Origin of the sequence: Daejeonella lutea (assembly GCF_900168015.1) — a bacterium.
In the GTDB taxonomy this organism is placed as follows: Bacteria; Bacteroidota; Bacteroidia; order Sphingobacteriales; family Sphingobacteriaceae; genus Daejeonella; species Daejeonella lutea.
This window is the reverse complement of record NZ_FUYR01000002.1, coordinates 973973-1018916: the sequence shown is the minus strand read 5'-3', so window position 1 is coordinate 1018916 and position 44944 is coordinate 973973. Positions and strand designations below refer to the sequence as shown.

The 44944-nt window shown below is 42.3% G+C and carries 43 protein-coding genes (1 of these 43 only partly in view); 27 read left to right on the top strand and 16 right to left on the bottom strand.

Translation table 11 applies throughout. From position 1 onward, the window contains the following. Positions 1-1098 (bottom strand): UDP-glucose dehydrogenase family protein (locus B5X60_RS13605; protein ID WP_079703222.1); only part of this gene is annotated, 1098 nt, incomplete at its 3' end. 381 nt (positions 1099-1479) lie between these two features. Between B5X60_RS13605 and B5X60_RS13600 the strand changes: the two genes are divergently transcribed. Together B5X60_RS13600 and B5X60_RS13595 are read left to right on the top strand one after the other, a co-directional pair. Next, entirely contained in the window at positions 1480-1848 is a 369-nt protein-coding gene (locus B5X60_RS13600) for a sugar 3,4-ketoisomerase (RefSeq protein ID WP_079703221.1), read from the top strand. Continuing rightward, positions 1849-2943, top strand: a complete 1095-nt coding sequence (locus B5X60_RS13595) for a DegT/DnrJ/EryC1/StrS family aminotransferase (protein ID WP_079703220.1) — start codon at positions 1849-1851, stop codon at positions 2941-2943. Positions 2944-2965: 22 nt separating this feature from the next. On the opposite strand, the gene B5X60_RS13590 is transcribed toward B5X60_RS13595, so the two are convergent. From B5X60_RS13590 to B5X60_RS13580, 3 genes are read right to left on the bottom strand one after another with little or no spacing between them, the layout of a single operon-like run. Continuing rightward, a complete protein-coding gene (locus B5X60_RS13590) occupies positions 2966-3691 on the bottom strand; it encodes a class I SAM-dependent methyltransferase (RefSeq protein ID WP_245803525.1) in 726 nt (241 codons plus the stop codon). A 32-nt stretch (positions 3692-3723) separates the two neighbouring features. Next, on the bottom strand, positions 3724-4836 hold the full coding sequence (locus B5X60_RS13585) for a hypothetical protein (RefSeq protein WP_139377472.1): 1113 nt from the start codon (positions 4834-4836) through the stop codon (positions 3724-3726). Positions 4837-4847: 11 nt separating this feature from the next. Then, positions 4848-5540, bottom strand: a complete 693-nt coding sequence (locus tag B5X60_RS13580; RefSeq protein WP_079703217.1) for a glycosyltransferase family 2 protein — start codon at positions 5538-5540, stop codon at positions 4848-4850. A 358-nt stretch (positions 5541-5898) separates the two neighbouring features. Here B5X60_RS13580 and aepX point away from each other — a divergent pair, with 358 nt between their 5' ends. From aepX to B5X60_RS13550, 6 genes are all read left to right on the top strand, one after another. Then, entirely contained in the window at positions 5899-7206 is a 1308-nt protein-coding gene (aepX, locus tag B5X60_RS13575) for a phosphoenolpyruvate mutase (protein ID WP_079703216.1), read from the top strand. Next, complete coding sequence (gene aepY, locus B5X60_RS13570) at positions 7203-8330, top strand: phosphonopyruvate decarboxylase (RefSeq protein ID WP_079703215.1); 1128 nt, start codon at positions 7203-7205, stop codon at positions 8328-8330. The genes aepX and aepY overlap by 4 nt, the downstream gene beginning before the upstream one ends. Beyond that, positions 8308-9420 (top strand): phosphonoacetaldehyde reductase, encoded by a 1113-nt coding sequence (locus B5X60_RS13565; protein WP_079703214.1) that lies wholly within the window; start codon positions 8308-8310, stop codon positions 9418-9420. Before aepY ends, B5X60_RS13565 begins: the two co-directional genes overlap by 23 nt. A gap of 283 nt (positions 9421-9703) precedes the next feature. Further along, positions 9704-10270, top strand: coding sequence for a TylF/MycF family methyltransferase (locus B5X60_RS13560; protein ID WP_221406249.1), 567 nt, complete (start codon positions 9704-9706; stop codon positions 10268-10270). A gap of 260 nt (positions 10271-10530) precedes the next feature. Further along, positions 10531-11529, top strand: a complete 999-nt coding sequence (locus tag B5X60_RS13555) for a CDP-glycerol glycerophosphotransferase family protein (protein ID WP_170878454.1) — start codon at positions 10531-10533, stop codon at positions 11527-11529. A 243-nt stretch (positions 11530-11772) separates the two neighbouring features. Next, positions 11773-13023 (top strand): alkaline phosphatase family protein, encoded by a 1251-nt coding sequence (locus B5X60_RS13550; protein WP_139377471.1) that lies wholly within the window; start codon positions 11773-11775, stop codon positions 13021-13023. 355 nt (positions 13024-13378) lie between these two features. Here the strand turns inward: B5X60_RS13550 and rfbA are convergent, their stop codons facing one another. From rfbA to B5X60_RS13520, 6 genes are all read right to left on the bottom strand, one after another. Further along, positions 13379-14239: a glucose-1-phosphate thymidylyltransferase RfbA gene (gene rfbA / locus B5X60_RS13545; protein ID WP_079703210.1), complete on the bottom strand. Its 861-nt coding sequence runs from the start codon at positions 14237-14239 to the stop codon at positions 13379-13381. Between the two features lie 713 nt (positions 14240-14952). Next, positions 14953-15765 carry a CHAP domain-containing protein gene (locus B5X60_RS13540; RefSeq protein WP_079703209.1) on the bottom strand — a complete coding sequence of 271 codons (813 nt, stop codon included), beginning with the start codon at positions 15763-15765 and terminating at the stop codon, positions 14953-14955. Then, on the bottom strand, positions 15752-16381 hold the full coding sequence (locus B5X60_RS13535; RefSeq protein ID WP_079703208.1) for a DUF6266 family protein: 630 nt from the start codon (positions 16379-16381) through the stop codon (positions 15752-15754). The genes B5X60_RS13540 and B5X60_RS13535 overlap by 14 nt, the downstream gene beginning before the upstream one ends. Before the next feature lie 181 nt (positions 16382-16562). Beyond that, positions 16563-16931, bottom strand: coding sequence for a hypothetical protein (locus B5X60_RS13530; protein ID WP_079703207.1), 369 nt, complete (start codon positions 16929-16931; stop codon positions 16563-16565). 384 nt (positions 16932-17315) lie between these two features. Continuing rightward, the gene (locus tag B5X60_RS13525) at positions 17316-17957 is read right to left on the bottom strand and encodes a DUF6266 family protein (protein ID WP_079703206.1); all 642 of its coding nucleotides are present in this window, start codon (positions 17955-17957) and stop codon (positions 17316-17318) included. Between the two features lie 409 nt (positions 17958-18366). Next, positions 18367-18684, bottom strand: a complete 318-nt coding sequence (locus B5X60_RS13520; RefSeq protein ID WP_079703205.1) for a helix-turn-helix domain-containing protein — start codon at positions 18682-18684, stop codon at positions 18367-18369. A 240-nt stretch (positions 18685-18924) separates the two neighbouring features. Here B5X60_RS13520 and B5X60_RS13515 point away from each other — a divergent pair, with 240 nt between their 5' ends. Beyond that, complete coding sequence (locus tag B5X60_RS13515; protein WP_079703204.1) at positions 18925-19401, top strand: helix-turn-helix domain-containing protein; 477 nt, start codon at positions 18925-18927, stop codon at positions 19399-19401. Continuing rightward, positions 19377-19721, top strand: a complete 345-nt coding sequence (locus B5X60_RS13510; protein ID WP_079703203.1) for a helix-turn-helix domain-containing protein — start codon at positions 19377-19379, stop codon at positions 19719-19721. Before B5X60_RS13515 ends, B5X60_RS13510 begins: the two co-directional genes overlap by 25 nt. Before the next feature lie 313 nt (positions 19722-20034). On the opposite strand, the gene B5X60_RS13505 is transcribed toward B5X60_RS13510, so the two are convergent. Continuing rightward, positions 20035-20535, bottom strand: a complete 501-nt coding sequence (locus tag B5X60_RS13505) for a helix-turn-helix domain-containing protein (RefSeq protein ID WP_079703202.1) — start codon at positions 20533-20535, stop codon at positions 20035-20037. 601 nt (positions 20536-21136) lie between these two features. Here B5X60_RS13505 and B5X60_RS13500 point away from each other — a divergent pair. Continuing rightward, positions 21137-22204 carry a branched-chain amino acid aminotransferase gene (locus tag B5X60_RS13500; protein WP_079703279.1) on the top strand — a complete coding sequence of 356 codons (1068 nt, stop codon included), beginning with the start codon at positions 21137-21139 and terminating at the stop codon, positions 22202-22204. 45 nt (positions 22205-22249) lie between these two features. Here B5X60_RS13500 and B5X60_RS13495 read toward each other — a convergent pair whose 3' ends face one another. Then, complete coding sequence (locus B5X60_RS13495) at positions 22250-24046, bottom strand: AsmA family protein (RefSeq protein WP_079703201.1); 1797 nt, start codon at positions 24044-24046, stop codon at positions 22250-22252. Between the two features lie 181 nt (positions 24047-24227). On the opposite strand from B5X60_RS13495, the gene miaB reads away from it, so the two are divergent. From miaB to groL, 7 genes are all read left to right on the top strand, one after another. After that, the gene (gene miaB, locus B5X60_RS13490; RefSeq protein WP_170878453.1) at positions 24228-25724 is read left to right on the top strand and encodes a tRNA (N6-isopentenyl adenosine(37)-C2)-methylthiotransferase MiaB; all 1497 of its coding nucleotides are present in this window, start codon (positions 24228-24230) and stop codon (positions 25722-25724) included. A gap of 46 nt (positions 25725-25770) precedes the next feature. Then, on the top strand, positions 25771-27000 hold the full coding sequence (locus tag B5X60_RS13485; RefSeq protein WP_079703200.1) for a sigma-54 interaction domain-containing protein: 1230 nt from the start codon (positions 25771-25773) through the stop codon (positions 26998-27000). Then, on the top strand, positions 26990-27532 hold the full coding sequence (locus B5X60_RS13480; RefSeq protein WP_317043757.1) for an LptE family protein: 543 nt from the start codon (positions 26990-26992) through the stop codon (positions 27530-27532). Before B5X60_RS13485 ends, B5X60_RS13480 begins: the two co-directional genes overlap by 11 nt. Before the next feature lie 33 nt (positions 27533-27565). Beyond that, positions 27566-28960, top strand: a complete 1395-nt coding sequence (locus B5X60_RS13475; protein ID WP_079703198.1) for a hypothetical protein — start codon at positions 27566-27568, stop codon at positions 28958-28960. Positions 28961-28965: 5 nt separating this feature from the next. Then, complete coding sequence (secG, locus tag B5X60_RS13470) at positions 28966-29319, top strand: preprotein translocase subunit SecG (protein ID WP_079703197.1); 354 nt, start codon at positions 28966-28968, stop codon at positions 29317-29319. A 215-nt stretch (positions 29320-29534) separates the two neighbouring features. Beyond that, the gene (locus B5X60_RS13465) at positions 29535-29828 is read left to right on the top strand and encodes a co-chaperone GroES (RefSeq protein ID WP_079703196.1); all 294 of its coding nucleotides are present in this window, start codon (positions 29535-29537) and stop codon (positions 29826-29828) included. 138 nt (positions 29829-29966) lie between these two features. Further along, the gene (groL, locus tag B5X60_RS13460) at positions 29967-31607 is read left to right on the top strand and encodes a chaperonin GroEL (RefSeq protein ID WP_079703195.1); all 1641 of its coding nucleotides are present in this window, start codon (positions 29967-29969) and stop codon (positions 31605-31607) included. Between the two features lie 179 nt (positions 31608-31786). On the opposite strand, the gene B5X60_RS13455 is transcribed toward groL, so the two are convergent. The 3 genes from B5X60_RS13455 to B5X60_RS13445 are packed head-to-tail and all read right to left on the bottom strand — an operon-like array spanning position 31787 to position 33813. Then, positions 31787-32479 carry an SGNH/GDSL hydrolase family protein gene (locus B5X60_RS13455; protein WP_170878452.1) on the bottom strand — a complete coding sequence of 231 codons (693 nt, stop codon included), beginning with the start codon at positions 32477-32479 and terminating at the stop codon, positions 31787-31789. Position 32480: 1 nt separating this feature from the next. Further along, positions 32481-33179: a lipoyl(octanoyl) transferase LipB gene (gene lipB, locus B5X60_RS13450; RefSeq protein ID WP_079703193.1), complete on the bottom strand. Its 699-nt coding sequence runs from the start codon at positions 33177-33179 to the stop codon at positions 32481-32483. Further along, positions 33172-33813 (bottom strand): 4'-phosphopantetheinyl transferase family protein, encoded by a 642-nt coding sequence (locus tag B5X60_RS13445; protein ID WP_079703192.1) that lies wholly within the window; start codon positions 33811-33813, stop codon positions 33172-33174. Before B5X60_RS13445 ends, lipB begins: the two co-directional genes overlap by 8 nt. A gap of 70 nt (positions 33814-33883) precedes the next feature. Between B5X60_RS13445 and dcd the strand changes: the two genes are divergently transcribed. The 6 genes from dcd to B5X60_RS13415 all read left to right on the top strand — a co-directional run bounded on the left by dcd (position 33884) and on the right by B5X60_RS13415 (position 39632). Then, positions 33884-34420 (top strand): dCTP deaminase, encoded by a 537-nt coding sequence (dcd, locus tag B5X60_RS13440; protein WP_079703191.1) that lies wholly within the window; start codon positions 33884-33886, stop codon positions 34418-34420. Between the two features lie 119 nt (positions 34421-34539). Next, complete coding sequence (locus tag B5X60_RS13435) at positions 34540-37251, top strand: TonB-dependent receptor plug domain-containing protein (protein ID WP_079703190.1); 2712 nt, start codon at positions 34540-34542, stop codon at positions 37249-37251. Then, positions 37252-38019, top strand: a complete 768-nt coding sequence (locus B5X60_RS13430) for an enoyl-CoA hydratase/isomerase family protein (RefSeq protein ID WP_079703189.1) — start codon at positions 37252-37254, stop codon at positions 38017-38019. It abuts the gene before it with no gap. Continuing rightward, positions 38019-38894, top strand: a complete 876-nt coding sequence (locus B5X60_RS13425) for an SDR family oxidoreductase (protein WP_079703188.1) — start codon at positions 38019-38021, stop codon at positions 38892-38894. Before B5X60_RS13430 ends, B5X60_RS13425 begins: the two co-directional genes overlap by 1 nt. A 12-nt stretch (positions 38895-38906) precedes the next feature. Then, entirely contained in the window at positions 38907-39296 is a 390-nt protein-coding gene (locus B5X60_RS13420; protein ID WP_079703187.1) for a RidA family protein, read from the top strand. A gap of 54 nt (positions 39297-39350) precedes the next feature. Then, a complete protein-coding gene (locus tag B5X60_RS13415) occupies positions 39351-39632 on the top strand; it encodes an ATP-dependent Clp protease adaptor ClpS (RefSeq protein ID WP_079703186.1) in 282 nt (93 codons plus the stop codon). Here B5X60_RS13415 and B5X60_RS13410 read toward each other — a convergent pair whose 3' ends face one another. Next, entirely contained in the window at positions 39633-40571 is a 939-nt protein-coding gene (locus B5X60_RS13410; RefSeq protein WP_139377469.1) for a PorP/SprF family type IX secretion system membrane protein, read from the bottom strand. It lies immediately after the preceding gene. Positions 40572-40827: 256 nt separating this feature from the next. Between B5X60_RS13410 and B5X60_RS13405 the strand changes: the two genes are divergently transcribed. The 3 genes from B5X60_RS13405 to hydA all read left to right on the top strand — a co-directional run. Continuing rightward, complete coding sequence (locus tag B5X60_RS13405) at positions 40828-42285, top strand: CoA-acylating methylmalonate-semialdehyde dehydrogenase (protein WP_079703185.1); 1458 nt, start codon at positions 40828-40830, stop codon at positions 42283-42285. Positions 42286-42356: 71 nt separating this feature from the next. Then, a complete protein-coding gene (locus B5X60_RS13400; protein ID WP_079703184.1) occupies positions 42357-43703 on the top strand; it encodes an aminotransferase class III-fold pyridoxal phosphate-dependent enzyme in 1347 nt (448 codons plus the stop codon). 90 nt (positions 43704-43793) lie between these two features. Beyond that, on the top strand, positions 43794-44944 hold the 5' portion of the coding sequence (hydA, locus tag B5X60_RS13395) for a dihydropyrimidinase (RefSeq protein ID WP_079703183.1). The gene runs 229 nt beyond the window's last position; 1151 of the gene's 1380 nt are visible here — the first part of the coding sequence; the start codon lies at positions 43794-43796; its stop codon lies off the right edge, out of view.

Genomic DNA, 44944 nt, shown 5'->3' with positions numbered 1-44944 from the left:
AACCGTGTCTCCCTTGAGCTTTTTTACATGGTCCATAGCCTCCGGATCAAAAACACTCACTTCAGCGCCGTCGTTCAGCAATTCATCAATAATGTACAATGATGGTGCCTCGCGAATGTCGTCTGTCTCCGGTTTAAATGCCAGACCCCAGACCGCTATCTTTTTACCTTTAAGTTTGCCACCATAATATTTTCTCATCTTCTCGACCATGATGGTTTTTTGGGTATCATTAACCTCCATCACTGATTCCAGAATCTTAAAGTCGTATTTATTTTCCTTCGCTGACTGTGCCAGGGCTTGAACATCTTTTGGAAAACAACTTCCGCCATAACCTACTCCCGGGAATAAGAAACGCTTACCTATTCTGTCATCCGATCCAATACCTTTCCGAACTGCATCAACATCAGCTCCCACCAGCTCGCAAAGATTGGCGATCTCATTCATAAACGTGATTTTGGTTGCAAGGAAGGAGTTAGCAGCATATTTGGTCAATTCTGAAGACCGGGTATCCATAAATATGATCGGATTTCCCTGCCGAACATATGGCCCGTATAATTCTGTCATCAGCTTCTGCGCGCGGGGACTCTCTGTTCCAACAACGACTCGATCAGGCTTCATGAAATCTTCTACAGCTACTCCCTCCCGAAGGAATTCAGGATTAGAAACAACATCTACTTCAACATTCGTGTTATCCTTAAACACCTTGATCACTTTGTCTGCTGTGCCAACCGGAACAGTGGATTTGGTGACTATAACTTTATAATCCTTAATTAGCTTCGCTATATCTTCAGCTGCACCTAAAACGTAACTTAAATCTGCAGCTCCATCGCCGCCCGGAGGGGTTGGTAAAGCAAGAAATATGATATGTGCATCCTCGATAGCACTCGCCAGGTTTGTCGTAAACTTCAGACGCTCTTGTTCGATATTCCTATGAAACAGCAACTCCAGTCCCGGTTCATAGATCGGCAATTTGAACGCCTGCATCATTTTAACCTTTTCCTCGTTTATATCAACACATATAACAGAATTGCCGGTTTCTGCCAGGCAGGTGCCCGTTACTAAACCCACATATCCGGTACCAACTATGGCTAGTTTCATGGCTGCGAAGATATAAATTGTAATTATAAAATTGGGTCAAATCTTATCAGCCGCTACGCCAGGAAATGTATATTCGTCTTAATACTGATAATGATGGTTGTGATACAGGTTATTTGATAGGTATTGGCGATATAATTCACGGTAGTCAATGGGATATTCCAATTGGACAAGGGGATAGTTCTTGATTACCACCTAGGGCGGATGCTTAAAGATATTGACCTAGCTACTTCGAAACTATCTTTCAGTAAAGTACTGTCTGCGGCTTTATGGGTGCCGTTGGTGTTTGCGATATTCCAATTATTCAAGTTTATTGCCTTGCAATCTTAACAATTCTGACTATTTATGTACTTTGTAAAACTGGCCAATTGAACACGATGACGCATGCCTGAGTTAATAGATCTTAAAACCCATACCGACGAAAAAGGCAATTTAACGGTCATTGAAAAAGTTATTCCTTTTACCATTAACCGAATTTTTTACATTTACGGGGTAGATGAGTCATGTCGGGGGGGACATCGCCATAAAACTACCGTTCAGGCGGCTATATGCATACAAGGTTCTTGCCGCATAATAAATAATAATGGCTTGGCCACTGAGGTATTTATTCTTGATAAACCTTCCCGGTGCCTAATCTTAAATCCTGAAGACTGGCATACCATGGATCATTTTTCGAAGGATGCTATTTTGATGGTCCTGGCTTCAACAGAATACGATCCTTCGGATTATATTTTTACTCCCTATTCTGAATAAATGCTCGAATACGAAAATCTTAATAAAGTCAATGCTCCCTATGAAGCGGAATTTATTCCGGCGTTTAAATCTTTCCTGGAAAACGGAATGTATATTCTTAATGGCGAGGTCGATCAGTTTGAAAAAGAGTTTGCCCGGTATTGCGGAAGCCGATATTGCGTAGGGGTGGCGTCCGGATTTGACGCCATGTATTTATCAATACTCACCTTAGACCTCCCCAAAAATTCAGAAATACTGGTTCCATCAAATACCTATATCGCTACTATATTCAGTATTATCAAGGCTGGATATAAGCCTGTCCTTGTAGAGCCGGAAATCAGAAGTTATAATATTGATCCGGAGGGGATTGAAGCGCAGATCTCTTCACGTACCCGTGCAATAATGATCGTTCACCTGTACGGCAGGCCGTGTGAACTGGATCCGATAATATCAATTGCAAATCAGTATGGCCTTACTATAATTGAGGATTGTGCGCAGGCACATGGCGCAACTTACCGGGATAAAAAAGTAGGCAGCTTTGGCACTACCGGCGCATTTAGCTTTTATCCTACAAAAAACCTGGGTGCCTTGGGGGATGGCGGGGCAATTGTTACCGATAATGAAGAAATAGCTGCAAAACTGAAAGCACTGCGCAATTACGGCTCCGAAACAAAATACTTTAATAAGTATATTGGCATCAATTCGCGGCTGGATGAACTTCAGGCTGCATTTTTAAGAATAAAGCTCCGGAAGCTTGAAAAAGTAAATGACCATAAAAGAAAATTGGCTGAGGAATATCTCCGCAAGATAGTTAATAGCGAGATAGTTTTGCCGATACCGATGGAAAACGGAGAAGCCGTATGGCACATTTTTAACGTCAGGCATCCCCGCAGGGACGAGTTAAAAAAATTCTTACTCACTAAGGGGATCGGAACAGAAATCCATTACCCCCTGCCCCCTCACCAGCAATCGTCCTGTAAAAAGCTCTTCAGGGGCCAGCAATTCCCACTATCGGAGCTTATTCATCAAACTACTTTAAGCCTGCCAATTTCTACCTTCCATACCGTGAACGACATAGAATATATTTCAGAAGTGATCAGCAAATCTGAACGGTAAAATACCAATGAGAAATCAGGGTTCAAGCCTTCGTGAGCACAATGAAAATGGAAGAACCGAATGGCAGGTCGATGCCCTCGATTATTTTGTTCTCCAGTAACTGGATCTGGGTTAAAAACCAGTTGATACCCAAGGGAAATATGACCTGATCAGACTTTGACCGGCTCGACCCGCCTATCCTGGCCAATAATTTTTTCCCAAGCTTATATATCAAGATCAGTGGAGAGAGCAGAAATACACGGTATGTTAATTTGTTGATTCTCCGATGATATCCTTCGAAGAGCATCAGGAATTCCTCACGACTGAAACGTTTGGCGATATTACTGACGTCATCGTGCTGGGAACGAAAAAGCTCCAGGGCGGCAGTATTGCAAATTAAGAATCCTCCCGGTTTCAGAACCCTGAACATTTCCGAAACAGCGTGAGCCCTGTCCTCTACACCCAGGCTTCCCATCACATCCAGGCAGTAAACAATGTCAAAAAATGAATCCGGGTGGAGTATCTCGGTGATGGAGTTCCTGGTCACATGATCCAGCCCGCGCTTGCGACAAAACTCAACTGCATCGTGCGAAAAATCAAATCCCGACACGTTCGTGTATCCCAGGGAATTTAAGAATTCAATGTTTTTCCCCGTCCCGCAGCCAGCATCCAGTATCCTGGGGTCCGCAGAGTGATGCTTCATTACGAAATACTTTAAAAGATCGCGTAACCCAACATACCACCAAAGCTTATCTTCCGCTCGGTACATCTTTTCATACTCCGATGTATACATTAAGGTGCTCATAGAAAAGTAAGCGTATCAGTCACGAACGCACTTATCATTAGGGATAGAAATAATACATTAACTACTACAAAAAACTGCCTGATAAAAGGCGAACCTATTGCAGCAGCAACAAATACCGGCAAAACCCCCAGCAAATATCTTGCGGAACCATAAAGAGTTTCGTTGCTAGATGACAGCATAAAATAACATATCGTAAAAATGAGGTAGGATAACGGGAGCCTGCGATAAGAGATGATCACAATGATGAGGCTCATAAGCCAGAAACAGGCGTGTGTCCAGGTCCCTCCCGGTCGTACCCCACTAAACAAACTGAGGAATCCTTGTAGCGGAAACAGGTCGGAACTTCCCCATGCGGTTTGGATCTTGATAAAAGCAAGTGGTTCCCCGCAAGTCCTTGCAAGGTATATCATCAGAAATGCCATAGGCAGGATCGAAATAAACCCGGCCGGAAGATATCGAACAATCTGTTTCCGGTGATTAATCATTAGTTCAAGTCCAGGAATGATAAATAAAAGGCACCCCTGAATTCTTGTTACAGATGCGAGGCCTGCAATAATGAGCGCCCATCCAAAACGCTTTGCAAACGTCAGGTAAAACACCAGGGCACTCAGCATAAAGAACAGCCCTTCCGAATACACTATACTTAGGAAAAAGCTTCCTGCTGATATCATTACCAACCCTGCCGACTCTATTCCCAACTCATACTTTTCCTGGACCAGGCGATAAAACCAAAAAAGCCCAAACAATGTGCAAATATTTGAAATCAATAAGCCGCTTGAAAACAGGCTTAATCCGGAAATTTTAGATGCAAGTGCAATTAAGAGCGGGTATAAGGGCATAAAACCCCATGTTTCTTGTTCGGTTTCTGTGAATGGCCGTTTTGGGTAGCCCTCTTCTGCCAGCTTTTCATACCATCCCGAATCCAGCCTGTCCCAAATTGCAGGAATATCCAGAATTTCGGTGAGACTTCGTTTTTGCGCGACTTGCCCATGCTCCGGGAACATGGAATAACTTAAGGCTCCGATCACAAAAATCATTAGGCGTGATATCGCAAATATGAGAATTAAGTGGAGGACGGGTTGTTTCAAAACCCCCTTAAGATATATCATTGAGAACGCCTTTATGTTTTAAATTCCTTCAACAGGTAAAATTCGTCATAGATAGTCCGCCATATATTGCCAGCAGTAAAGAATGTCGACTTTCCATACTCACGGGAATAGTGATTTACACCAACTTCCTTAAATCTATCCGTTTTCTGATACATTTTTTTCACCAGCTCTACAGTTATTGCTCCACTGTTACAACTAAGGTCAAGTGAGCGCAGGATATCTCCGTTGATTAAACGAAAATCGCAATCCACGTCTGTTAAGGGAGTTCCAAAGGTGCGCTTAATAGCTTTTGAATACAATGACCCGACAATCTTTCGAATCACACTATCCGAACGGTTTAGTTTAAAGCCGTTAACGAGATCGGCTCCAGCCCTCAAGTTCCAGAGTTTTTCAAGCTCATCCAAATGATACTGGGCGTCACCATCAGTATAAAAAACCCATTTTTTAGTTGAGTGTGCCATTCCTGATCGTAAAGCACCGCCATACCCCCTGTTCCGCTTATGGAAAATGATCTTCAGGCTTGGGTATTCCTTCCGAATTCGCTTCAACTCCTTTAGCGTATGATCTGTGCTCCCATCATTAACAGCAATAACTTCAAGATCATCGGTAACTTTTTTTCCGTAATAAAAGGCATCGCTTATCATCCTTTTAACCGTACCGGCATCATTAAAAAAAGGCATAAATATGCTCAAACTATCGTTCATTAAAATGAGAAGCGTAAATTGTAATATTCGGGTTCTAAAGATGGGTAAAATATTCAAAAAATGGCTAGCTAAAAAATTGCATCTCTTTTGTTGCTTCCACAGGGTTAGAGTTACTTCAATTTGCGGACAGCTTTCACCTGAATTGCTTAGGTTCCTTCCTGCATAGCAATAATTATATTTGAAAAAACCTCAGGAATTTCCAGCTTGGAAATGAAAAGCTAACATGCGTATATAATAGTATATTTAGAGATGCATGGATATTACAGAATCCCTATTATTAGAAATGATTTGTTTCTTTTAATTTTCCTGCTCTAATCAATTAGGCGTTGCGATCAATCTTCTAGAACTTAATTAAAATATGACCTCCAAAAAGATAGTTTATGTCGGCATGAGCGCAGATCTTATTCACCCCGGCCATTTAAACATTATAAAGAAAGCCAGGGAATTGGGAAGTGTAACTGTTGGCCTACTTACGGATAAAGCCATAGCTAGTTACAAACGTTTGCCCCATATGACATTCGAGCAAAGAAAAGAAGTGATAAAAAACATTAAAGGAGTAAGCCGCGTAGTCCCTCAGGCAACTTTAGATTATGTATCCAATCTGGAGCATATAAGGCCAGACTTTGTGGTCCATGGAGACGACTGGAAGGAAGGGGTTCAGTCACAAACACGGCAGCGGGTTATTGACACTTTGAAATTATGGGGCGGCCAGTTAGTTGAGATACCTTATACAGACGGTATATCTTCAACTAAACTGAATGAAGCCCTAAAGGAAATTGGCACAACGCCGGAAGTCAGGCTTAAAACTTTAAGGAGATTAATTGAATCAAAAAAAATAGTGCGCTTACTTGAAGCCCATAATGGAATTACCGGGCTGATCGTAGAAAAAATTTATATTAATACCGATAACGGACGAAGGGAGTTTGACGGTATGTGGGCGAGCAGCCTTACCGACTCAACTGCAAAAGGAAAGCCGGACATAGAGGCTGTCGATGTTACATCAAGAATTGTCACTTTGAATGACATCCTGGAAGTTACCACTAAACCGATAGTTTATGATGGAGACACCGGAGGCAAGCCCGAACATTTTGCCTTTACCGTCAAAACCCTGGAGCGTCTGGGAGTTTCGGCAGTGGTTATCGAAGATAAAACGGGGCTGAAAAGGAATTCACTCTTCGGGACTGACGCTAATCAGACACAGGACAGCATTGAAAACTTCTGCGACAAAATTAAAACCGGGAAAAGAGTTCAGGCTACCCCTGATTTTATGATCATCGCACGTATAGAAAGCCTGATCCTTGGAAAGGGGGTGAAAGATGCCCTCATACGTGCAAAGGCATTTCTGGAAGCCGGCGCTGATGGCATAATGATACATAGCAAGAGCAAAACCGCTGAGGATGTGTTCGCATTTTGCAAGCTTTATAACGATCTTCCGAATCGCAAACCCCTGGTCGCGGTGCCCAGCAGCTATAATGATATTACTGAAGATACACTTTCGGCCCATGGGATTAACGTAGTGATCTACGCAAATCAGCTTTTGAGAACTGCATATCCTGCCATGGTAAATACGGCGGAAACCATCCTCAAATACCAGCGTTCTTCTGAGGCTGATCAAAAAATGATGCCTATTCAGGAGATACTGGAGTTAATTCCCGCCTTACAATGATATCACCACAGGAATTTTTGAACATATTACGAGAAAACGGGTTCGGTCTTTTTTGTGGCGTGCCAGACTCCCTGCTGAAAAACTTGTGTGCGTGCATAGACGAGACTATTGATAGAAGATTGCATATTATCACTGCAAATGAGGGAAACGCCCTTGCTCTTGCCTCGGGGTACTATCTTGCGTCCGGAAAGACTGGCTGCGTATATCTTCAGAATTCCGGACTTGGAAATTTAATAAATCCTTTAACATCACTATCTGATGCAGAAGTATATCAGATCCCGGTTTTGTTAATAGTTGGGTGGAGAGGAGAACCTGGTGAAAAAGACGAGCCTCAGCATATTAAACAAGGCAAAATTACCAAATCCCAACTGGAGCTTCTTGACATTCCGTACTACATAGTTGATTCCGACTGTAATATTCAGTCCGTTCTTTCTGCCGCGAATAAAGAGCTGAAGGAAAGGAATTCCCCGGTGGCTTTACTCGTAAAATCTGGGACATTTATAGAATATGTTTTAAAAGAAAGCCCACAAACTGGAACTCTGAAACGGGAAGAAGCCTTAAGTGTTCTTTTAGGCCTGACAAAACCAAAAGATATCATCATTGCCGCCACAGGTAAAACCTCCCGGGAAATTTTTGAAATCAGAAATATGCTCGGCCAGGCCCAGACAGACTTTCTGACAGTCGGCGCTATGGGCCATAACCTATCCATAGCATTAGGAGCAGCAATCGCGCAGCCTTCGCGCAGAGTTATATGTATAGATGGAGACGGGTCCATGCTAATGCACATGGGATCACTCGCTATTGCAGGAAATTCGAAAAACAGTAACCTGGTGTATATTGTCTTGAACAATGCAGCTCACGAATCAGTGGGAGGGCAACCAACAGTTGCCGGGGATATGGACCTGTCGAAGATTTCGGAAGGATGCGGATACTCGGGGTATTTCCAGGCTGTGGATGTCGAAACTATAAAAAAGTATTGGGCGGAGATAGAGCAAACGGCAGGCCCTGTACTTTTCGAAATAAAAATTACAACGGGTTCGCGGCCTGACCTGGGCCGCCCATCAGGAACCCCCAAGGAAAACAAGCAAAAGTTTATGAAACATGCAGCTTACGGAACTGAATAAAGTTAAATGGAAATATTACAATCCTGTTCAAATTATTACAGGCATAAATTCGCTCGAAAGCCTTAACGAGTATGTACCAGATGGAAGAACTCTGCTGATCACAACAGCGGGCTTTACTAAAAGAGGCTTGTCGACACGGGTTGCAAAATTATTGAGGGAGCGCAGGTTAAAAGTATATGATAAAGTCACCCCTAATCCCAGGCTAAATGACATTGATGCTGCCGCTGCGGAATTAAAAGGAGTATCGTTTGACGCAATTATAGCTCTCGGTGGCGGAAGTGCTATGGATTTCGGAAAAGCCCTCTCCCTGTTGCTGGCTGATGATACAGTTCCTACCCTGGATGAGATATTCCGTAAAAAGGTCCCCGTAAATTGGGCCAATAAGATCCCCCTTGTTGCCATTCCCACAACCTCCGGAAGTGGTTCTGAGGTGACTCCATTTGCTACCATTTGGGATTCCGAGACATCGAATAAATATTCATTAACTGGGGAGCTTGTTTTTCCTACCTGTGCTATACTTGATCCTGAACTAGTCCTGTCACTGCCAGCAGAAGAAACTTTGAACACCGCTTTGGACAGCATTTCACATGCGTTGGAATCTATCTGGAATAAAAACAGAAGCCCATTGAGTGAATGCCTGGCAATTAGTTCATTACAATATGCCCTGCAGGCTTTACCCGGTCTCCTGGGGCATCCGTACGACATTTCATCACGAACGAAAATGCAGACAGGTAGCCTTCTCGCGGGACTAGCGATAAGCCAAACCAGGACAGCTATCGCTCACTCCATCTCCTACCCTTTGACGCTTAAGCTGGGTATCCCCCATGGCTTAGCATGCGGCTTTACTTTAACTGAATTGATCAGGGCCTATTTGATGGAAAAGGAAGAAGATGCGTTCTTGACAGGTTTGCTTAGAGAGTCCAGGGATTTGTTGTCAAGCCTAAACCTGCGGCACAGGGTCAGGTTAATAGCAGAGCCAAAAGACATCACCGCACTTGTAGATGAAATGTATTATGCCGGGCGAGCAGATAACTTTACCTTGCCTGTTAACGGGGACTTTATTTCTCAAATACTGACCCGGTCACTTTAATTCTTTAGAAGCGGCAATTAAAATATGCTTTGCCAATTGTTCGGAATATGTATATATTAAGTTTACTATTATTTCAAACTAAATTAATTTTAAACCTAATATGGCAGCCCTTTTTCCAGAAATACTATCTGAATTTTATCAGCTTGCAAAACAACAGTATAAGTTTATGCAGTTAGTACCCGTCCTAGAGGAAAGAGTGAAACTTCAGAATCAGTTCCGATATATTCACAAGAAGGTTGATTGTCCGCACAATGAAAGCCATGTATTATCTTTCATAAACGAAATGCTCGGCTTTAATGATACCGCAGGAGGCTGTTTTGTGGAAGCTGGTGCTTATAAGGGAGGCAGTTCAAGTAAATTAAGCATAATAGCAAATAAACTTAACAAGAAACTATTTGTGTTCGATTCATTTGAAGGCCTACCGAAAAATGATGAAAACCACTTAAAGACCATTAATGGAAGTTCAATCGAAGGCTGGTTTGATGAAACAAAATTTTGTGGCAGCCTCGACGAAGTAAAAGGAAACATTGAAAAATACGGAGAAATTCAATCGTGTATATTCAATAAAGGATGGTTTGAGGACACTATGCCTGGCTTTAAAGAAAGGATATTGGCGGCTTATATTGATGTCGATCTGGCATCATCAACAAAAACCTGCCTCAAATACTTTTATCCACTACTGGTTCCCGGAGGTGTAATATGTTCCCAGGATGGAGACTTTCCTTTGGTGATCGATGCTATTGATGATAATGAGTTCTGGAGGGAAGAATTAGGAATTGAAAAACCAAAGATCGAGGGCCTTAGAAAAAATAAGATTATAAAAATACGTAAACCAATAAACGCAGATTAAAATTCCAATGCTTATAAATGAGGAATCAGCCGAAATCTGAAACCGTATATTTCATCAAGTTTTAAAATAAAAAGCAAAGTACACGAATGCTCGCCTGGTTTAAGCGTTTTTCTTTCGAATGGACTCAAAAAAGAGCCTTTCAGTCATATCAATCAGTAAACCAGGAAATAATATTTTACTCTGAGAGCTACAACTATTGGTCTCACTTCGAACAAATAATAAGATGCTTGTGGGAAGATCACGGTCAAAGGATTATCTATTTGACATCAGAACAAACAGATCCGGTTTTTATCAAACCGCCCGAAGGTGTCACTTCCTTTTGTATCGGTAAGGGCTCGGTAAGAACATCTGTATTTGTAGAGCTGGAGGGTCCGTTGGTGATAATGACCATGCCCGATTTGGGTGTTTATTATATTAAGCGGTCTGAGCGAGTAAAGCATTACGCATATATATTCCATTCCATCAATAGCTGCCATATGGTATACCGGCCCCGGGCATTTGATTTTTATGATTCGATATTTTGTGCAGGGCCTCACCAGGTCAGGGAAATACAGTCATTGGAAAAACTTAATAACCTGAAGCCAAAGAAAATTATCCGGCAGGGTTACCCCCGACTTGAGGCTATTGCAAATGACCTTGACAGGCACCCTTCAAAAAGTAACAACAATTCCGGCCCAAATTCTGCGATTAAGGTTTTAATAGCACCTTCCTGGGGGAAAAATGCGTTGCTGGAAAGACATGGGGGAAATTTTATTGAACCACTTCTTAAAGCGGGTTTCGACGTGATTTTGAGGCCTCATCCGGAGACCCACAAGCATTCGCAGCATATATTAAAGGGTATCCATGCGCGATGTCATAAATACAAAAATTATACGCTGGAAACCGAAGTAGCGTCAACCGCATCTTTAATTGAGGCCGATATAATGATAAGTGACTATTCCGGGGCAGCGATCGAATTCGCTTTCTCAACTCAAAAACCCGTTCTATTTGTAGATGTCCCAAAAAAGATCAATAACGCCAATTACACCGATCATAATATTGATCCTTTAGAAGTTTTTATTCGGTCAGAAATAGGAGAAGTGATACCGGAAAATATGTTATATCGGATGGATCATTACATTACGGAAGCTATCCGGAAAAGGGGTACGTATACGGATAAAATCCTACAGATCAGAAAAGAATATATCTATAATTTCGGCCAAAGCAGCAGGATAGCTGCAAATGAGCTCATGAATATTTTAGCAAACTCAACTATTTAGAATAACAGCAGTTGATGAATAGTACTAAAACTAAAACTTTATATTAAATTTATGCCTGTGGTATAAAGCTTTATAATGAATCTGGCATAAAATAGGATGTCTTCAGCGAGGAAAAACAAATTCCAGGAATTTATCCGGTCATTTAACCTGGAGTTAGTAACATTTATCTGTATATCCTTTCTTATTTTTCTCAATCCATTTTTTGAGAGCTTTGGAGAATTTCCCTTTACGGATTTCTGCTATATGTCATTGATCTTTCTGGGAAATCTATCTATCCAGATACTCGCGGTTTTTGCGCTGCAAAAAGTAAAATTATTAAAAAGGAATACTCTGCCGCTGGTATTGCTTATTCCTCTTAACATCTATTTTTTCTATTATACCTTAGGTAGCATAACTAAGTACCAGGTACTGGCTATAGCATTAACAGCAGTCATTTTTTTTTATATATTAGTTATAAGCGGGCGTTTACGTGTTGTACTGCTTTTTTCGACATTCTTTTTGCTGTGCTCGCTTGCTCCGATAGTGGCCGACAATTTAAAAATTGGAAATTCACAACAACAGGGTGCGTTAAAATCAGGTTTAAAGGCCAAAAGAAATGTCTACACAATTTGTATTGATGCGATGGTTTCTTCAGAAGCCTTTAAAAAACTCTATTTCGGCAAGAGTGTAGCTACTCAGAAATTAGAATCCTTAGGATTTGCCACCTACGATATTCAGGCACCTAATAAAAGCACATTATTTACGTATGCGTCTTTGCTGGAGTATGACAAAGATGTCACACCAAATAACTTCAGGAGGTTATTCAATGGATTATCTTCCAGCAGATTATATACCGACCTTAAGAAATTAAACTTCAAAAGGCAATTTTTTTCAAAATCGAATTATTTCGGTACTGACCAGGGTAAAATCGACAAATTTTATCCTCTGGAAAGCAATTTCTGCAACTTTTGCTCCTATGTGAATGATCAGTGGGGATGGTATTTCTGTCGCATTTTCAAAAATTTCAATGCTTCCAAGGATAATGAACTGCAAATTGAAGACCGGTTTGAATTGTTTAAGAAGAACACCCAATCCAATTTTTCCGATTCGAACAAATGGTTTTCTATCCATCACATCCCCTTTCCTGCTCACACATCATCGAACTCTTATGACCCAAATATCGAATTAGACAGAAAAAACTGGAGAAAGTATTATATTGACGCTCAAATTCCATTAAGTAAGCTGTTCTCGGATATAACCGGGTACATATTATCCAGCGATCCCAATGCTGTCATAGTATTTTTTGGGGATCATGGCTCGTACCAGTTAAGGGGGCTTAAAGATGGGGATGTAACGAAAGAGTTTGGAGTAATAAGAACCTCTGACCTGTTGATGGATTCCAATAGCTCACTCCTGGCAGTCTATCCGTCATCTTTCTGCAAAAAAGAAATTATGTCATTAGGAAATAATACTGAATATCTATTTTACACCCTCATGATTGGAGCCAGTCGGTGAGTAATCAACCCCAGTTAATTTATAAATGAAATGGTAACTAATTTGCTTCTTTACATAGATCCAGGATTTGGATCATTATTGCTCCAAATGGTTGTAGCAGGATTATTCACCTGTATTACATTTTTTAAAAGGATAAAAATGTTTTTGTTTTCCCTCCTCGGAAAAATCAACAAGCATAAAAAAATCGACTAACCCCTGAAGTTACAAAGTCGAATCAGCTACTGCTCCCAGTGAATGTATTCGCCTTCGACCTTGGTAGGCGCCCCTAAACCTTAATATCGAAATTGCTTCATAGCTTTCGCCACATAAAAGCTTGCAATATGGAAAGGACAGGTCCTAGTACACATTATCTTTATTACCCTATCAACCCCAACAAGTACTCCCCATACCCACTCTTCTTGAGCGGCTCAGCTATCATTCTCAACTCCTGGGCATTAATGAACCCCATCTGATAAGCAATCTCCTCAATACAACCAATCTTTAAGCCTTGCCTTTCCTCGATAACCTGTACAAATTGGCCCGCCTGCATCAGTGAATTAAAAGTCCCAGTGTCAAGCCAGGCGGTGCCCCTACTTAAAACACCCACCTTTAATTTTCCCTGCTGCAAGTATGCCCGGTTAACATCCGTTATCTCAAATTCACCACGGGGAGATGGCTTAATATTCTTAGCGATCTCAACTACAGAGTTGTTATAGAAATACAAACCCGGGACCGCGTAGTGCGATTTTGGAATAGAGGGCTTTTCCTCGATGGATAGCGCATTGAAATCACCATCAAATTCTACTACTCCATATCTTTCCGGATCCGAAACTTGGTAGGCGAAAACAACACCACCTTCAGGATTCTTAATCGTTGGCAAAAGATTGGTTATCGAATCGCCATGGAAAATATTATCACCTAGTATCAGTGCTACGTCGTCACCCCCGATGAACTCCTCTCCAATCACAAATGCCTGGGCCAGACCATTTGGCACTGCCTGTTCCGCATATGAAAATTTACACCCTATCCTTGTACCATCCCCTAGGAGCTTTTCAAAATCTGGAAGATCGTGCGGGGTTGAGATGACCAGTATTTCCCTAATCCCAGCCTGCATAAGAGTAGAAAGGGGATAATATATCATCGGCTTATCGTAAACAGGCATAAGTTGCTTGCTTACTGCGAGGGTTAAAGGGTGTAAACGGGTGCCGGAGCCGCCGGCGAGGATGATTCCTTTCATTGAGATTGGTTGGGTGGATAAAGTTAGGGAATAATTTTGATGGTGAGTTATTAGAGCTTCGCTCTCCGAATTAGGCAATTTTAAACGCAAAGGGCGCGGAGGGATGCGAGCAAAACGACAAAGATGTATTTAAAGAGCACTGAAAAAGCACCAATAGTTCACGCAGAAGCGAAGTATGATATAGTTCTCCCTTTATCGGAACTTATCCGTCCAGACGTATAACGTATTACTTAAAACGTATAACTCAAAAATAATTTTTAGCAGAGTCTTCATTCTTACCACCTATTTCCCTCCTTCGCTTCGCTATGGCGGTCAGGCGCGTCTAATCACGGTCTATTTTATTGAGTCTGTGCGATTTGGTGGAAGCTCGCTTCTCGAAGCTCGTTTCTCGAAGTTAAAAAAAAAATTTTAGCAGAGTCCTCATACTTACCGCCTATTTCGCGTTCGGTGTACTTCCGAAGTTTCGGAATCACCATACTAACGGCACCATTGGGGATTCGAACCCTGACTGTAATGCACCAGCCTAATCAGTTGACGGTTGACAGTGGACAGTTGACAGTTGACAGTCAGCATGATGCATAGCCAGTCGGAACTAGCGCTTCTCTCCGACCAGCCGCTGTCAATTGTCAACTGCCAACTGTCAACTATTAGGGTGGCCCCCGTCCACCTAGCAGCCCCAATCTTTGCTCTTTACTCTTTGTTCTTTGCTCCATTTATTCCACGTATCTGGCTACCTTACAAATAGACCGTATCAGCCGCCTCTTCCGGTACACACCATCCCCATCCCGGCTTCCAAGAACATTGGTGTTGCCCTCGACGGTCGTAACCCAGCCGTCTTTCCACTCGTCCACGAAGCCGACGTGGGCTATCCGGCCTTTCTCAGGAAAATAGAGGCCGAAGACATCTCCCATTTCTGGACTCCGTTGATTGGGCACGGGAGGTTTAATTACTGAGGAATTGGTAATCAGTAATCGGTAATCAGTAATCGGCCTGGGCGGGCATGCACTGCGACTAGCTGGGTCAATCCCATCGACAGTATCAAAGGAAAGTCCATCCGGATTACCACCCCCAAGTCTTGATTCTTGATACTTGATTCTTGATACTGGTGTAGCACCTGAACACCAAATAACCTTGTCTCGTTTAAAAAGATCCGGCGACCATCCAGAACGCGGGTTTCCCACCTTTGCTTCACCTAGGCTCCAGCAAACAAACGCCGCACACCAGGGGTTTCCTTTCGTCAAACCGACATAATGCAGATACTTCTCTACTTCCGTTCCTGCGTTGGTTTGTTTTTCGCGGACGCCGATCTGGGAGGTGTAGATCTTCCTGACTTGGTCTTGCGAGCGTGATAATCCACCCCCAACCCCCGTCGGCGGGGGATATGGACAGCGAATAAGGCCGGCTTTCCATGACGTTTGACCATTTGCACTCAGACCCCAGAGCAACAAATAAGCAACGAGGACGCTGATGTAAACTATCCTCAGCACTGTGCTGAAGATAGTTATCCGTCTTTTAGTAGTCGCCATCCGGGTCGGATTTAATGAGCACTTCGCCCATGTAAGAGCTGTTCGAATTCTCGCGGCCGTCTGCTGAGCGGTAAGCCAGCCAGACGTGCACCTGCTTACCATCAAATTCAATTGGTACGTCGAGGGTGCAGAAGCGGTCGCCGCGTGTGATGCCCAGGTTTTGTTCGCTCCAGAACTCCTTGCTCTCCGGGCAATAAATCATCGCCATGAGCTCATCACTTTCATTACTATTGCATTGGGTGCATCGCGACCAGCTAAAGCTTAACTTGCTGGAACCGTAATTCTGGTGCATGGTAGCACATGGTGCAGCCAGACTTCCGCCCAGGATATTCACCTTCGAGTAATCGAGACTTACATTCGGAAACTTGCCCCTCAAGGCATTGGCCAGATTGGCAATAGCCGCACGCCCCGCATTCTTCCGTTTTTTGAGACGCTGATAGCACGCGTCAATCAGAAAGAATATTATGTCGAAGAAGTCGATAATCATTCGCAGTCTGTCCCGCTCAGGGAGCTGCAGCCTTGATGTACCGGAGTATGTTCCATTGTCGAGGAACTTGAGGAATGTTATGTCCCGTTTGGTCAGTGCTGTTTGGGACTTTGATATTTGTGTTTTCATGATTGTTTGTTTTAACTTGGCTGCGAGAAACGAGAAGCGAGAAATGAGCTTCTTACTATTCGGAGAAAAGGCAGATACCCGAATGAGTATCCCCGATTTCTCAACTCTCCATCCTCAATTCTGCATTCCTTAACCGTTTTGTCGAAATCTTGGTTCTTGATTCTTGGTTCTTGATTCTCGCCTAGAGTAACTGAGCCAGTACTAAAATAAAGGCATATAAAAGTGCCAGGTAAAACCCCAGATAAACCGCCACTTTCTGCCCGGCCTGCAAGGACCTGAAATTACCCGCAAAATGATCCCGCGAGTACATCGCGAAAGCGGGCCAGATGGCCTTGATGATCCACCAGGTAATTGCCTGGAAAAACAATACAGCAGCGATTGCCAGGATAATCCCGCTCAGGACCCCGGGATCTATTGCAGCTGCAGAGCTGTCGACCAGGCGGATCAGATAGGGAAAAATAATGAACGAGAGCGCGCTAATGATGAGCCCTTTAATTTCGGTCTTGAGCCGGATGGGGCGGGGTTGGGTTATTGATTGTAGTAGTTCCATTTTGTTGTTTTTAATAGTTAATATTCACTTAGCATTTGTATTCAACCTAATAATTGAATGCGAAATGCGGTTCCAGCTTTCGCTGGAATGACAGGCATTGCTAAAAAGATTAGGAGATCCTGACCTTCGTCAGGATCGGAGTACGAGGAGCAGGAAGAACTGAATTAGAATATGATGTCGATTCCTCAGATTCCAGCGAAGGCTGGAATCTCCAAATTTCTAACACTCCGCGTTGTCATTCCAGCGAAAGCTGGAACCTCCCACAGCAGCCAACGACCGACCGATTTCTATTTAGACGTGATCTCCGTGCAGCTCAGACATCCAACCTCCTACCTCCGTTCAAAAAGCGGCGGCACCGTTACCAATGCCGCTACTCGTCGTTAATTACGCCACCACAATCTGCCCAGCATGAATGCTGGTCGAAAAGGTTTTCTTGTCGGGTGTCATAAAGGCCAGCCATACCTGTACTGTGTCACCGATGAACTCGGCTGGCATCGCGAGTGCATCTTCTCCCGCACTTCGCTCCGCACCGGTATTCAGGTCGTACACAAATTGCCCTTTGGCTGTGTTGTAAACCAGGATAACTATTCTATCGGTAGCTTTTGCCGTTCCGGAATTGGTGTTATCATCCCATGTAACCTTGACTGCTCCGGTTTCCGAGTCAATAGCTACACCGTAAGCGCCAGTAAGCGTACCCTTGCTGAACAGGACCTTTGTGTAATCGATATCGAAATTTGGATAAGTGCCAATAATTGCGTCTGCGATAAAATCGGCAGTGGCAACATTATACCCGGATTTACCCTGCGCCAGGCTCTGATAGCCCAGATTAATAAGGGCGCTTGCTGGTCTGAAGAAACCTGTAACCAAGGCAAATTTTGCGCGCTGCATCATTTGCTGTTCGCTTGGCGCCTTGGTCGATGGCTTAGGCAAACTTCGCATGTAATCAATGCCTTTCCATGAACTCCCTACGACTGTCCCGATCTTTCCTGAAAAAGCTCCGAGAATGCCTCTTTTGTATTTTCCCATAATTGAAATGTTTAAATAGTTTAAAAATTAGTTGCTTGTGTACCGGTACAGCACAAACGTCATTAAAGGCGGATTATCCGCCAAATTTTGGACAGATATGACCCGATATCATCTGATTTGGACGGATATGAACCGGATCAAACCATGCTAAATCTTCAGATGAGTCAGCAGGGATCTGCAGATATAAGAGGGTGAAATATCGCCAAGCCGATCGATGGAATGTGTTAGCCAGCAGGTGGGATTAGCATATAAACGGCGTTTTGCTGGGCTCTTCTAGGGTCCTTCCAGGGCAAACTGTGGGTTTTTGCTATCGTTTGGCCAATAAATGCCCAACAAGAATCCTTTGAGAGACTATCAAAGGGCAGTGGTTGTTGCATGAAAACGTAAGGTTCGTTGAATTCAGCGTAGTTTATTTAATGCGCTTCTTAGCTTTATCAAAAAGTTTAGACTTACGATACCAAACTTTCCGGCCTATTCTGCGTCCGTTCAGGATGCCGTCTTTTGTCCATCTCTTAATGGTACTTTCACTGTTACCAAAAATATCTGCGACATCCAGCCGGTCTATCCAACCCTTTCCCGGATGAATATCCTTACACGATTTGGAAACCTTTTCGGAGCGAACATCCTTGTCAGAAGGGGTAAGCCTTTCCAGCAGCGATATGATCTTTTCCTGACCATTCACAAAATCTTTAAACAGCATGAGCATCTTTTGTTCGTACTCAGACATAAGGGGGTGCATTTCACATCTCAAAGTTGAGAAGACAATGCATTTGCCGCAAATCAAAGTCGGCATAATTAAAGCTCAGATATGACGAAATCTGCATGGGAGCTTCACGTTCCGATTGTGTTTTATGCATTCTTCGCATAATCGTGCATAAATGGCATATTCCAGGATTTTTATTTTGATAAGTATTTGATCTGCTTTAACTTAACACTATTAAATCAATTAAATCCAAATTACTAAACCATGAAAAATCAAAAATTCGCAGAAAAACTGCGCTCCGAAAGAAAACGACTTGGCTACACTCAGGAAAAAGTGGCTGGAATGGTACACAAAACTCAATCCGCTTATTCGCGTATCGAAAGCGGAAAAACGAGTCCGAGTGCCGACGAACTACAGGAAATGGTAACTATTCTGGAGGCAAAGGGATTCGCCGACCTGCCTATAATTCAATTCGAAGAACAGGGCGACATAGCTGCCGTAAGAATTAAATGGCCATGGAATAACAAGTTACTTTACGCGATTCTTGTCGTACTGGCTATACTTTTATTTGATTTTATAATATCAGCTCCGGAAGATATTGCGCGGGGATTTAACGATGCGAGAGCAGGAAAACCTGCTCCCGAGCCCTTAAAAGCTATGATAGTACAGGGTGTGCTCTTAGCAGGAGTCGTATATGGTTTATACCGTTTTGTCAAATGGCCCCTATCAAAGAAATCTTAAAATATACACCTGATCAATGGCTGGAAAATCAATCCGCGATAGCACATCGGATGGTAAGTGCCCGTGAATCGCTGGCGCTGGAACAGGAATGGGTAGCCGGTAAAGCCGGCTATTCCATTACTCAATACCAGAGATTGGAGAATGGGGAGCGCTTTATTGAATTCTATGATTTCCTCCGGATCGGAGAAGTCTTTTACATGTATCAGGAATCGCTCCAACCAGAATACATGCAGACATTGAATAAATTGATCCTATGGGGTAAATGCCTTCCTTACCGCATCGAATACTGGCTCGACCGATTAAGATGTTTTTTCGATTGAGTTTCACTTCAGAATTCCCGTTCAATAATCCATAACTACCGTTTACTCATTAGATTGTACAAAGAAATATTCTTAGGATATTTTTGAATCGGATTTAATTCGATTTAAAAAATATCTCAGGCGAACCGGTGGAAGTCCGGCTAATTCCCGTAATCGGGGTGCATCACGGCGACCGGGGATATTTTTGACTCTATTGACATCGGCCGACGACTGATGAGCACGGGATAGAGCCGACTATCACAAACGATGCGTTGTATCTTTAGCTATCGATCTCCACATCCTAATCTCGGAACTGAAAGAACCCCTTACTACATCACCCCAACACGTCCGAGATCATCCTATACAATTTCCCCAAACCGTACGCGATGTAAGTGAATAAATGGTCATCACCGTAAAGGCTTTGATTCTGAACTAGCATTAACATAGGGCCTGCCATGAACATTAACGCCACGATAAAGCGCAGTGGAATGCCATCAAAAATAGATTTTGCACCCGGAAGAACAAGCTCAATCTGCAACTCCCACAAGAAAAATTGTCGTTTGACAGAACGCCAGGCTTTCCTTAATTTTCTTTCAAAAGCAGAGTATTCAGCATCTTCATATGCATACCATACATCTGCAATTCGGAAATAATCGTCTACACTAATCTCACGTTTGCCTTCCTCCATCTGGTTGTACTGCACTAAGGAATACCCGGCCTCCTCTGCAATAGTATCGGCATCCAGTCCGAGATCTTCGCGCCGTGTTTTGAATTGCATCCCCACATAGATGCGATCGTATGCTTCCTGCAAGTCAGTTTGATCTTCCGTTCTCATAGGTTAGTGATGAGTGAGTGAAAATTTGAGGGCGCAATTAAATTTAAAAATGATTTAGGAGAAAGGCAAATGAAATATGATATCTATCTTATAAAATCTGAACTCCGTCTAAGGGAAGATGGTAGCTTGCTACACCACCTTTATTTCATTCGCGCTTTTGCGGACACTTCCTTACAGCCAGTCTGTATAAAAGTTGCTTATCAGTCAACGGTCCGTACCACAATCACTGTCGGATCGGCAGGTAGAACTTGCCTTCGGAAACATATTTGCTTGGAAGAGCCGGATTTACAGCCATGCCCATTTTCTCCTGATAAACCGTCCCGCAGAAATTACCTTTAACATAAGTTGAAGTCACTGCATTTTGTTCGGCAATGGTCCAACATTGGTCGGACTTACATGGTTAGGTTCTGAACAATATCTGAATGAAATCCAATCAACTTTTGTTTGAGATAAAGCCTATTACCTCACCTGATCTATTTTTCTTCACCCTTGGTTTACGTTCAGTTTATTTTCGCAATCAGTCAGGCATCAAAACCAGGCCTTCCCCGCACCACATTTATTTTTTTTTCGTAAATTGCCCCTCCCAATCATAATTACCATGTTGACCGATACCCTAAACATCGCTGTTACTAAAACAGAAGAGTCCCGTCTGGCAACGACGGATTTTGACAATTTGCCCTTTGGCAGAACATTTTCTGACCATATGTTTATCGCTGATTACGAAGGCGGTGAATGGAAAAACTTTCAAATTGTTCCTTACGGGGAAATTGGATTAAGTCCGGCTATATCTGCACTTCATTACGGACAAGCTTTTTTCGAGGGAATTAAAGCCTATAAGCATGCTGATGGACGAATTGCCATTTTTCGTCCTGAGAAAAATGCAGAACGTTCAAATGCATCTGCAGAGCGTTTGTGCATGCCTCAGATTCCCGTTGAAATGTATTTACAAGCCCTGTCAGCTATTGTGGAAATCGACAAAGACTGGGTGCCCTCGAAAGAAGGACATAGCCTGTATATAAGGCCTTTCATGTTTGCTACTGACCCTTATTTGGGTGTAACTCCTTCTGAGACTTATAAGTTCATCATACTTACAGGACCAGTTGGACCATATTTTTCAAAAAATCTCAAGGTGAAAATTGAAACCAGCTTTTCACGGGCTAGTGATGGCGGGTTTGGCTTTGCGAAGGCTGCCGGCAATTACGGCGGATCCATGCTTCCTGCAAGAAGAGCAACTGAAGAAGGTTTTGATCAGCTGATATGGACTGATTCAAGAGAGCATGCCTACATTGAGGAGCTTGGCGCAGCTAATATTATGTTTATGATTGATGGAAAAGTAATTACTCCATCAACGCGCGATACTATTTTAAAGGGAGTTACACGTGATACCGTACTTACTCTTGCTAAAAGCTGGGGTATTGAGGTTGAGGAACGAAGAGTTTCTGTGGCCGAAATCTTAAGTGCAATCAAAGAAGGAAGAATTACTGATGCATTCGGAGCTGGTACTGCCGCAACCATTGCTCACATAGCGGAAATTGGTCACGAAGGCGAAGTATACACCTTACCCGATCCGGCAAAACGTGAATTTTCCAATCGTGTATTACAAACGCTGAATGCTATTCGTTATGGACGCGCAGCGGATGAATTTAACTGGAACTACTTCGTAGGATAATTCACACCTAAATAAAAAAGCTGTCCAGATGCTGGGCAGCTTTTTTTACTGGTTCTTCACCCTACGGTTATACCTTCTCTTTACTTTCCTTTTTTCCCTTTCATCTCTTCGTTCTTCTCTTCGGAAACGCTCAATTTCCATTCGCTGCAGGCGGGATTTTATTTCACGCTGTGTTTCCGAATCCAGTCCGATACTTCCCAATAGTGCCGAAGACATCCCTTTCCAAATCATATTAAAGAACGATGAATGTGCTGGTCTTGCGTAATTGAAACTGACCTTTCTTACCGGACGGCCTGGTGATGGATTGTCACTTTCAATGATTAGCACGTTTGCGAATATTGATGCAATTCCCCGGCGCTTTAACCAGGTAGTTTTTTCGCTTCTTTCGAGAAGGGCAATTTTGAGATGGTTGTAATAGCAGGTCAGCAAGCCCCTTACTCCTTTGGTGCTCCCTGAACCATTAAATTCCATACGCTGTAATGAGCCCGATTTGATCTCAATTAACGATAGCGGTCGTATAGCCGCGTTGAACATATCAGCATCCATTCTGCCAACATCTCCTTTAAAATTGAAAGCAGCTATAGGTGATGCAAGGTCAAATTGCATATTTACATTGAACCTGCCCCTGTCCATCAGCAGCGCTGTAAGCTTCGCATCGGCTTTTGTGTTTTTGGCGAGACTTGCTGAATCGTTTGTTACATTAAGGATGTGCCCGTTTATTTTACTGAAGATCACCGTGCCTTTCCTTCTTGAATCAGGATTATATTCAGAATAATTGACGCGAGAATCAAGCAGGTGAACTGTATCAACTTTTGAATCCAATTCAAAACGCTGCAGAGAGAAGGTCGGAAAGTTCATTCCTCTATCGCGCAATGAATCAGGCATCGACCGGTTTAGAAAGATGGAAAGGTCTGCCTTCTTCAAAGTCAAATTAGTTGCTAATAGCCTCCTATTTAAGTTTAACATGCCGTAGTCAATATTATTGAGTTGGGCTTCTTCAATGCTGGCACTGTATCTGTCTTTTTGAACTTTGAAATGATTTGCAAACTCCATTTCACCATACCGCGGCACTAGTTTGAGCCCTTTAATACGTGCATACCCTTTCGCTGTAGAAGCAGTAAATTGCTGGATCTGAATGGTATAATTACTGTCGGCAGTTACACTTTTATAGGAATTTAGCTCGGCATAAATATCACGTGTATGATACAGGCGTGATTTGTCGAACTGCGACAAAGAATCTATCAGTAGATCACTAACTCTTATCGTAAGTCCCTTAAGATTTGTTGTTCTTGCTGGGGAAGTACTTCGGTCGACATACTGGAAGTCGGCGTCCTGAAAAGTTATGTCCTGTACCTTAAGGGACCTCAGATATGGTGAAAGCCGCTGCCAAACAGTTCTTACATCAGGTGCAGTAGTTTCTTTATTCCGTTTTGCGTTTGTAAATATGACCTGCAATTTGGGCTTGTCGATAACTACGGAACCCATCTCAAGCATACCATCAAAATAAATTTTCCATGGATGTACCCGCTTAAGCGTAAGCTCACTGACCTGAACGGAATACAAATGCCTTGGAGCAAGACTATCCGTTCCCATTTTAGTGAATACAGATGTATCGGGTGTGAACACTATATTCTTGACACTGATCCGTCCACTGATAATATTAGTCCGGATATTTTCAAAACTGATGCTATAAAGCCCGTTTGTTGAAGTCTGAATAGCCGTCTTGATTTTTCCAGTCAAAATAGGTTTCCAGCGGTAATTGAGATACACAGCAAAGACTGTCAGCAACGCGGCTATAAGCCCCAGAAGATAGACCACCCAACGCCACTTTCTGCCCCACATACTTTTATGCACCATAGAAAATCTCAAACTAACATTTAAACCAGTTTTATAGAACGATATGTTCTGGTACTATTTGTTAGCCCAATTTAACAAAGTTTATCAGCTTATTTAAAAAACCACCACTGCCAAACTGTCATTAGACAGAAAATTTCGTATTTTTGTGGCCTAATAATTTTAATAGATGTTTGACAGGCCAGTTGAAGTGATAGATGCTTTACACCCGACTCTTCACGATGAATCCAGACAGGGTGAAGCATTGGTGATTGAAAGAACGGCTAAATATAAGGGCCGTAAGCTCTACATCGAGAGCTATGGCTGTGCTATGAATTTTGCTGACAGTGAGATTGTTGCATCTATTATGCTTGACATGGGCTTCGAAACAACTTCTCAGTATAAAGAAGCAGATGTAATTTTTATAAATACTTGCTCTATTCGTGACAATGCGGAACAGCGGGTGAGAAACCGGTTAAGAGAGTTCAGCGCAGCAAAGCGCAAAAGTCCGGGAATGACCATTGGTGTTCTGGGCTGTATGGCGGAACGTTTGAAATCCAAATTCCTGGAGGAAGAGAAACTGGTTGATATTGTTATCGGCCCCGACTCTTACCGCGATCTTCCCAATTTGATTAACCAGTCTGACGAAGGAAACAGAGCAGTAAACGTCCTTTTATCACGTGAAGAAACGTACGCGGATATCAGCCCTGTAAGATTAAACAGCAACGGTATTTCAGCATTTGTGTCAATCATGCGTGGTTGCGACAACATGTGCTCTTTCTGTGTGGTTCCATTTACCAGGGGACGGGAAAGAAGCCGTGATCCGTTCTCTATTGTCGAGGAAGCCCGGGAATTGTTTAATAATGGCTACAAAGAAGTAACACTCCTTGGTCAAAATGTGGATTCGTACAAATGGAGTCCGGTAAATAAGGAATTAGAACTAGAGAATGGCACCAATTCAGTAGGCAAACCTATAAATGGCAAGTCACAACAGTTAACAAACTTTGCTCAGCTTCTGGAAATGGTTGCCCTGATTGATCCGGAGCTGAGAGTACGTTTTTCAACATCTCACCCTAAGGATATTACCGACGAGGTGTTGCATACAATGGTTAAGTACGACAATATCTGCAATCATATTCACCTTCCTGTACAATCTGGCAATTCACGTGTGCTGGACATGATGAACCGCACCTATACCCGTGAATGGTACCTGGAACGGGTCAATACGATCCGGAGGATTATTCCAGATTGCGCGATTTCCACAGACGTGATCATCGGCTTTTGTACGGAAACAGAAGATGAGCATCAGGACACACTCAGCATGATGGATTATGTACAATTTGATTTTGCATACATGTACACATACTCTGAACGGCCGGGAACTCTTGCAGCAAAAAGATTCGAAGACGACATTCCGCAGGAGGTAAAGACCAGGCGCTTCAACGAAGTATTAGCAAAACAACAGGAAGGGTCACATAAAAGGCTGCTCAATCATCTTGGTAAAACCTACCGGGTACTAATCGATGGTTTGTCAAAGAAATCAGATCTTGATTTCTCAGGAAAGACTGAGTACAATATCACGGTAATTTTCCCGGTAACCGGGGATCATAAACCAGGCGATTATGTGAACGTCTTAATTGACAGATGTACCCCTGCCACCCTTTTGGGCAATATAGTTACGATTTAAGATTACGAATTAACCAACCTGTATTAGTGTTGGATATTTTTAAAATATGGACGTTCAGGACATAAAGAACCGATTTGGAATAATAGGAAATTCTCCTCTGCTAAACAGGGCAATTGATATTGCACGCCAGGTTGCTCCAACAGATATATCTGTTTTGATAACGGGCGAGAGTGGAAGTGGTAAGGAGGTTTTTTCACATATCATTCATTCATTAAGTGCCAGAAAACACGGGCCATTCATCGCAGTGAACTGTGGTGCGATCCCCGAAGGAACAATAGATTCTGAGCTTTTCGGTCACGAAAAAGGCTCATTTACCGGTGCTTCCGATGCACGCAAAGGATATTTTGAAGTTGTAGACGGAGGAACGATATTTCTGGATGAAGTTGCAGAATTGCCGCTTGGAACTCAGGCCAGATTATTACGGGTCCTGGAAACAGGCGAATATATCCGTGTAGGTTCGTCAAAGGTTCAGAAAACCAACGTAAGGGTAATTGCAGCAACAAACAAAGATGTATTTGATGCGGTGATGGCTGGAAAATTCAGAGAGGATTTATACTACCGTCTGAATACTGTACCCCTGAAAGTGCCGGCACTTCGCGAAAGGAAAGAGGATATCAATCTTTTATTCAGAAAGTTTATTGCAGATTTTACTGATAAATACAGGAGTCCTTCTGTACAGCTTGACCAGACAGCTCAGCAGATGTTAATGGATTATAGCTGGCCGGGAAACGTTCGCCAGTTGAAAAACATTGCTGAACAAATCGCCGTACTGGAGAAGGAAAGAAACCTTTCCGCTCAAAATCTGCTGAACTATATTCCCAACGAAGCTGGAAGTACCCTGCCCATGCGAATCCGTAATCAGGATAAAGATGATTTTTCTGAGCGTGACATCTTATACAAGGTTCTGTTTGATATGAAAAAAGACATGACAGATCTTAAAAAGCTTGTTCATGATATCATACAGAATGGTGGAAATGCCTCGGAATTTGAAAACCAGCAAGCTATCAATCAATTATATCGTGATATTGAGCTTCCGGCAAATAACAATATTGCACCTGATCCGCACAAGTTGATAATTCATCAGCCAAATGATAAATCTTATGAGATAACTCACGAAGCCGAAGAGGTGGAAGAATCGCTTTCACTTATTGATAAAGAATCGGACCTGATTAAAAAAGCTCTGAAAAAACATAAGGGAAAGCGGAAATTGGCGGCTCGTGAGCTTGGGATCTCAGAACGTACGCTGTATCGCAAAATCAAAGAACTTGAACTCTAAAGAACATTTAACTATGTATCAGCGTGCTAAGTCGGGTATTGCCTGCATTCTCATTTCTGCGATTTTTCTATTTCAATCGTGTGGCGCTTACACATTTTCCGGGGCATCAATCCCCGAGGAAATGAAAACGGTTTCAGTACAATTTTTTGAAAACAATGCGATGCTTGTTGTTCCCTATTTGAGCTCCCAATTTACAGAGGCACTAAAGGAAAGAATAAGAAATCAATCGCGTTTGAGTATAGAGCGTGGTGAAGCCCATGCGAATTTCGAGGGAAGAATTACGGATTATACTGTACGCCCTGTAGCTATTCAAGGTAATGAGAGAGCTGGTCTTACGAGGATTACAGTAACAGTTAATGTTAAATATACTAATGCATTAAAACCTGAGCTGAGTTTTGAGGAGCCGTTTAGTGCCAGCCAGGAATTTAGCTTGAATCAGGGCCCACTCGAAGCACAGCAGCAGAAGCTAATTACGGTAATTAACAGACAACTGTCTGAACTTATCTTTAACAGGGCCTTCGCCAATTGGTAAAAAATTTTTAGCTTTCAAAAATTGGACAGCATAGTGGAACAGAAAACTTCTCAGGAGCTCAAAAAATTATTTTCGGATTTCATTTATAATCCCGCCGCCATTAATGCTGATGACTCAGGAGATCTTGCTCATCTGCTTGAGAAATACCCTTATTCCCATCTCCTGCGAGCTTTTTATACACGATCACTTGAATCCGATCCGGCAAAATTTCAAACCGAATTAGCCAAAGCAGCATTGTATTCAACAGACCGAACAGTCTTAAAAAGAATTATCGAGGACCCTTTATCGTTCAAAAGCAGCGCTTTAGAATCGAAATCGATTGGGGCAGAAAAAGGCGAATTTGTTGATGAGAAGAATCGGGATGAGGCTTCTGGTACTTATGACTCTGACGAACCACATACAGAACAGGACATTGAAAAATTAGAAGAACCTTTATCAGCTTCTGACTCGATGCACACATCACATCAGCAGGATGATGTTTCAGAGACTGACTCTGAGGATTTATCTGTTTCAACAGATAAGCTGGAAGCTGAAGACATTACCAGGGAACCTGAAATAGAAGAGTTCGAAGAAACTGAAATTGGAAGCATTCTGGCAGATCAAAACGAAAGTGAGGAAGTAGAAGTCCAGGAACCGGTTGGGGAGCAGGATGAGGTAGGAAATCCGATTGAAGATGGAAATGATCTTGCCGGAAATTTAGTCGATAGTCTAGTTAATGATTCCGAAAACAATTTGCCGTCTTCATCCGAACAGGATGAACTTGATCTTCTTATAAAACAAAGTGCAGCATCGGCAGATTTTCTAAAAGATGAGCATCAGTTAGACGATCTGGCAGATAGGACTGAAGAGGTTTTTATACCCGAATTGGACATCGCTGAAAAAATCTCGCATAATGCTGTGATTGAAGATCACCAGGATATATCCAGGTATGATGACGATAAAATGCCTTATTCCTTTTTGTGGTGGCTAAGTAAAACACGAAAAGAGCATACGGATAATTATCAGCCCTACGTGAGCTTCCAATTGGATACAAGTCAAAGCATCAAAAGAACTAACGTCGATCAGCTAAGCAGTCAAATAATAGAGAATATCTTTCATTTGCAATCGCCTGTTGATGATATGGAAAATAGTCCGAAGACGGTTCCCTTCCAGGTAAAACGCAAGGAAGACTTTATACTTGAGAAATTTATTCGGGAAGAACCTCAGATCAAACCACCTAATTCTGAAAAACTCGATAATGAGAACAAGGCACGTAAGAGTGCCGAGGATCCGAATGATCTCGTTTCAGAAACACTGGCACAGATCTATACGGATCAAATGTTATTTCACAAGGCTATTGATACTTACAAAAAATTAAGTTTGAAATTCCCGGAAAAAAGCACGTACTTTGCCGACCAAATTCGTGAATTAGAAAAGAAAGTAAATTAAATAATATGTTGTATACAATAGTTATTCTGGCAATCATAGTGTGCGTATTGCTGGTATTAATCGTCCTGATCCAAAATCCAAAAGGAGGAGGCCTGTCTTCTGGCTTCGCCGGTTCTAATAATATTATGGGCGTACAACGTACAGGTGATTTCCTCGAAAAAGGAACCTGGGTATTGGCAGTAAGCCTTATGGTACTGGCGCTAATGATCAATGTTGTTATTGACAAGGGCGGAGCAGATACTCAAGATGGAAGAGAAATTCAGGACATGATAAACAAGCCAGTTAGCACTCCAGCACCGGCGAGCATGCCGCTTCCAACTGCACCTGCACCAACGCCGGCTGATACAACAAAAAAATAACCATACAATACTCTAGAAGGCCCCCATTTGGAGGCCTTTTTTTGTTTGGCGGAAAGCTGACAGAAAACTGACAGCATGACACCGAATCTGGTTTACAAAATAGATCGGCCTGTATAAAAATGAAATTTTGACAAGAAATTGTTGACTTCCTGATTTGGCATAATTAGTGACGCCTAAGACACGTAAAATTCAATCAATTAAATACATAAGTACATATGGCATTAAATATTAAACCTAGCGCAGACCGGGTAGTTATAGAAGCTGCTCCTGCTGAAGAAAAAACAGCTTCAGGACTTTACATTCCTGATACAGCCAAAGAAAAACCACAAAAAGGAACAGTTGTAGCTGTGGGACCTGGCAAATATGCTGAGCAAACTGGAAATCTAATTCCTATGCCCTATAAAGTAGGAGACGTAGTATTGTATGGTAAATACGCTGGTACTGAGATCACCCATGAAGGAAAAGAATACCTTATCATGCGTGAAGCTGATATTTTTGCAACACTATAATGAAGTCTGAAGTCGGAGGTCTGAAGTCCGACTTCAGACTTCCGACTTCAGACCTTAGATTAAAAATAAACTTAAACACCCCGGAGTGACATATTAAGACGAAATTTAATAGTTAACCCGAACATAAATTCATTAAAAATGTCAAAACAAGTTAAATACAATGTTGAAGCACGTGATGCTCTGAAAAGAGGCGTGGATATTCTGGCAAATGCTGTAAAGGTAACTTTGGGACCAAAAGGCCGGAATGTAATTATTGATAAAAAATTCGGTTCACCTTCAATTACTAAAGACGGTGTTACTGTTGCTAAAGAAATTGAATTAAAAGACGCCCTTGAAAATATGGGTGCTCAAATGGTTAAGGAAGTTGCCTCTAAAACTGCAGATATCGCAGGTGATGGAACAACTACTGCAACCGTATTAGCTCAGGCTATCGTTACTGCTGGTATAAAGAACGTTGCCGCTGGTGCAAATCCAATGGATCTTAAACGTGGTATCGACAAAGCTGTTACTGCGGTTGTCGAAAATCTGAAAAGCCAGTCACAATCAGTTGGCGAAGACAATAACAAGATCAAACAAGTAGCTTCTATTTCTGCGAATAATGATGAAGTTATTGGAACTCTTATCGCTGATGCTATGGCAAAGGTTGGTAAAGACGGCGTAATCACTGTTGAAGAAGCAAAAGGTACTGAAACTGAAATGAAAACAGTTGAAGGTATGCAGTTTGACCGTGGTTATTTATCGCCATATTTTGTTACCAATGCTGACAAAATGGAGGTTGAGTTAGAAAATCCTTATATCCTTATTTACGATAAGAAGATTTCTTCTATGAAAGAACTTCTTCCTGTATTGGAAAAACAAGTTCAGACAGGCAAACCACTTTTAATCATTGCTGAAGATCTTGATGGTGAAGCATTGGCTACCCTGGTAGTAAACAAAATCCGTGGTTCCCTGAAAGTTGCAGCAGTTAAAGCTCCAGGTTTTGGCGATCGTCGTAAAGCTATGCTTGAAGATATCGCGATCTTAACTGGTGGTACTGTTATCTCTGAAGAAAGAGGATATAAATTAGAGAATGCTGACCTTACTTATTTAGGAACTGCTGAAAAAGTTGTAGTTGATAAAGACAACACAATTGTAATCAACGGTGCTGGTAAGTCTGAGGACATCAAAGCTCGTGTAAATCAGATCAAAGCGCAGGTAGAAACTACGACATCTGATTACGATAAAGAAAAATTACAGGAGCGTTTAGCGAAACTTTCAGGTGGCGTTGCAGTATTATACGTTGGTGCAGCTACAGAAGTTGAGATGAAAGAAAAGAAAGACCGTGTTGATGATGCATTGCACGCTACACGCGCTGCAGTAGAAGAAGGAATTGTCGCTGGTGGAGGTGTTGCTTTCATTCGTGCAGTTGAAGCTTTAGCTGAACTCAAAGGTGCTAATGAAGATGAGAACACTGGTATACAGATCATCCGCAGAGCTATCGAGGAGCCATTACGTCAGATCTGTGAAAACGCAGGTATTGAAGGTTCTATCGTAGTTCAAAAAGTTAAAGAAGGTAAAGCAGATTTTGGGTACAATGCACGTACTGATGTTTATGAAAACTTAATCGGTGCAGGTGTTATTGATCCTACTAAAGTAGGTCGTGTAGCTCTTGAAAATGCTGCTTCTATAGCTGCAATGCTTTTAACTACAGAAGTTGTACTTGCCGATGAGCCTGAAGAAAATGCAGGTGGCGGTCATATGCCTCCAATGGGTGGCGGCGGTATGGGTGGTATGATGTAATCTCATCAAACACTCTGATATTAAAAAGGTCCTTTCGTAAATGAAAGGACCTTTTTTTATTTAGCTTTGACTGCAAAATTTTCCTACCTCCTACCTCCTACCTCCTACCTCATTCCTCCTACCTCATACCTCATACCTCATACCTCATACCTCATACCTCATACCAAACACCTCCCACCTCAATTCAATTCCTTTTTTACAAGCGGATACAACTTATCTGCCCATTCCTTATACATCTTATACGAAGGATGCAGTCCGTCAATTGAAGTGTAACTATCGTCGGTATCAGCAATTCGTGAAGCAGCAGTAATGTCGATATAATTGACGCTTGCGTTTTTTGACTCTTCCCGGTTAACATCGTTATAAACGTCGACTGAAGCTGACTCGAGCTTTGTATCTTTCAGTTTCCCAAACGGAGTTACGCTCCAGTCGGGAATTGAAATAACATAAACCGTTGCTCTTCCTCCTCTGGAATGCGAAATGGCTGAATTTAAAATTTCCACAAAATGAGTCCGGTATTCCGTAAGTGATCGTTTGACATATTGGTTATTTACACCAATAAGCACCGTAACAAAGTCGTACTTGTCGTCCATCGGCTCTTCTTTGAGAGCTGCTAAAAGATTAACGGTTGTCCAGCCTGTGCGGGCGATTACATGTGGTGTTTCCATTTTCACCCCGGACGCCCTTAACTTAGCAGCAAGCTGGAAAGGAAAAGACTCGCTTTGAATGACACCTTCTCCGGAAGTGTAGGAATCTCCCAAGGCCAGAAATGTTTTGGTTTCCGGATGGCCGTCGCCAGAACCTCCATTTACCAGGTTCTTTTTACAAGCAGATACAGAAAATACCAGAAATAGGCCAATAATAAACTTCATATTAAACTTCCATTCCGAATAAAGTGATAATATTCTTAAGAAGGATTTGTTTAACCTCATCGAAGTCGACTTCCCTTCCCAACTCCCTTTTCATTGAAGTTACGTCTTTATCGTCAATACCACATGGAATAATATTTTTAAAATAGTCGAGATCCGTGTTAACGTTAAACGCAAAGCCGTGCATCGTCACCCATCTGCTGCACCTTACACCCAGAGCACAAATCTTTCTGGCTTTGTCATTGTCAGGATCGAGCCAAACACCTGTATACCCTGGATAACGACCACCTTGGATTCCATATTCAGCTAAGGTATCTATTACCGCTTGTTCCAGAGTCCTCAGGTAAAGGTGAATATCTGTAAAGAAGTTGTCCAGATCAAGGATCGGATAGCCCACAATCTGACCCGGCCCATGATAAGTAATGTCTCCGCCCCGGTTAATTTTATAAAATGTCGCCCTCTTATCTTTCAGTTCATTTTCGTCAAGAAGCAGGTTCTCTGGCTTTCCACTCTTACCAAGGGTATAAACGTGGGGATGTTCGACAACAATAAGATGATTAGGAACCGGTCGATCCACATTGTTGTTCCGGTTGGCCACTTTAGCATCCACTGTCGATGAAAAGATCATCTCCTGCCTTTCCCAGGCCGCCTGGTAATCGAGCAGTCCCCAATCCTGTATTATTACCTTTTTGTTCTTATTCATTGTCAGCCACGTAACCTATCATATAACCCTCAAACTTATCATAATGCACCGTGTATGTATTGATCTGTTTTTCGGTTTCGAGGCTTGTTTGAAATGAACCAGCACCCTCATAGCTGAACGGACTAATCCGTATATGGTCCAGAAAGCTAATATTTTTCTTACCATGTAATTTATAAATCGCCTCTTTTGCACACCAGCAAACGTAAAGATGTTCGATCCTATCCTGATCGATAAATGAAAGTTCTTCGCGGTTCATAAATTTATGGGCGATCCTCTCAATCTTATCCTTTATGAGCTCAATGTCGATACCTACTGCCTTGTGTTTACTGATCATAACAGCGGCATAATCATAGGAGTGGCTTAGGGAAATATGATGCGGGAAATTTGTCAGATATGGTTTACCACTTGAATCGACCTGGCAATCGATGTATTCATCTGTGTTCATCATCGTGCGGAGAAGCACCCTGGTACTCAGCCAGTGCAGGTTTCTCTTACCACTAATAAGAGTCTCAAGGTAAGAGAATTCGTGCTCTTTTAGCTGCAGCTGAGCAAGCAGTTCGTCTGCACTTTCTTCTATCTTCCATATAGCGAAAGACGTTGAAAGGTCTAATTCCTTATGATAAACAAGTGCCATTTTAAAAAATAAAATACCTGCAAAACTATCTCAAATAAATCATAATTTAGGCCAAATCTTACGCTTATTTATGATACTTTCCGACAAGTTAATCCTGGAAGAAATCGACAAGGGAAATATTATTATTGAACCCTTTAAAAAAGACTGCCTGGGAACAAATTCCTATGATGTACATCTTGGGAAATACCTTGCGACCTACAAAAACAGGGTACTTGACGCAAAAGCTCATAATGAAATAGATCACTTTGAAATCCCTAAAGATGGATTCGTTCTGCAGCCAAACACACTTTATCTTGGTGTAACTTTAGAATATACCGAAACACATAAACATGTTCCATTTTTGGAAGGTAAATCGAGTACCGGAAGACTAGGGATTGACATTCATGCAACAGCCGGAAAAGGTGATGTGGGATTTTGTAATACCTGGACATTAGAAATATCATGTGCCCAGCCTGTTAAAATTTACGCCGGTATGCCTATCGGTCAGTTGATCTATTTTGTGGTCGAAGGGGATATCGCAACCATGTACAATACCAAAGGAAACGCTAAATACAACAACAAGACCACTAAACCTGTTGAAAGTATGATGTGGAAGAATTCATTTTGATACTTACTAAGCGGTAGCGATCAGTAAAAAATAATCCAAACCGGATGTAATCCTCATATTTTTCGTAAATTGAGGTAATCTCTTTCATGCAGGACCCAATCCTGTAAAAAACTACTCCGATGAACAGGCGCCTGCTTTTACTTTTCCCATCCCTTATTTTAGCTGCCATTTTTGGCTTCGTCCAGGAAGACGAGCCCCTAAAGAAGATCATTTCTCAGATCGAAAAGTACCGCGCAGAATATCCTCAGGAAAAAGTACATCTACACATGGATAAGCCATATTACGCAATTGGCGATAACATCTGGTTTAAGGCTTACGTAGTGAATGCTGAGAAGAATGAACTATCCGGGCTCAGTAAGATTCTGTATGTCGACCTCATAAACGACAAGGATTCTGTTAAACAATCTCTGAAGTTACCACTTAACCTTGGTCTTGCATGGGGTGATTTTTCCCTCTCAGATTCCCTGAAAGAGGGTAATTATCGCATCAGGGCTTACACAACCTGGATGCGGAATTTTGGTGAGGAATATTTTTTTGATAAAACCTTTACAGTAGGGAATTCCATTTCCAATACAGTTCTGACTAATGTGAATTACACATTTAGCAAGACAGGGAATGCTGAAAAAGTTGTTGCAGACATCCAGTATACGGATATGGATGGGAAGCCCCTCGTTAACAAAGAGGTGAATTATAATGTAAATCTAGATTTCAGGAATATTTCTAAAGGAAAAGCCACGACAAATACCCAAGGAAATATCACTATAACCTTTGTAAATAATCAGCCCTTTATTTTGAAATCGGGGAAAATCATCACCAGTATTGTACTCGACGAAAAAAACTCTGTTTCTAAAAGCTTCCCGGTGAAGTCTACGTCCAATCAGGCAAGTGTACAGTTCTTCCCGGAAGGAGGTGAACTTGTCACGGGGATAAGGACCAGGGTAGGGTTCAAAGCAGTCGGGGCGGATGGCCTTGGGATGAAAGTTTCCGGGTACATAACGGATAAGAGTAATAATAAGCTAACGGAATTTGTTTCAGAACACGCTGGAATGGGCCTGTTCCCATTGCATCCGCTAGCTAATGAGACTTACACGGCTCATATTAAGTTTGAAGACGGTTCGGAAAAAACATTTGATCTACCACGAATTCAACCGAAAGGTTATGTACTCAATGTCAACAATACTGATGCAGAGAATCTCAACCTGACCATAACAACATCTGAAATAGTTCAGGCTGATGCAAAATTCACTCTTGTTGCTCAGACGAATGGGGTAGTTCATTTCGTGGCCAAAAATAAGCTTGAAGCACAGTCTTTCAACGCCAAAATTCCCAAAAAAAGATTTCCAACTGGCATCTTGCAGTTAACAGTGTTCTCCCCGGCCAATCAACCTGTTTCTGAAAGGCTGGTATTCATAAACCACTCTGATTTTCTTAAAATTAACCTGAATACGCCTAAAACAGATTTTGATAAGCGGGAGAAAATTAAATTGTCCCTGGATGTAAAAGATGCAACATCGAAACCTGTTGTCGGAAGTTTCTCTGTGGCGGTTATTGATGAAACGAAAGTACCATCCAAAGAATCTTCCGAGACAACTATCCTGTCAAATCTCCTGCTTAGCTCCGACCTTAAAGGTTTTATCGAGGAGCCGAATTATTATTTTAGTGAGATGAGTGATACTAAGGTAAGGCAATTAGATCTTTTGCTGTTAACACAGGGATGGCGTCGCTTTGAATGGAAAAGCATCCTTTCCGATTCGTTCCCCAATCTGGTTTACCAGCCGGAATCCAACATGGAAATAACTGGTCGGGTTAAAGCATTAAATGGCAAACCTGTAATCGGGGGAAAGGTTACATTATTTTCCTCATCAGGCGATGTTTTTTTAATGGATACCGTTACAGATGCTAAAGGAGAATTCAAGTTTCAAAACTTAACTTTCAGTGATAGCACGAAGTTTATCGTTCAAGCCAGGAACGAAAGAGATCGCAAGAATGTAGAAATTGAGCTGGATAGGATACCGGCTCAACTGGTAACAAAGAATAAAAACGAGCCGATGCTCGAAATTAATGTCAATCGGTCGATCCTTCCCTACCTTCAAAACAGCAAGAATCAGTTCGACGAGTTAAGGCGTTATGGATTGGTCGGAAAAAGTATAATGCTCGCGGAGGTCAAAGTAGTAGAGAAAAAGCCCGTACTCAAAAATTCATCCAATCTGAACGGAGCTGGAAATGCTGACGCAATTATCAAAAGTGAAGACCTGCAGAATTGCACTTTTATTACTCAATGTATTCAGGGCCGAGTCGCCGGCATCGTTGTAAACAATGGAATTGTCTACTCGGTTAGAAGCATGAACAGTTCGTTCAGAGGCCCTGTACCGATGCAAATCGTTATCGATGGAATGATGGTTGAACCAGAGTTTATTTCTTCGATCAATCCACTTGATGTTGAAAGCATAGAAGTCCTTAAAAGTGGAGCAAATACTGCAATTTATGGATTGCGCGGCGGAGGCGGTGTATTAGTGATCAATACGAAGCGACCGGACCTGAACAAAGATTACAGAACTTATGCGCCAGGGATTATAAGTTATAATCCAAAAGGATTTCATAAAGGGCGCGAGTTCTACGCTCCTGACTATGCAGATCCTAAAATCAATACTAAAATGGCTGATCTAAGAACGACGATTTATTGGAACCCGAATGTTGTTAGTGATTCTACCGGAAAAGCTAGCGTTGAGTTTTTTAATGGTGACGGTCCGGGAACGTACAAAGCAATTGTCGAAGGGATAGACATAAACGGAAAAATAGGTAGACAGATTTATAGATACAGCGTCAAATAAATGAATACAATTAAAGTCAACATTAAAGATAAGATAGCTGTTATACAGCTTGACCGCGGCCGTTCAAATGCGATCAACGCAGAGATGGTTTCGGAGCTCGGACAAATGCTTTTGAACATCGGGAAAGACGAAAACATTGCGGGGGTCATAATTACCGGCAAAGAAGGATTTTTCTCCGCCGGTCTCGATCTGATTGAACTCTATGAATATAATGAAGAACAGATCAGTCAATTCTGGAAAGACTTTCTGAATCTTGTTACCATTATGGTTTCTTTCAGGAAGCCAATGGTAGCTGCTATCAGTGGCCACAGCCCTGCAGGTGGATGTGTAATTGCTCTTTGCTGCGATTATCGGATAATGTCTGAGGGGAAATTTATTATCGGCCTGAATGAAGTTCCTGTTGGCATAATTGTTCCCCAAAGTATTTTTCAACTTTATTCTTTCTGGCTTGGATCGGCTACTGCATACCGGTATATGCTTGAGGGGAAATTATTGCATACTGAAGAAGCACTTGCATCTGGACTTATCGATGAGCTGGTAAAACCAGAGAGTATTTTGCATGCGGCTGAACGCAGGATCCAAAAATATATACAAATGGATTCAACAACCTGGCAGCAGAGCAAAGCCAATTTACGAGGAGAACTTTTAGCAAAAGTAAGTGCTGACCAGTCAGATATGCTGGAAATCATGCTTAAGCAGTGGTGGTCTCCGAGTACCCGATCAATCTTAAAAACAATCATTCAAAATCTACAGCAAAAATCTTCCTGATGTATAACCAACCTATGTTAAGAGATGATGCTCTATCCGGCAAAACTATTATTGTAACAGGAGGCGGCACCGGTTTGGGTCGCGCAATGAGTACCTATTTTCTAAAGTTAGGGGCTAATGTAGTTATCACCAGCAGGAAACTGGATGTCCTTGAAAAAGCTGCATCAGAAATGGAGACCGAAACCGGAGGAAAAGTTCTTCCACTTCAATGTGATGTAAGAAATCCTGATGAGATCGATGCTGTTTTAAAGGCGTCGTTAGCTAGGTTTGAAACTGTAAACGGTTTGCTGAACAATGCGGCCGGGAATTTCATTTCCCCTACAGAAAGATTGTCAGCAAATGCATTCTCGACTATCATTGACATTGTGCTCAAAGGCACGGCAAACTGTACCATGGCACTTGGAAAACATTGGATAAAAGAGAAACAACCTGGAACAATTTTAAATATCATTACAACCTATGCCTTTACTGGCTCCGGTTATGTTGTTCCCTCAGCATGTGCCAAGGGTGGAGTACTCGCTATGACCAGATCGCTGGCTGCAGAATGGGGGAAGTATGGCATTCGTAATAATGCGATTGCACCAGGGCCTTTTCCGACAAAGGGCGCCTGGGATCGACTACTTCCGGGTGATATGGCAAAAAAATTCGACTTCAAAAACAGAGTGCCACTGAAGCGCGTCGGCGATCATCAGGAACTGGCTAATCTTGCTGCCTTCTTGATGTCTGATTTTTCAGGATATATTAATGGAGAGATCATTACGATCGATGGGGGTGAATGGCTTCAAGGCGCAGGGCAATTTAATGGTCTGGAAATGGTCACACCGGAAATGTGGGATATGCTCGAGCAAATGACGAGGTCGGCAAAAGGGAGCTGAGAGCAAGGAACAATGAAGACGAAACGAATTAATATATCCTCAGGGGCGATCTGGGAAGATCGTGTAGGTTACAGCAGAGCGGTGCGCATCGGCGACATTATTGAGGTTTCCGGAACCACCGCAGTAGATGGTGAAGAAGTCATCGGAAAGGGAGATATCTACCAGCAGGCAAAATTTATTTTTGGAAAAATTGAAAAGGCCTTGAAAAACTCCGGAGCTTCAATGTCTGATGTTATCCGGACAAGGATGTATGTAACTGATATTTCCCGCTGGGAAGAAGCCGGAAAAGCACATGCTGAATATTTTTCTGAAATACGGCCGGCAACCTCGATGGTTGAAGTGAGCCGACTTATTGATGCGGATCTGCTTATAGAGATTGAAGTTACCGCCGTGGTAAAATGACAGCATTCTCAATTAGACCTAGCGAAATCATTATTCAATCTGTATTTTTGTAAAATGGGAACACAGGTACAGGAAGAAACTCTGACGCTTGAAGAAGTATTAGCTGCGTTAAAAGTTAACCATCGCCTTATTCTTTGGAATGATGATACGAACACATTCGAGCATGTGATTCACTGTTTGGTAAAATATCTTGATTACACTGACAAACAAGCCGAACGAATCGCATGGACAGTTCACAATGATGGTAAATGCACCATTTTAGAAGGATCGTACACAGAGGTTGAGGTCTACCGCAAGATTCTGCAGCAAGAAGGCTTGACTGTCAGCGTCGAATAATCAAAAATAACACTTTGGAAGGTTACTCCGGGATCCTTTCGACCCAATTCTAAAGTTCAGAACTATTTCATGTGAGCCCTTTTCGACTCTGGCAAGCTTCGAGGTAGTGAAATCATATGAATATCCCAACTGAATATTTGGTGTTACTTGCAACTCTGCAATCATGTCAAATGAATCCATTGAACGAACAGAACCTCCCAGCCATAAAGTTTCTTTCAGTAAAAAATTAGCATTCACGTCAATCTGTACGGGTGAACCGCTAACATATTTAACTAAGACATTCGGTTTGAATTTTATGTCAGGGCTTATAGTTGCAAGATACCCGCCCTGCATTATGTAATGGGGCTTGTACGCTGTTTCAGAAGGAGTTTGTCCACCAAGGTCTCGGTAATAAAAGAAGGGAGATGAAATGCCTGCATAAAACTTTTCAGAGAATAACATCATTCCCATTCCGAAGTTTCCCCGTAGATTGTTCTGATCAACAAACACTGGATCTGAAGAAGCTGAGGAGCTGCCCGTAAGACTATATTCACCAACATATTTACTAATGCCGCCATTAACCCCTACTGCAAGATAAGTTCCTTCGCTAACCTGAACACGATGGGCTACTGTTGCAAATGCCCCGTTATCTCTGATAACTTCGCCAATTTGATCTCTCATTAAAATTAATCCAACAGACGTGTTCGAGCTTTTTATTGGGCTATGAATAGAAAGTGTTTGAGTGTTAGGTGCACCTTTAAACCCTACCCACTGCTGCCGGGCCAAAGCTGTAATATTAAGCGATTCGTCTATCGCAGAATATGCTGGATTAACAACCAGGCCGTTGAACATATACTGCGTAAACATTGCTTTCTGCTGAGCATACGCAAATTTATTCCCCATCAGCAGAATGAAACATGCTAAGGAGCAAAGAATAAATCGTTTGAAACTTACAAGCATCAGTTTGTGGGTTCGGTTAAACGGGTAGTCGGATAACCATTGGTATTCTTCTACGCATCGCCACAGAAATGGTTACATAAGCCAATAAGCAATAGGTTATTTTAATGTCATATAATTTGGTTTTATTTGTCCCGGCATCCTGATCAGGGCTTAAGACTCGAAATCACAGGCAAACCGAAGGATCTTGCTTAAATTGAAATGTTTTAGTAAATTCAATATCCCCATAATCAGAAACTATAAGCTAATCCCTAAATGCATGAAATACCCGGCAGTTAAAAATTTTATTCAAGGACAGTTTGTTGATGCTGAGAATAGTGATATCTTAAATGTTATATCACCGGTCGACGGCACCCATCTTTCAACAGTACCTATGTCAACCGCTGCAAGTTTGGATAATGCCGTATCCTCAGCCAAAGCAGCGTTCAAATTCTGGGGTAAAACTCCAATAAAAGAACGGGTTCAGGTATTTTTCAAATTCAAGGCACTTTTAGAGAAAAATAAACTTGAACTGGCCAAGCTTGTTTCGGAGGAAAATGGGAAAACCCCGGACGAGGGTTTGGCGGAGATAGAAAAATCAATTGAGCTCACTGAGTTTGCCTGCTCCCTGCCCCAGCTGATTACAGGTGAGTTGCTCGAAGTGAGTAAGGGCATCGAATGCCGTACAGAGCATGTGCCACTTGGCGTTGTGGCTTCGATTGTTCCATTCAATTTTCCAAGCATGGTTCCGTGCTGGACAATTCCCAATGCAATAGCGCTGGGAAACTGCATGATCATAAAACCCTCCGAAAAAGTCCCATTAAGCATAGGCCGTATAGCAGAATTACTAAAAGAAGCAGGCTTACCTGATGGGGTACTAAATGTAGTGCATGGAAACAGTGCTGTCGTTGATGCTATTTGCGATCACCCGGATATTGAGGCGGTATCGTTTGTAGGGTCGACAAAGGTTGCTAAAATTGTATACAGAAGGGCTACCCAAAATTACAAGCGCTGTTTGGCTTTGGGCGGTGCAAAAAACCATTTACTTGTTTTGCCAGACGCAATTCCGGATATGACAGCACAAAACATAACGGCTTCTATGAGCGGATGCGCTGGTCAGCGATGCATGGCTGCTTCAGCAATGGTTGCGGTTGGTGAGGTTGATCACATAATAGATAAACTTTGCGCAGAAGCAAAGAAAATGGTAGCAGGCCAGAACCTTGGTGCGGTAATCAACAGTGAATCCAGGGAGCGGATTGAAAACTACATCGATGAGGCAGAAAAAATGGGCGCGAAAATTCTTGTTGACGGTAGAAACACAATCGTTAGCGGAAAGGAAAAAGGAACTTATATCGGGGCAACAATAATCGACTACGTGACTCCGGATATGTCAGTCGCAAAAGAGGAAATCTTCGGGCCTGTAATAAGCATCATGAGAACAAAAACTCTTGATGAGGCAATTGCAATTGAAAATAACAACCCTTACGGAAATGCCGCATCCGTGTTTACTCAAAATGGCGCGGCCGCGAGATATGTTATTGAACATGCTAGCGCAGGTATGGTAGGTATCAATGTGGGTGTGCCAGTACCGCGTGAACCTTTCTCTTTCGGAGGATGGAACGAAAGCAGATTTGGTGTTGGTGACATCACAGGAAAAAGCTCAATTGAATTCTGGACGAAACTTAAAAAATCGACGACGAAATGGAATCCCCAGGCGGGAGTAAACTGGATGAGCTAAAGGAGTTGAAAGGGGAAAGTTGAAAGTTGAAAATTTCAAAAAGATGATAGAGCAAATAGGGAAAATCAGATATGTCAGAAGTAATAAATAGAAGCCAGACGAAAGAGATTATACAAGATAACCTCGATTACACCATGTTCTCATGGAGTAAGCAAAAAGGTATTGATCCGATTGCTGTAAAATATGCTAAAGGTGTCTACCTCTACGATCATGACGAAAAAAGGTATATCGACTTTTCATCCGGATTGATGAACGTTAACATCGGTCATGGGGACCAGAGGATTACCGAAGCAGTTGTGAAGCAGATGCAGCAGGTAAGTTATGTGACACCTTCTTGTGTTACAGAAGTTCGGGGCGAGATAGGCAAGAAACTGGCAGAAATTTGCCCTGGAGATCTTAACAAATCATTTTTCACCTTGTGCGGAGCAAGTTCTATTGAGAATGCTATCAAGGTGGCGCGATTACACACAGGCAGACATAAGATCCTAACGCGATATCAATCCTATCATGGATCAAGCTATGGAGCAATCTCTGCTAGCGGGGATCCAAGACGCATTCCGGCAGACTCGCAGCAAGCGCCTAATTTCATCCATTTTGATCTGCCGATCTCCTACCGTTGGAACTATGGCGACGAAAATCTATTAAAAGAATCGGTGCATCAGCTTGAGCGGATAATCGCTTATGAAGGACCTGGAACAATTGCTGCAATAATTTTGGAAGGAGAATCTGGATCCTCAGGTTGCCTTAAGTACCCGAAGGGATATCTACAACAGGTCAGAAGGATCTGTGATGACAACGGGATATTGCTTATCGCCGATGAAGTAATGAGCGGATTTGGTCGTACCGGACAATGGTTCGGGTTTCAAAATCACGATATAATTCCTGATATGATCGTGATGGCAAAGGGAATAACCTGCGGGTACCTGCCATTCGGATGTTTGATGTTGTCAGACCGGATAGCCGCTAAATACGATGATGCTGTACTCCCACTTGGATTAACATATTCGGCACATCCAGTAAGCTGTGCTGCTGCCCTTGCAACTCTGCAAATTTATGAAGATGACAATCTTATCGAAAATGCCGCTGTTATGGGCAAATATGTAGATGAGCAGGTTGCAATTCTAAGGCAAAAACATTTATGTATAGGAGATTGGAGAAATACTGGGTTGCTGGGTTGCCTTGAACTGGTAAAAGATCGCGAAACGAAAGAGCCTATGGCGCCTTTTAACGCCAAACCGGATCAAATGACCGTGATGAATAAAGTTGCTGCCCGAATAAAAGAACTTGGCATGTACACTTTCGTAAGATGGAATTATATTTTTATAGCACCACCTCTTAATATTACAAGAGATCAAATCGACGAAGGCATTGCTATCATATCAGAAGCATTAAAAATAGCTGACGAATCGTTGAAATAAAAAGCTAATGAAATCCTCTGCTCTCCGGGTTAGTTTATTACATGTTGATGAGAAATGCTACAAAGAAAACTTTAAAGAAAGGAAAATAATTTGTCAGTCCTGATTAAAAATGGCCGGATAATAACTGCATCAGAAGACTATGTTGCAGATATCTTTATTGAGGGAGAGAAGATAAAAACAATCGGCAGAGATTTGTCTCTTCAAGCAGACGAACTTATCGACGCCCAGGGATTAATGATATTCCCGGGGGGAATTGATCCTCATGTACACCTGGATATGCCTTTTATGGGCACGTTTTCCAGCGACAGTTATGAGACAGGTACCCGAGCGGCATTGTACGGAGGAACAACGATGGTTATCGATTTTGTACTTCAAACTCAGGGTGATTCGCTTAAAAATGCCCTTAAGGATTGGCGATCAAGAGCGGATGGCACCGCTGTCGGAGATTACAGCTTTCATATGGCCGTTACGGACTTCAATCCGGAAACAAAACTGGAAATAAAGGAAATGGTCGAAGAAGGAATTACATCCTTCAAAACTTTTATGGCTTATAAGGGGTCGCTAATGGTTGACGACAGGCAAATGGTAGGCCTGATGGAAGAAGTAAAAAAGCAGGGTGGTATTGTTACCACCCACGCTACAAATGGTGATATGATCGACTTTTTGGTAGCAAAACACAAGTCAGAAGGTAAGCTATCACCACTTTATCATTATCTGTCACAACCTGAGATAACGGAAGCGGAAGCATCGGCCAGGTTTGCCGATATGATAAGTTATACAAAAAGTCCTGGCTACATCGTGCACATGACTTGCCAGGGTGCTCTGGATGCGATCCGGGATTCAACTTTCCGGAACCAGAAAGTATTTGCTGAAACATGTATACAATATTTGACCCTGGACGCTTCATTATATGAACAGGATTTTGAAGGTGCCAAATGGGTAATGAGCCCGCCTTTGCGGGAGAAAAAAGATCAGACTGCTTTATGGGCAGGTATTAACCAGGGTCTGGTTCAGGTCGTAGCAACAGATCACTGTCCGTTCACCTGGGAGCAAAAACAATTGGGGAAAGCGGACTTCTCGAAAATCCCCAATGGCCATCCTGCTATTGAGCACAGAATGGAGCTTCTATTTTCTGAAGGTGTTCACAGCGGAAAAATCAGCTTAAATAAATTTGTCGAAGTTTCAAGCACTAACGCCGCGAAGATATTTGGCTTATTCCCTCAAAAAGGAACGATCGGGAT

Bases quoted from the DNA above. Each gene is read 5' to 3' on its own strand.
- B5X60_RS13600 (WP_079703221.1), top strand. From the start codon at position 1,480: ATGCCTGAGTTAATAGATCTTAAAACCCATACCGACGAAAAAGGCAAT.
- B5X60_RS13595 (WP_079703220.1), top strand. From the start codon at position 1,849: ATGCTCGAATACGAAAATCTTAATAAAGTCAATGCTCCCTATGAAGCG.
- B5X60_RS13590 (WP_245803525.1), bottom strand. From the start codon at position 3,691: ATGTACCGAGCGGAAGATAAGCTTTGGTGGTATGTTGGGTTACGCGAT.
- B5X60_RS13585 (WP_139377472.1), bottom strand. From the start codon at position 4,836: ATGATATATCTTAAGGGGGTTTTGAAACAACCCGTCCTCCACTTAATT.
- B5X60_RS13580 (WP_079703217.1), bottom strand. From the start codon at position 5,540: ATGAACGATAGTTTGAGCATATTTATGCCTTTTTTTAATGATGCCGGT.
- aepX (WP_079703216.1), top strand. From the start codon at position 5,899: ATGACCTCCAAAAAGATAGTTTATGTCGGCATGAGCGCAGATCTTATT.
- aepY (WP_079703215.1), top strand. From the start codon at position 7,203: ATGATATCACCACAGGAATTTTTGAACATATTACGAGAAAACGGGTTC.
- B5X60_RS13565 (WP_079703214.1), top strand. From the start codon at position 8,308: ATGCAGCTTACGGAACTGAATAAAGTTAAATGGAAATATTACAATCCT.
- B5X60_RS13560 (WP_221406249.1), top strand. From the start codon at position 9,704: ATGCTCGGCTTTAATGATACCGCAGGAGGCTGTTTTGTGGAAGCTGGT.
- B5X60_RS13550 (WP_139377471.1), top strand. From the start codon at position 11,773: ATGTCATTGATCTTTCTGGGAAATCTATCTATCCAGATACTCGCGGTT.
- rfbA (WP_079703210.1), bottom strand. From the start codon at position 14,239: ATGAAAGGAATCATCCTCGCCGGCGGCTCCGGCACCCGTTTACACCCT.
- B5X60_RS13540 (WP_079703209.1), bottom strand. From the start codon at position 15,765: ATGGCGACTACTAAAAGACGGATAACTATCTTCAGCACAGTGCTGAGG.
- B5X60_RS13535 (WP_079703208.1), bottom strand. From the start codon at position 16,381: ATGAAAACACAAATATCAAAGTCCCAAACAGCACTGACCAAACGGGAC.
- B5X60_RS13530 (WP_079703207.1), bottom strand. From the start codon at position 16,931: ATGGAACTACTACAATCAATAACCCAACCCCGCCCCATCCGGCTCAAG.
- B5X60_RS13525 (WP_079703206.1), bottom strand. From the start codon at position 17,957: ATGGGAAAATACAAAAGAGGCATTCTCGGAGCTTTTTCAGGAAAGATC.
- B5X60_RS13520 (WP_079703205.1), bottom strand. From the start codon at position 18,684: ATGTCTGAGTACGAACAAAAGATGCTCATGCTGTTTAAAGATTTTGTG.
- B5X60_RS13515 (WP_079703204.1), top strand. From the start codon at position 18,925: ATGAAAAATCAAAAATTCGCAGAAAAACTGCGCTCCGAAAGAAAACGA.
- B5X60_RS13510 (WP_079703203.1), top strand. From the start codon at position 19,377: ATGGCCCCTATCAAAGAAATCTTAAAATATACACCTGATCAATGGCTG.
- B5X60_RS13505 (WP_079703202.1), bottom strand. From the start codon at position 20,535: ATGAGAACGGAAGATCAAACTGACTTGCAGGAAGCATACGATCGCATC.
- B5X60_RS13495 (WP_079703201.1), bottom strand. From the start codon at position 24,046: ATGTGGGGCAGAAAGTGGCGTTGGGTGGTCTATCTTCTGGGGCTTATA.
- miaB (WP_170878453.1), top strand. From the start codon at position 24,228: ATGTTTGACAGGCCAGTTGAAGTGATAGATGCTTTACACCCGACTCTT.
- B5X60_RS13485 (WP_079703200.1), top strand. From the start codon at position 25,771: ATGGACGTTCAGGACATAAAGAACCGATTTGGAATAATAGGAAATTCT.
- secG (WP_079703197.1), top strand. From the start codon at position 28,966: ATGTTGTATACAATAGTTATTCTGGCAATCATAGTGTGCGTATTGCTG.
- B5X60_RS13465 (WP_079703196.1), top strand. From the start codon at position 29,535: ATGGCATTAAATATTAAACCTAGCGCAGACCGGGTAGTTATAGAAGCT.
- groL (WP_079703195.1), top strand. From the start codon at position 29,967: ATGTCAAAACAAGTTAAATACAATGTTGAAGCACGTGATGCTCTGAAA.
- B5X60_RS13455 (WP_170878452.1), bottom strand. From the start codon at position 32,479: ATGAAGTTTATTATTGGCCTATTTCTGGTATTTTCTGTATCTGCTTGT.
- lipB (WP_079703193.1), bottom strand. From the start codon at position 33,179: ATGAATAAGAACAAAAAGGTAATAATACAGGATTGGGGACTGCTCGAT.
- B5X60_RS13445 (WP_079703192.1), bottom strand. From the start codon at position 33,813: ATGGCACTTGTTTATCATAAGGAATTAGACCTTTCAACGTCTTTCGCT.
- dcd (WP_079703191.1), top strand. From the start codon at position 33,884: ATGATACTTTCCGACAAGTTAATCCTGGAAGAAATCGACAAGGGAAAT.
- B5X60_RS13435 (WP_079703190.1), top strand. From the start codon at position 34,540: ATGAACAGGCGCCTGCTTTTACTTTTCCCATCCCTTATTTTAGCTGCC.
- B5X60_RS13430 (WP_079703189.1), top strand. From the start codon at position 37,252: ATGAATACAATTAAAGTCAACATTAAAGATAAGATAGCTGTTATACAG.
- B5X60_RS13425 (WP_079703188.1), top strand. From the start codon at position 38,019: ATGTATAACCAACCTATGTTAAGAGATGATGCTCTATCCGGCAAAACT.
- B5X60_RS13420 (WP_079703187.1), top strand. From the start codon at position 38,907: ATGAAGACGAAACGAATTAATATATCCTCAGGGGCGATCTGGGAAGAT.
- B5X60_RS13415 (WP_079703186.1), top strand. From the start codon at position 39,351: ATGGGAACACAGGTACAGGAAGAAACTCTGACGCTTGAAGAAGTATTA.
- B5X60_RS13410 (WP_139377469.1), bottom strand. From the start codon at position 40,571: ATGCTTGTAAGTTTCAAACGATTTATTCTTTGCTCCTTAGCATGTTTC.
- B5X60_RS13405 (WP_079703185.1), top strand. From the start codon at position 40,828: ATGAAATACCCGGCAGTTAAAAATTTTATTCAAGGACAGTTTGTTGAT.
- B5X60_RS13400 (WP_079703184.1), top strand. From the start codon at position 42,357: ATGTCAGAAGTAATAAATAGAAGCCAGACGAAAGAGATTATACAAGAT.